Source organism: Brevibacterium sp. FME37 (assembly GCF_014897485.1).
Classification (GTDB): domain Bacteria; phylum Actinomycetota; class Actinomycetes; order Actinomycetales; family Brevibacteriaceae; genus Brevibacterium.
In genome coordinates this window covers 1-56,071 of record NZ_JABUYE010000018.1, presented here as the reverse complement: position 1 = coordinate 56,071, position 56,071 = coordinate 1, and the positions used below count along the sequence as shown (strand labels likewise).

General features: G+C 60.9%; 62 protein-coding genes. 44 read left to right on the top strand and 18 right to left on the bottom strand.

Annotation, left to right across the window (positions count from 1 at the left end; all coding sequences use genetic code 11):
• Positions 1-193 precede the first annotated feature (193 nt).
• Together rpoB and INT29_RS17385 are read left to right on the top strand one after the other, a co-directional pair.
• Complete coding sequence (rpoB, locus tag INT29_RS17390; protein WP_101574490.1) at positions 194-3,673, top strand: DNA-directed RNA polymerase subunit beta; 3,480 nt, start codon at positions 194-196, stop codon at positions 3,671-3,673.
• A gap of 68 nt (positions 3,674-3,741) precedes the next feature.
• The gene (locus INT29_RS17385; RefSeq protein ID WP_101574491.1) at positions 3,742-7,614 is read left to right on the top strand and encodes a DNA-directed RNA polymerase subunit beta'; all 3,873 of its coding nucleotides are present in this window, start codon (positions 3,742-3,744) and stop codon (positions 7,612-7,614) included.
• Positions 7,615-8,008: 394 nt separating this feature from the next.
• On the opposite strand, the gene INT29_RS17380 is transcribed toward INT29_RS17385, so the two are convergent.
• From INT29_RS17380 to INT29_RS17365, 4 genes are all read right to left on the bottom strand, one after another.
• Entirely contained in the window at positions 8,009-9,034 is a 1,026-nt protein-coding gene (locus INT29_RS17380) for a 6-phosphofructokinase (protein WP_101574492.1), read from the bottom strand.
• Positions 9,031-9,714 (bottom strand): DUF1707 domain-containing protein, encoded by a 684-nt coding sequence (locus INT29_RS17375; RefSeq protein ID WP_101574493.1) that lies wholly within the window; start codon positions 9,712-9,714, stop codon positions 9,031-9,033. Before INT29_RS17375 ends, INT29_RS17380 begins: the two co-directional genes overlap by 4 nt.
• 109 nt (positions 9,715-9,823) lie before the next feature.
• Positions 9,824-12,034, bottom strand: a complete 2,211-nt coding sequence (gene katG, locus INT29_RS17370; protein WP_101574494.1) for a catalase/peroxidase HPI — start codon at positions 12,032-12,034, stop codon at positions 9,824-9,826.
• A gap of 77 nt (positions 12,035-12,111) precedes the next feature.
• Positions 12,112-12,588, bottom strand: coding sequence for a Fur family transcriptional regulator (locus INT29_RS17365; RefSeq protein WP_101574536.1), 477 nt, complete (start codon positions 12,586-12,588; stop codon positions 12,112-12,114).
• 476 nt (positions 12,589-13,064) lie between these two features.
• On the opposite strand from INT29_RS17365, the gene rpsL reads away from it, so the two are divergent.
• From rpsL to map, 27 genes are all read left to right on the top strand, one after another.
• Positions 13,065-13,439, top strand: coding sequence for a 30S ribosomal protein S12 (gene rpsL, locus INT29_RS17360; protein ID WP_101574495.1), 375 nt, complete (start codon positions 13,065-13,067; stop codon positions 13,437-13,439).
• Positions 13,439-13,909 (top strand): 30S ribosomal protein S7, encoded by a 471-nt coding sequence (rpsG, locus tag INT29_RS17355; protein WP_009883572.1) that lies wholly within the window; start codon positions 13,439-13,441, stop codon positions 13,907-13,909. Before rpsL ends, rpsG begins: the two co-directional genes overlap by 1 nt.
• A gap of 98 nt (positions 13,910-14,007) precedes the next feature.
• On the top strand, positions 14,008-16,113 hold the full coding sequence (gene fusA, locus INT29_RS17350) for an elongation factor G (RefSeq protein ID WP_101574496.1): 2,106 nt from the start codon (positions 14,008-14,010) through the stop codon (positions 16,111-16,113).
• A 115-nt stretch (positions 16,114-16,228) separates the two neighbouring features.
• Positions 16,229-17,422, top strand: a complete 1,194-nt coding sequence (tuf, locus tag INT29_RS17345) for an elongation factor Tu (protein ID WP_101574497.1) — start codon at positions 16,229-16,231, stop codon at positions 17,420-17,422.
• Positions 17,423-17,904: 482 nt separating this feature from the next.
• The gene (rpsJ, locus tag INT29_RS17340; protein ID WP_009379191.1) at positions 17,905-18,213 is read left to right on the top strand and encodes a 30S ribosomal protein S10; all 309 of its coding nucleotides are present in this window, start codon (positions 17,905-17,907) and stop codon (positions 18,211-18,213) included.
• Between the two features lie 11 nt (positions 18,214-18,224).
• The gene (gene rplC / locus INT29_RS17335; RefSeq protein ID WP_096161008.1) at positions 18,225-18,899 is read left to right on the top strand and encodes a 50S ribosomal protein L3; all 675 of its coding nucleotides are present in this window, start codon (positions 18,225-18,227) and stop codon (positions 18,897-18,899) included.
• Between the two features lie 5 nt (positions 18,900-18,904).
• Positions 18,905-19,558 carry a 50S ribosomal protein L4 gene (gene rplD / locus INT29_RS17330; protein WP_101574498.1) on the top strand — a complete coding sequence of 218 codons (654 nt, stop codon included), beginning with the start codon at positions 18,905-18,907 and terminating at the stop codon, positions 19,556-19,558.
• On the top strand, positions 19,555-19,854 hold the full coding sequence (rplW, locus tag INT29_RS17325; RefSeq protein WP_009883567.1) for a 50S ribosomal protein L23: 300 nt from the start codon (positions 19,555-19,557) through the stop codon (positions 19,852-19,854). The genes rplD and rplW overlap by 4 nt, the downstream gene beginning before the upstream one ends.
• 30 nt (positions 19,855-19,884) lie before the next feature.
• Positions 19,885-20,721, top strand: a complete 837-nt coding sequence (gene rplB, locus INT29_RS17320) for a 50S ribosomal protein L2 (RefSeq protein ID WP_101574499.1) — start codon at positions 19,885-19,887, stop codon at positions 20,719-20,721.
• Positions 20,722-20,736: 15 nt separating this feature from the next.
• The gene (gene rpsS, locus INT29_RS17315) at positions 20,737-21,018 is read left to right on the top strand and encodes a 30S ribosomal protein S19 (protein ID WP_009883565.1); all 282 of its coding nucleotides are present in this window, start codon (positions 20,737-20,739) and stop codon (positions 21,016-21,018) included.
• Between the two features lie 43 nt (positions 21,019-21,061).
• Positions 21,062-21,448: a 50S ribosomal protein L22 gene (gene rplV / locus INT29_RS17310; RefSeq protein ID WP_009883564.1), complete on the top strand. Its 387-nt coding sequence runs from the start codon at positions 21,062-21,064 to the stop codon at positions 21,446-21,448.
• Positions 21,448-22,269 carry a 30S ribosomal protein S3 gene (gene rpsC, locus INT29_RS17305; protein ID WP_101574500.1) on the top strand — a complete coding sequence of 274 codons (822 nt, stop codon included), beginning with the start codon at positions 21,448-21,450 and terminating at the stop codon, positions 22,267-22,269. The genes rplV and rpsC overlap by 1 nt, the downstream gene beginning before the upstream one ends.
• 3 nt (positions 22,270-22,272) lie before the next feature.
• Positions 22,273-22,689, top strand: a complete 417-nt coding sequence (gene rplP / locus INT29_RS17300; RefSeq protein ID WP_009883562.1) for a 50S ribosomal protein L16 — start codon at positions 22,273-22,275, stop codon at positions 22,687-22,689.
• 2 nt (positions 22,690-22,691) lie between these two features.
• Positions 22,692-22,943 carry a 50S ribosomal protein L29 gene (gene rpmC, locus INT29_RS17295; protein ID WP_101574501.1) on the top strand — a complete coding sequence of 84 codons (252 nt, stop codon included), beginning with the start codon at positions 22,692-22,694 and terminating at the stop codon, positions 22,941-22,943.
• On the top strand, positions 22,943-23,230 hold the full coding sequence (gene rpsQ / locus INT29_RS17290; protein WP_101574502.1) for a 30S ribosomal protein S17: 288 nt from the start codon (positions 22,943-22,945) through the stop codon (positions 23,228-23,230). The genes rpmC and rpsQ overlap by 1 nt, the downstream gene beginning before the upstream one ends.
• Positions 23,231-23,374: 144 nt before the next feature.
• Entirely contained in the window at positions 23,375-23,743 is a 369-nt protein-coding gene (rplN, locus tag INT29_RS17285; protein WP_009883559.1) for a 50S ribosomal protein L14, read from the top strand.
• A gap of 2 nt (positions 23,744-23,745) precedes the next feature.
• Positions 23,746-24,114: a 50S ribosomal protein L24 gene (rplX, locus tag INT29_RS17280; protein WP_009883558.1), complete on the top strand. Its 369-nt coding sequence runs from the start codon at positions 23,746-23,748 to the stop codon at positions 24,112-24,114.
• On the top strand, positions 24,114-24,683 hold the full coding sequence (gene rplE / locus INT29_RS17275; RefSeq protein ID WP_096161012.1) for a 50S ribosomal protein L5: 570 nt from the start codon (positions 24,114-24,116) through the stop codon (positions 24,681-24,683). Before rplX ends, rplE begins: the two co-directional genes overlap by 1 nt.
• Before the next feature lie 69 nt (positions 24,684-24,752).
• Positions 24,753-25,151, top strand: coding sequence for a 30S ribosomal protein S8 (gene rpsH / locus INT29_RS17270; RefSeq protein WP_009883556.1), 399 nt, complete (start codon positions 24,753-24,755; stop codon positions 25,149-25,151).
• A gap of 16 nt (positions 25,152-25,167) precedes the next feature.
• Positions 25,168-25,704, top strand: a complete 537-nt coding sequence (gene rplF, locus INT29_RS17265) for a 50S ribosomal protein L6 (protein ID WP_101574503.1) — start codon at positions 25,168-25,170, stop codon at positions 25,702-25,704.
• A gap of 2 nt (positions 25,705-25,706) precedes the next feature.
• A complete protein-coding gene (gene rplR / locus INT29_RS17260) occupies positions 25,707-26,087 on the top strand; it encodes a 50S ribosomal protein L18 (RefSeq protein WP_101574504.1) in 381 nt (126 codons plus the stop codon).
• Positions 26,084-26,761, top strand: a complete 678-nt coding sequence (gene rpsE / locus INT29_RS17255; protein ID WP_226842156.1) for a 30S ribosomal protein S5 — start codon at positions 26,084-26,086, stop codon at positions 26,759-26,761. Before rplR ends, rpsE begins: the two co-directional genes overlap by 4 nt.
• A complete protein-coding gene (rpmD, locus tag INT29_RS17250) occupies positions 26,761-26,943 on the top strand; it encodes a 50S ribosomal protein L30 (RefSeq protein ID WP_101574506.1) in 183 nt (60 codons plus the stop codon). Before rpsE ends, rpmD begins: the two co-directional genes overlap by 1 nt.
• A gap of 1 nt (position 26,944) precedes the next feature.
• Positions 26,945-27,397 (top strand): 50S ribosomal protein L15, encoded by a 453-nt coding sequence (gene rplO, locus INT29_RS17245; protein WP_101574507.1) that lies wholly within the window; start codon positions 26,945-26,947, stop codon positions 27,395-27,397.
• Positions 27,398-27,706: 309 nt separating this feature from the next.
• A complete protein-coding gene (gene secY, locus INT29_RS17240; RefSeq protein WP_101574508.1) occupies positions 27,707-29,008 on the top strand; it encodes a preprotein translocase subunit SecY in 1,302 nt (433 codons plus the stop codon).
• A gap of 40 nt (positions 29,009-29,048) precedes the next feature.
• Positions 29,049-29,615, top strand: coding sequence for an adenylate kinase (locus INT29_RS17235; protein ID WP_101574509.1), 567 nt, complete (start codon positions 29,049-29,051; stop codon positions 29,613-29,615).
• Positions 29,612-30,448 (top strand): type I methionyl aminopeptidase, encoded by an 837-nt coding sequence (gene map, locus INT29_RS17230; protein ID WP_101574510.1) that lies wholly within the window; start codon positions 29,612-29,614, stop codon positions 30,446-30,448. The genes INT29_RS17235 and map overlap by 4 nt, the downstream gene beginning before the upstream one ends.
• 14 nt (positions 30,449-30,462) lie before the next feature.
• Here map and INT29_RS17225 read toward each other — a convergent pair whose 3' ends face one another.
• A complete protein-coding gene (locus INT29_RS17225) occupies positions 30,463-30,708 on the bottom strand; it encodes a hypothetical protein (protein WP_193072592.1) in 246 nt (81 codons plus the stop codon).
• 78 nt (positions 30,709-30,786) lie between these two features.
• Between INT29_RS17225 and INT29_RS17220 the strand changes: the two genes are divergently transcribed.
• Together INT29_RS17220 and INT29_RS20270 are read left to right on the top strand one after the other, a co-directional pair.
• Positions 30,787-31,395, top strand: coding sequence for a hypothetical protein (locus INT29_RS17220; RefSeq protein WP_226842154.1), 609 nt, complete (start codon positions 30,787-30,789; stop codon positions 31,393-31,395).
• Entirely contained in the window at positions 31,383-31,661 is a 279-nt protein-coding gene (locus INT29_RS20270; protein WP_226842152.1) for a hypothetical protein, read from the top strand. Before INT29_RS17220 ends, INT29_RS20270 begins: the two co-directional genes overlap by 13 nt.
• 30 nt (positions 31,662-31,691) lie before the next feature.
• On the opposite strand, the gene INT29_RS17215 is transcribed toward INT29_RS20270, so the two are convergent.
• On the bottom strand, positions 31,692-32,837 hold the full coding sequence (locus INT29_RS17215) for a MalY/PatB family protein (protein ID WP_101574512.1): 1,146 nt from the start codon (positions 32,835-32,837) through the stop codon (positions 31,692-31,694).
• Positions 32,838-33,017: 180 nt separating this feature from the next.
• On the opposite strand from INT29_RS17215, the gene INT29_RS17210 reads away from it, so the two are divergent.
• The 7 genes from INT29_RS17210 (at position 33,018) to rplQ (ending at position 37,640) form a co-directional block, all read left to right on the top strand.
• Positions 33,018-34,241 carry an MFS transporter gene (locus INT29_RS17210; RefSeq protein WP_101574513.1) on the top strand — a complete coding sequence of 408 codons (1,224 nt, stop codon included), beginning with the start codon at positions 33,018-33,020 and terminating at the stop codon, positions 34,239-34,241.
• A 274-nt stretch (positions 34,242-34,515) separates the two neighbouring features.
• Entirely contained in the window at positions 34,516-34,737 is a 222-nt protein-coding gene (gene infA, locus INT29_RS17205) for a translation initiation factor IF-1 (protein WP_101574514.1), read from the top strand.
• A 61-nt stretch (positions 34,738-34,798) separates the two neighbouring features.
• On the top strand, positions 34,799-34,912 hold the full coding sequence (gene rpmJ, locus INT29_RS17200) for a 50S ribosomal protein L36 (RefSeq protein ID WP_009884960.1): 114 nt from the start codon (positions 34,799-34,801) through the stop codon (positions 34,910-34,912).
• 188 nt (positions 34,913-35,100) lie between these two features.
• Positions 35,101-35,469, top strand: a complete 369-nt coding sequence (gene rpsM / locus INT29_RS17195; protein WP_101574515.1) for a 30S ribosomal protein S13 — start codon at positions 35,101-35,103, stop codon at positions 35,467-35,469.
• A gap of 51 nt (positions 35,470-35,520) precedes the next feature.
• On the top strand, positions 35,521-35,925 hold the full coding sequence (rpsK, locus tag INT29_RS17190; RefSeq protein WP_101574516.1) for a 30S ribosomal protein S11: 405 nt from the start codon (positions 35,521-35,523) through the stop codon (positions 35,923-35,925).
• Between the two features lie 150 nt (positions 35,926-36,075).
• Positions 36,076-37,074, top strand: a complete 999-nt coding sequence (locus INT29_RS17185) for a DNA-directed RNA polymerase subunit alpha (protein ID WP_009884957.1) — start codon at positions 36,076-36,078, stop codon at positions 37,072-37,074.
• Positions 37,075-37,097: 23 nt separating this feature from the next.
• Positions 37,098-37,640: a 50S ribosomal protein L17 gene (gene rplQ / locus INT29_RS17180; RefSeq protein ID WP_101574517.1), complete on the top strand. Its 543-nt coding sequence runs from the start codon at positions 37,098-37,100 to the stop codon at positions 37,638-37,640.
• Between the two features lie 297 nt (positions 37,641-37,937).
• Here the strand turns inward: rplQ and putP are convergent, their stop codons facing one another.
• Both putP and purU read right to left on the bottom strand, forming a co-directional pair.
• On the bottom strand, positions 37,938-39,458 hold the full coding sequence (gene putP, locus INT29_RS17175; protein ID WP_101574518.1) for a sodium/proline symporter PutP: 1,521 nt from the start codon (positions 39,456-39,458) through the stop codon (positions 37,938-37,940).
• Positions 39,459-39,570: 112 nt separating this feature from the next.
• Positions 39,571-40,422 carry a formyltetrahydrofolate deformylase gene (purU, locus tag INT29_RS17170; protein WP_101574519.1) on the bottom strand — a complete coding sequence of 284 codons (852 nt, stop codon included), beginning with the start codon at positions 40,420-40,422 and terminating at the stop codon, positions 39,571-39,573.
• 168 nt (positions 40,423-40,590) lie between these two features.
• Here purU and glyA point away from each other — a divergent pair, with 168 nt between their 5' ends.
• Both glyA and INT29_RS17160 read left to right on the top strand, forming a co-directional pair.
• A complete protein-coding gene (glyA, locus tag INT29_RS17165) occupies positions 40,591-41,865 on the top strand; it encodes a serine hydroxymethyltransferase (RefSeq protein WP_101574520.1) in 1,275 nt (424 codons plus the stop codon).
• Positions 41,865-42,752, top strand: a complete 888-nt coding sequence (locus tag INT29_RS17160; protein WP_101574521.1) for a bifunctional methylenetetrahydrofolate dehydrogenase/methenyltetrahydrofolate cyclohydrolase — start codon at positions 41,865-41,867, stop codon at positions 42,750-42,752. Before glyA ends, INT29_RS17160 begins: the two co-directional genes overlap by 1 nt.
• A 104-nt stretch (positions 42,753-42,856) precedes the next feature.
• Here INT29_RS17160 and INT29_RS17155 read toward each other — a convergent pair whose 3' ends face one another.
• Positions 42,857-43,345, bottom strand: coding sequence for a GNAT family N-acetyltransferase (locus tag INT29_RS17155; protein ID WP_101574522.1), 489 nt, complete (start codon positions 43,343-43,345; stop codon positions 42,857-42,859).
• A gap of 84 nt (positions 43,346-43,429) precedes the next feature.
• Here INT29_RS17155 and INT29_RS17150 point away from each other — a divergent pair, with 84 nt between their 5' ends.
• Entirely contained in the window at positions 43,430-44,242 is an 813-nt protein-coding gene (locus INT29_RS17150; protein ID WP_180959074.1) for an exodeoxyribonuclease III, read from the top strand.
• A gap of 106 nt (positions 44,243-44,348) precedes the next feature.
• On the opposite strand, the gene INT29_RS17145 is transcribed toward INT29_RS17150, so the two are convergent.
• The 4 genes from INT29_RS17145 to INT29_RS17130 form a co-directional block, all read right to left on the bottom strand.
• Entirely contained in the window at positions 44,349-44,675 is a 327-nt protein-coding gene (locus tag INT29_RS17145) for a DMT family transporter (RefSeq protein WP_101574537.1), read from the bottom strand.
• A 2-nt stretch (positions 44,676-44,677) separates the two neighbouring features.
• A complete protein-coding gene (locus INT29_RS17140) occupies positions 44,678-45,088 on the bottom strand; it encodes a DMT family transporter (RefSeq protein ID WP_219618919.1) in 411 nt (136 codons plus the stop codon).
• A 161-nt stretch (positions 45,089-45,249) separates the two neighbouring features.
• Positions 45,250-45,492: a YbdD/YjiX family protein gene (locus tag INT29_RS17135; RefSeq protein ID WP_101574524.1), complete on the bottom strand. Its 243-nt coding sequence runs from the start codon at positions 45,490-45,492 to the stop codon at positions 45,250-45,252.
• 45 nt (positions 45,493-45,537) lie between these two features.
• Entirely contained in the window at positions 45,538-47,757 is a 2,220-nt protein-coding gene (locus INT29_RS17130; protein WP_193072591.1) for a carbon starvation CstA family protein, read from the bottom strand.
• 338 nt (positions 47,758-48,095) lie between these two features.
• Here INT29_RS17130 and trpS point away from each other — a divergent pair, with 338 nt between their 5' ends.
• Both trpS and INT29_RS17120 read left to right on the top strand, forming a co-directional pair.
• Positions 48,096-49,094 carry a tryptophan--tRNA ligase gene (trpS, locus tag INT29_RS17125; protein WP_193072589.1) on the top strand — a complete coding sequence of 333 codons (999 nt, stop codon included), beginning with the start codon at positions 48,096-48,098 and terminating at the stop codon, positions 49,092-49,094.
• 52 nt (positions 49,095-49,146) lie between these two features.
• A complete protein-coding gene (locus INT29_RS17120; protein WP_101574527.1) occupies positions 49,147-50,196 on the top strand; it encodes an App1 family protein in 1,050 nt (349 codons plus the stop codon).
• A 12-nt stretch (positions 50,197-50,208) separates the two neighbouring features.
• Here the strand turns inward: INT29_RS17120 and INT29_RS17115 are convergent, their stop codons facing one another.
• The 5 genes from INT29_RS17115 to INT29_RS17095 form a co-directional block, all read right to left on the bottom strand.
• Entirely contained in the window at positions 50,209-51,198 is a 990-nt protein-coding gene (locus tag INT29_RS17115) for an NAD(P)H-dependent flavin oxidoreductase (RefSeq protein ID WP_193072588.1), read from the bottom strand.
• 153 nt (positions 51,199-51,351) lie between these two features.
• The gene (locus tag INT29_RS17110; RefSeq protein WP_101574529.1) at positions 51,352-52,128 is read right to left on the bottom strand and encodes an enoyl-CoA hydratase; all 777 of its coding nucleotides are present in this window, start codon (positions 52,126-52,128) and stop codon (positions 51,352-51,354) included.
• Positions 52,125-53,183, bottom strand: coding sequence for an enoyl-CoA hydratase/isomerase family protein (locus tag INT29_RS17105; protein ID WP_101574530.1), 1,059 nt, complete (start codon positions 53,181-53,183; stop codon positions 52,125-52,127). The genes INT29_RS17110 and INT29_RS17105 overlap by 4 nt, the downstream gene beginning before the upstream one ends.
• 1 nt (position 53,184) lies before the next feature.
• On the bottom strand, positions 53,185-54,351 hold the full coding sequence (locus tag INT29_RS17100) for an acyl-CoA dehydrogenase family protein (RefSeq protein ID WP_101574531.1): 1,167 nt from the start codon (positions 54,349-54,351) through the stop codon (positions 53,185-53,187).
• Between the two features lie 162 nt (positions 54,352-54,513).
• Positions 54,514-55,029, bottom strand: a complete 516-nt coding sequence (locus INT29_RS17095) for a MarR family winged helix-turn-helix transcriptional regulator (protein WP_101574539.1) — start codon at positions 55,027-55,029, stop codon at positions 54,514-54,516.
• 52 nt (positions 55,030-55,081) lie between these two features.
• On the opposite strand from INT29_RS17095, the gene INT29_RS17090 reads away from it, so the two are divergent.
• Complete coding sequence (locus INT29_RS17090) at positions 55,082-55,756, top strand: SOS response-associated peptidase (RefSeq protein WP_413463170.1); 675 nt, start codon at positions 55,082-55,084, stop codon at positions 55,754-55,756.
• Positions 55,757-56,071: the final 315 nt, after the last annotated feature.

Below are 56,071 nucleotides of genomic sequence, written 5' to 3'. Positions count from 1 at the left end.
GACCGATTGCTATAGGCTTGATATTTGCGTTGATCTGCCTGTGGCGTGCCTTCATATAGCGGGGGGCACCTCATTTCCACTCAAGTGAACCACGTTGTCGCCCGGTGTCGAAATCTGACACACCTGGGACTGTCGATGTGACTTCGGGTGGACAGTCAACCTATCAATTGGTGAAGCATTCGGAAGGACCCCATTGGCCGCCGCCAACGATAACACCAGGACCGCTAACGCCCCCAAGAGAATCTCCTTCGCGAAGATTCGCGAACCGCTCGAGGTTCCCGATCTGCTCGGTCTGCAGACCGACAGCTTCGATTGGCTCATCGGCTCAGAAACGTGGCAGGACCGCGTAGCCGAAGCCATCGAAATCGGAGACGATTCCGTCGCTACCACTTCGGGACTCGAAGATATCTTCGAAGAGATCTCACCGATCGAGGACTTCGGTGGATCGATGTCGCTGTCGTTCCGGGAGCACCGGTTCGAAGCTGCCAAGTACTCCATCGATGAGTGCAAGGAACGCGACATGACCTATTCGGCGCCACTTTATGTGACCGCCGAATTCATGAACAACAACACAGGCGAGATCAAGAGCCAGACGGTCTTCATGGGTGATTTCCCACTCATGACCGACAAAGGCACGTTCATCGTCAACGGCACCGAGCGCGTCGTCGTCTCGCAGCTTGTGCGTTCGCCCGGCGCCTACTTCGAGTCCAGCGTCGACAAGACCACGGACAAGGACATCTTCACTGCGAAGATCATCCCGTCACGTGGTGCATGGTTGGAATTCGAGGTCGACAAGCGCGACCAGGTCGGCGTGCGTCTCGACCGCAAGCGCAAGCAGTCCGTGACTGTGCTGCTCAAGGCCCTCGGTTGGTCCGAAGCGAAGATCCTCGAGGAGTTCGGCGAGTTCGAGTCGATCCGCGAGACCATGGCAAAGGACACGGTCAGCACACAGGACGAAGCGCTGCTCGACATCTACAAGAAGCTGCGCCCGGCAGAACCCGCGACCGCTGAAGCGGCACGTAACCTGCTCAACAACCTGTACTTCAACCCCAAGCGCTACGACCTGGCCAAGGTCGGCCGCTACAAGGTCAACCGCAAGCTGGGCGTCGATGCACCGCTGAGTGACTCGGTCCTCTCGACTGATGACGTGGTTGCGACCATCCGTTACCTCGTGTCCCTGCACGCCGGTGTCGAAACCTCCAAGGGCATCCGTGAGGGCGAGAACATCGAGCTCAACGTGAAGCTCGACGACATCGACCACTTCGGCAACCGTCGCATCCGCGCGGTCGGCGAGCTCATCGAGAACCAGGTCCGCACCGGACTCTCTCGTATGGAGCGCGTCGTGCGTGAGCGCATGACGACCCAGGACGTTGAAGCGATCACACCTCAGACCCTGATCAATATCCGCCCCGTGGTGGCTGCGATCAAGGAGTTCTTCGGCACCTCGCAGCTCTCGCAGTTCATGGATCAGAACAACCCGCTCGCGGGTCTGACTCACAAGCGTCGTCTGTCCGCACTGGGACCTGGCGGTCTCTCTCGTGACCGTGCCGCCATGGAAGTCCGTGACGTTCACCCGTCGCACTACGGACGTATGTGCCCCATCGAGACTCCCGAAGGCCCGAACATCGGTCTGATCGGTTCGCTGGCGTCCTACGCCCGCATCAACCCATTCGGATTCATCGAAACGCCGTACCGCAAGGTCATCGACGGCGTCGTCACCGATGACACCGAGTACCTGACTGCCGACGATGAGCTCGAGTTCAACATCGCGCAGGCCAATGCGCCGCTGACCGAAGAGCAGCGCTTCGCTGAAGTCGAAGTTCTTGCTCGTCCTAAGGGCGGCGGCGGCGAAGCCGAGCTGGTTCAGTACGACACGATTGACTTCATGGACGTCTCTGCACGTCAGATGGTCTCCGTTGCGTCCGCACTGATTCCGTTCCTCGAGCACGATGACGCGAACCGTGCCCTCATGGGTGCGAACATGCAGCGTCAGGCTGTGCCGCTGGTGATGTCGGAGTCCCCAGTCGTGGGCACCGGCATGGAATACCGCGCTGCTGTCGACGCCGGCGATGTCATCACTGCCGATCGCCCAGGCGTCGTCACAGAGGTGTCCGCTGACTTCGTCACCGTGCTGGCTGACGATGGCACGATGCAGACCTACCGTGCGTCGAAGTTCAAGCGTTCCAACCACGGAACCTCGTACAACCAGCGCATCATCGTCGACGAAGGCGATCGCGTCACACCAGGCACGGTTCTGGCTGACGGACCGTCCACTGAGAACGGTGAGATGGCTCTGGGCAAGAACCTTCTCGTGGCATTCATGTCCTGGGAAGGCTACAACTTCGAGGATGCGATCATCCTCTCCCAGCGCCTCGTCCAGGATGATGTTCTGTCCTCGATCCACATCGAGGAGCACGAGGTCGATGCTCGCGACACCAAGCTCGGTGCCGAAGAGATCACCCGCGACATCCCGAACATCTCGCCGGACGCCCTGGCAGACCTCGACGACCGCGGAATCATCCGCATCGGCGCCGAAGTCACCGACGGCGACATCCTCGTCGGCAAGGTCACCCCGAAGGGTGAGACCGAGCTGACACCGGAAGAGCGCCTGCTGCGCGCGATCTTCGGTGAGAAGTCCCGCGAAGTCCGCGACACCTCACTGCGTGTGCCTCACGGCGAGATCGGAACCGTCATCGGTGTCCGCGTCTTCGACCGCGAGGAAGACGATGAGCTCTCGCCGGGCGTCAACCAGATGGTCCGCGTCTACGTCGCTCAGCGTCGTAAGATCACCATCGGTGACAAGATGGCCGGTCGTCACGGCAACAAGGGTGTCATCTCGACCATCCTGCCCGTTGAGGACATGCCGTTCCTGGCCGACGGAACACCCGTCGACATCATCCTCAACCCCCACGGTGTTCCCCGTCGTATGAACATCGGACAGGTCTTCGAAGTCCACCTCGGGTGGATCTCGAAGCAGGGTTGGAAGATCGAAGGCAACCCCGAGTGGGCTGCCGACCTTCCTGCTGCGGCCCGCGAGGCCGAAGCAGGCACCAACTTGGCCACCCCGGTCTTCGATGGTGCGCATGAGCAGGAGCTGCGCGGACTGCTGGACTCCACGACTCCGAACCGCGATGGGGACCGCCTCATCGACTCTTCGGGCAAGGCCCAGCTGTTCGACGGTCGCTCCGGTGAGCCGTTCCCGTACCCGATCGCTGTCGGTTACATGTACATGCTCAAGCTCCACCACCTCGTCGACGACAAGATCCACGCGCGTTCGACCGGTCCGTACTCGATGATCACCCAGCAGCCGCTCGGTGGTAAGGCGCAGTTCGGCGGCCAGCGCTTCGGTGAGATGGAAGTGTGGGCCCTCGAGGCCTACGGTGCGGCGTACACGCTGCAGGAACTGCTGACGATCAAGTCCGATGACATCCCGGGCCGTGTGAAGGTCTATGAGGCCATCGTCAAGGGAGAGAACCTGCCCGATCCGGGAATCCCCGAGTCGTTCAAGGTCCTCATCAAGGAGATGCAGTCCCTGTGCCTCAACGTTGAAGTTCTGTCTTCGGACGGCGCCGAGGTTGAGATGCGTGACGGCGAGGACGAGGTCTACCGGGCAGCTGAAGAGCTCGGCATCGACTTGTCACGCCGTGAAGCCCAGACCGTAGAAGAAGTCTGAGGACTTCCACTTCAACCGACACAACTTCGCGGTGAACGAGACGTTCACCGCCAGGAAAGAGGATTTACGTGCCTGACGTCAATTTCTTTGATGAGCTACGTATCGGTCTTGCTACCGCGGAATCCATCCGCGGCTGGTCACACGGTGAGGTGAAAAAGCCTGAGACCATCAACTACCGCACACTCAAGCCCGAGAAGGACGGACTCTTCTGCGAGAAGATCTTCGGACCCACTCGCGACTGGGAGTGCGCCTGCGGCAAATACAAGCGTGTCCGCTTCAAGGGCATCATCTGTGAGCGCTGCGGCGTCGAGGTGACCCGCGCCAAGGTTCGCCGTGAGCGCATGGGACACATCGAGCTGGCCGCACCGGTCACTCACATCTGGTACTTCAAGGGCGTTCCTTCGCGCTTGGGCTACCTGCTGGACCTGGCACCGAAGGACCTCGAGAAGGTCATCTACTTCGCTGCCTACATGATCACCTCGGTGGATGAGGATTCTCGTCACCGTGATCTGCCCAGTCTGCAGAACAAGATCGACATCGAAAAGCAGCAGATCGGCACTCGCCGTGACGCCGACATCGACCGTCGTGCCAAGAAGCTCGAAGAGGATCTGGCAGCTCTCGAGGCCGACGGCGGCTCTGCCCCGGCCAAGAAGAAGCTGCGCGATGTCGCCGAGAAGGAAATGGAGAAGCTGCGCAAGAACGCCGACCGCGAGGTCGACCGTCTTGACCAGGTGTGGGACCGGTTCAAGAGCCTCAAGGTCAACGACCTCGAAGGCGACGAGAGCCTGTACCGCGAGATGTTCCACCGTTTCGGTCTGTACTTCACCGGTGCCATGGGCGCCGAGGCGATCCAGAAGCGGCTGCTCGACTTCGACCTCGAGGCCGAATCGGAGAAGCTGCGTGAACTCATCGCCACGGGCAAGGGTCAGCGCAAGACCCGTGCCCTGAAGCGTCTCAAGGTCGTAAACGCGTTCTTGACCACTGATAACAACCCCGAGGGCATGGTCCTCGACGTTGTTCCGGTTGTGCCGCCTGAGCTGCGCCCCATGGTGCAGCTCGACGGTGGACGTTTCGCCACGTCTGACCTCAACGACCTCTATCGTCGTGTGATCAACCGCAACAACCGCCTCAAGCGTCTGCTCGATCTCGGTGCACCCGAGATCATCGTCAACAACGAGAAGCGGATGCTGCAGGAAGCCGTCGACTCGCTGTTCGACAACGGCCGTCGCGGTCGTCCTGTGACCGGACCGGGCAACCGTCCGTTGAAGTCGCTGTCGGACATGCTCAAGGGCAAGCAGGGACGTTTCCGTCAGAACCTCCTGGGCAAGCGTGTGGACTACTCGGGCCGTTCGGTCATCGTGGTCGGTCCGCAGCTGCACCTGCACCAGTGTGGTCTGCCCAAGACCATGGCTCTGGAATTGTTCAAGCCCTTCGTGATGAAGCGCCTGGTCGATCTCAACCATGCGCAGAACATCAAGTCGGCCAAGCGGATGGTCGAACGTCAGCACCCTCAGGTGTGGGACGTGCTCGAAGAGGTCATCACCGAACACCCGGTGCTGCTCAACCGTGCACCGACCCTGCACCGTCTGGGCATCCAGGCGTTCGAACCTCAGCTCATCGAGGGTAAGGCCATCCAGCTGCACCCGCTCGTCTGTTCGGCGTTCAACGCTGACTTCGACGGTGACCAGATGGCAGTCCACCTGCCGCTGAGCCCCGAGGCTCAGGCTGAGGCACGCGTGCTCATGCTCTCCGCCAACAACATCCTCAAGCCTTCGGACGGCAAGCCCGTGACCATGCCCTCACAGGACATGATCATCGGTCTGTACCACCTCACCTCCGAACGCAAGGGACTGGCCGGCGAAGGGCGCTCCTTCTCCGGTCTCGGCGAAGCCATCATGGCCTTCGACCGTGGCGAGCTGGATCTGGGTTCGAACATCACGATCCGCCTTGAGAACGTCGTCCCCGGTGACGATCTCGAGACTCCTGAAGGTTGGGAAGCCGGCGATCCGCTGGACGTGCAGACCACCCTGGGTCGCGCACAGTTCAATGACTACCTGCCTGCTGACTACTCGTTCGTGAACTCTACGATCGACAAGAAGGCACTCAGCCGCATTGTGAACTACCTGGCCGAGGAATACCCCAAGGTCGAGGTTGCACACACCTTGGACAACTTCAAGGCCGGCGGCTTCTACTGGGCGACTCGTTCGGGCATCACTATTTCGATGTCCGATGTGGTCTCACCTGTGGCCAAGCCGGAGATCATCGACCACGCCGAGGCTCTCGATACGAAGGTTCAGCAGCAGTACGAACTCGGTGCGCTCACCGACGACGAACGCCGCAACGAACTGGTCAAGCTCTGGACCGAGACGACCGAGAAGGTCGACCAGGTCATGCGCACGAGCTTCCCAGAGGAGAACTCGGTTATGCGTCTGGTGGAGTCCGGTGCATCCGGTAACTGGATGCAGGTCCGCCAGCTGGCCGGTATGCGTGGCCTGGTGACGAACCCGAAGGGTGAGATCATCCCTCGCCCGATCGTTTCGAACTACCGTGAGGGTCTTTCGGTGCTCGAGTACTTCATCGCCTCGCACGGTGCTCGTAAGGGTCTGGCCGATACCGCTCTGCGTACCGCTGACTCCGGTTACCTGACCCGTCGTCTCGTCGACGTGTCACAGGACGTCATCGTGCGCACCGCTGAGGCCGATTCCAATAAGGGCATCACTCTGCCTGCAGCCGAGCGTGACCACGAGGGCAACCTCGTGCCGCACGAGTATGCAGAGACCAGTCTCTACGGTCGCCTCACGGTCTCAGACGTCTCCGACGCCGATGGCAATGTCATCGTCCCGGCGAAGACCGACGTGACCGCAGACACGATCGATACGCTGGTCGCAGCCGGAATCGAAGAGCTCAAGGTTCACTCCGTGCTCACCGCAGATTCCGATACGCAGATCTCGGCCATGCATTACGGCCGTTCGATGGCCACCGGAAAGCTCGTCGACATCGGCGAAGCCATCGGTACCGTCGCTGCCCAGTCGATCGGTGAGCCGGGAACCCAGCTCACCATGCGTACCTTCCACACGGGTGGTGCGGCGGCTGCTACGGGTGACATCACCCAGGGTCTGCCGCGTGTGACCGAGCTCTTCGAAGCTCGCACACCGAAGGGCTTTGCTCCCATCGCCGAGGCGACCGGACGTGTCAAGGTCGATGACAGCCGCAAGACCCGCTTCGTCGTCATCACCCCCGATGACGGTGGCGAAGAGATCGAGCACGCAGTGTCCAAGCGTGCCCGTCTCCTCGTTGAGGACGGACAGAACGTCAAGGCCGGCGAACAGCTGGTCGTCGGTGCTGTCGATCCCAAGCAGGTGCTGCGCATCCGTGGTCGTCGTGAAGCTGAGCGGTTCCTCGTCGAGCAGGTGCAGAAGGTGTACCGCTCGCAGGGCGTGGGCATCCACGACAAGCACATCGAGGTCATCGTCCGGCAGATGCTGCGTCGCGTGACCGTGATCGAGTCGGGCGACACGAACCTGCTGCCCGGCGAGCTGGTCGACCGTGGTCGCTACCAGGGCGAGAACCGCCGTGTGGTTGCCGAAGGCGGCCAGCCGGCATCGGCTCGTGACGAGCTCATGGGTATCACGAAGGCCTCTCTGGCCACCGATTCGTGGCTGTCCGCCGCGTCCTTCCAGGAGACGACACGCGTCCTCACCGAGGCCGCTATGGAAGGCAAGTCGGACACACTGCTCGGACTCAAGGAGAACGTCATCCTCGGTAAGCTCATCCCTGCGGGCACCGGCCTGCAGACACACCGCGACATCGTGGTGGAGCCGACGGAGGAGGCGAAGGCCGAGATGTTCACGAACAGCTACGGCGACTTCTACGCAGGCATCGGCTCCGATTCCGGATCCGCCATCCCGCTGGAAGACTACGACTACGGTGCGTTCAGCTGAAGCTGAACGCATGAGGCTGAGGTCCGCTGCGGAGTCCTAGGACTCCGGCCAGGAGGCCTCAGCCAGCAGTCACAGCAAGAGGGGCACCCGCCAATTGGCGGGTGCCCCTCTTCGCCTATTCACGTGCAGAAGGTTTACTGGGCGACACACTTCCCTCATGAATCACGCGCAGAGAGAACGCGCTGCCCTAAGTCTGACTGCTGTGGGTCCCTCCCGAACGCCGTGGGGTGGCTCCCGAACGGCGTGGTCGCCTCCGGAACGGCGGTTCGTGCCAACGGTTGGTAGGTCTGCTTCGAAAATCGTCTTCGATTCGCGACAGACTTACCAACCGTTGCTGATTCGAGGCGAACCGTCCGTGAAGGCGTGCATGAAGGCGTCCGTGCAGGACGGGTCTTCAGCCGAAGAGGACCTGAGCCTCTTCCCAGCGCTGAAGCGGGACCGACTTGAGACGGTCGACGGCCGATGCCATATCGACCGAGTGGATCTCCGTGCCCCTGAGGCTCGCCATCTTGCCCCAGTCGCCGCTCTGAGCAAGGTCCGCCGCGGCCATCCCCAGCCGGGTCGACAGGACCCGGTCATAGGCGGTGGGGGAGCCCCCTCGCTGCAGATGACCGAGGATGGTGGCACGCGATTCGATTCCCGTGATCTCTTCGATCTTCGGAGCCAGGAAATCCGCAATCCCGCCGAGGCGGGTCCGTCCTTTGTTGTCGACACCGCGATCGGACACCTGCTCGTCGAGCCCCTCGGGAATGAAGCCCTCGGCCACGACGACGATCGGGGCACGGCCGCGGTCCCTGGCCGATGTCACCCATTCCTCGATCTGGTCGAAGGAGACGGGAAACTCCGGCATGAGGATAGCGTGAGCGCCACCGGCCATTCCCGCATGCAGTGCGATCCATCCGACGTTGCGGCCCATGACCTCGATGACCATGCATCGATGATGGGACTCCGCCGTTGTGCGGAGCCGATCGATGGACTCGGTCGCGATGGCCTGGGCGGAGTCGAAGCCGAAGGTGTAGTCGGTGCCGCTGAGATCGTTGTCGATGGTCTTAGGGACTCCGATGATGTTGAGTCCCTCCTCGGTCACGAGTCGAGAGGCGCCTGCCAGTGTGCCTTCGCCGCCGATCGCAATGATGGCGTCAATGTCGTGGGAGGCCATGACCTCGCGCATCCGATTCGGTCCGCCGCCCTCGTACGGGTGGGTGCGGGAGGTGCCGAGGATGGTGCCGCCTCGTCCTGAGAGTCCACGGACGTCGAGCATCGTCATGTCGAACATGTCGTCTTCGAGCAGGCCGCGCCAACCATCGCGGATTCCGACAAACGTATCCTCGTGGGAGCGGATGCCCTTGCGGACGATTCCGCGGATGACCGCGTTGAGTCCGGGGCAGTCGCCGCCGGAGGTGAGTACACCTATCTTCATTCGAGTTGCCCCTGATCCTTTGCTCGGTAGCCTTTGGCCAAATGCACGTCATGGCCGGCCATGAAGGAGACTCCTTTGAGAATGAGCGTCCCGTTGGATCCGTCGCCTTTGGCGGAGCCGCGGATCTCATTTCCGGCCATGATGTTGATCGTATCGTCGCGGATGCGCACACCTGGCGGCACGTAGATGTCGTGGCCTGCCATCATAGAATACGACGTCAGCGACACGGTGACTCCCGGTCCCATGACGTCGCACAGGTCGATGTTGTCGCCGCCCATGAGTGAGTAGGTCGTCACCTCGGCCGTGCCTGCTGGCACATCGAGTTCGCGCCCGGACATGATCGCCACCGAGTTCATCGGCTCCGCTGTGCCCGGTTCCGCCATCGGAGCCAGCGAGGTGGGCCCGTCGCTGCGGGCGAGTGATGTCCCCGCGGTCGTTCCGCCGGTCTGCCGCTGCAGGGACCGGTAGAGGTCATGACCTTCGGGGAGATCGTGGATGAGCGGCATCAGTTCGTCGAGGTACTTCGCCGAAATCGCCTCATCCTGGCGTTCGGCGGTCTCGTCCGGGTCGAGCCGACCGTTGCTGACCGCGTCGGTGATGACTCCGAGAACGGCGTCGCGGTCCTTGTCAGAGGCTCGGATGCGGGGCGCTGGCGAGTGCGGGGAATCGTCTGTGACCATGGTGACCAGTGTAGCGGGGGACGCATATCGCGAGACACGACTGTGCCCCCGCCGCATTGGCAGGGGCACAGTCATGAGCGCTCAGAACACTCGGCGGAGGAGGTCTCCGTCAGCGGTGCAGGTCGAAGCGGTCTGCTTCGACGAGCTTGCTCCAGGCCTTGACGAAGTCGTTGACGAACTTCTCCTGGGCATCATCGGAGGCGTACACCTCGGCGATGGCGCGCAGTTCGGAATTGGCACCGAAGAGCAGATCGATCCGGCTGCCGGTCCACAGCTTCTCTCCTGCGGGGGAGAAGCACTCGTAGACGTTGGCGGACTCGGACGGCCCGACCGGTTTCCAGACGTTGCCCAGCTCGAGCAGGTTGACGAAGAAGTCGTTCGTCAGCTCGCCCGGACGGTCGGTGAAGACACCGAGTTCGGAATCCTGGTAGTTCGCGCCGAGGACGCGCAGCCCACCGATGAGCACGGTCATCTCCGAGGGAGTCAGACCGAGCAGGCTGGCCCTGTCCAGAAGGAGGAACTCGGCCGACAGGGGCAGATCCTCTGTCAGATAGTTACGGAATCCGTCGTGTGTCGGCTCCAGGTACGAGAACGAATCGACATCGGTCTGCTCCTGGGTCGCGTCACCGCGGCCGGTCGTGACCGGAACGCTGACATCATGGCCTGCGGCCTTCGCCGCGGTTTCGATGCCGACGCCGCCAGCGATCGCCAGGACATCGGCGAACGTTGCTCCGGTGTCCGCTGCGATGCGTTCGAGGACTGTGATGACCTCGGCCAGCTTCGCGGGCTCGTTGACTTCCCAGCTCTTCTGCGGTTCGAGGCGCAGGCGTCCGCCGTTGACTCCGCCGCGGAAGTCGGAGACACGGTGGGATGATGCTGCGGCCCAGGTGGTTGAGACGAGCTGGGAGACGCTCAGTCCGGATTCGCGCACTGCAGCCTTGACGGCCTCGAGCTGGCTCGCATCGAGCGGTGTGCCGGCCGGGACCGGGTCCTGCCAGATGAGCTCTTCGCTGGGGACCTCGGGTCCGAGATAGCGAGTGGAGGGGCCCATGTCACGGTGAGTGAGCTTGAACCAGGCGCGGGCGAAGGCATCCTCGAAGGCCTTCTGGTCGTCCTTGAAGCGGCGCGAGATCTCACCATAGATGGGATCGAAACGCAACGAAAGGTCGGTTGTGAGCATGCGGGGCTCACGGCGTCCGTCGCCCTGAGCCATCGGAACCATGTCATCGCCGCCGCCGTCGACTGGGCGCCACTGCAGATGTCCGCCTTCGTTCTCGAAGACCTCCCATTCGTAGGCGAAGAGGATGTGGAAGAACTCGTTGTCCCACCGGGTGGGGTGGTAGGTCCACGTGACCTCGATGCCGCTGCCGACGGTGTCATTGCCCTGGCCGGTGCCGAAATCGGACTTCCAGCCCAGGCCCTGCTCCTCGATCGGTGCGGCTTCCGGATCTCCGCCCTTGTGCGACTCGGGTGCTGCGCCGTGGGTCTTGCCGAAGGTGTGTCCACCTGCGATGAGAGCGACTGTCTCCTCGTCGTTCATGGCCATGCGACCGAAGGTCTCGCGGATGTCGATGGCTGCGGCCAGCGGATCCGGCTTGCCCTCTGGGCCCTCAGGGTTGACGTAGATGAGGCCCATGGTCGTTGCCGCCAGCGGCTTCTGCAGTTCGCGGTTGCCCACATAGCGCTTGTCAGTGCCCAGCCATTCGGTCTCGGAGCCCCAGTAGACGTCATTGTCGGGTTCCCACACGTCCTTGCGGCCACCGGCGTAGCCGAAAGTCTTGAAGCCCATGGACTCGAGACCTACGTTTCCGGCGAGAATGAATAGATCAGCCCAGGAGATCTTCTTGCCGTACTTCTTCTTGACCGGCCAGAGCAGACGACGTGCCTTGTCGAGACCCACGTTGTCGGGCCAGGAATTCAGAGGTGCAAAACGCTGCTGCCCTTCGCCGCCGCCGCCGCGTCCGTCCTGGACTCGGTAGGTGCCGGCGGAGTGCCAGGCCATGCGGATCATGAACGGGCCGTAGTGACCGAAATCGGCTGACCACCAGTCGGCGTTCGTCTTCTGCAGCTCTTCGATATCGGCCTTGAGCGCGTAGTAGTCGAGGCTGGCGAACTCGGCGTCGTAGTCGAAGCCTTCGTCCATCGGGTCGCGGGCAGGCTGGTTCTTGGCCAAGATCTTGAGGTTGAGGCGATTCGGCCACCAATGCGAATTGGCATCGCCCTGGCTGGGATCGACCAGCGAGTCGGCATCGGGCGTCGTCGCCGCTGCCGAGGTGGTGTGGGCGACTGGACAGCCGCCGGCGGTGGAAGTATCGGTCATAATATTCCTTTCACTTTCGAGTCCCGTCAGGACCCGGTTGAAGACAAAGGTGTGGCTTTGTCATTGGGTGGATCGGCTCAGACCGCCGAGGCGGGTTCGGTGCTGCCCGAAGGCGCTGCAGACACAGCGCAGTCAGGACAAAGACCCCAGAACGTGACTTCGGCCTGTTCGACGACGAATCCAGCGTCGAGTGAAGGGGTCAAGCAGGGGGCCTGCCCGACCGCACAGTCGACGTCGACGATGAGGTTGCACGAGCGGCACACGAGGTGGTGATGATTGTCCCCGATGCGTCTCTCGTAACGGGCCACGGACCCGGACGGCTGAATGCACCGCACGAGTCCGACTTCGGTGAGTGTGTGCAGCGAGTCGTACACTGCCTGATGCGATACCTCGGGGAGGTTCTCCCGGACGGCGCGGATGACGGTCTCGGTGTCTGCATGCTGGTGGTCGCACACAGCCGCGAGAACCGCGACTCTCTGTTTCGTCACGCGAAGGGAACTCTCCCGCAGTGCAGCGGTCGGTTCCCATTCGTGCCTATCCTTGTTCTCAGCCACAGCAACAGCTTGCCGCCTTTTCTTGAATGAGTCAAGGAAGCGACAGTCCACCGGACGCCGTGATCGCCGGTCAGCGGCCTCGTATTTCGGTCCGTGAAGATGCCCGAGCCGGAGGAGTGGCGGTTGTGTCGTGAAGCGCACAGGCGCTGGTTTTGACCAGATGCCCGCGACCACGATATTCTAGGATGCGACTGATTGTGTTTCCTGCGTTCGCGAATGATCATGCCGGATGTTTTGTGAGATCCGGACCGCTGTGTGAATTCGTCAGAAGCAGGCCGCCGACGTGTCATTCTGCATAGGTTGTGTGTCATTGCGACACACCCGAGTGCAGGGTTCACTGCGTCGCGCGAATACTGGCATCGGGCGTGAAGCTTCACCCGGTGTTCAGTCGGATATGTCCCACGGTTCACAAATATGGCTGATGCCATGGCCAGTGTGGGAATTAGGTTTATCGAGAAGCAAATGGAGAACGCTTAGTGCCGACAATCCAGCAGCTCGTCCGCAAGGGACGACATGTCAATTCAGCAGGATCCGACGCTCCTGCTCTGAAGAGCAGCCCGCAGCGTCGTGGAGTGTGCACCCGTGTGTACACCACTACACCTAAGAAGCCGAACTCGGCTCTTCGCAAGGTCGCTCGTGTCAAGCTTTCGAGCCAGATCGAAGTGACTGCCTACATCCCAGGCGAAGGACACAACCTGCAGGAGCACTCGATCGTGCTCGTGCGCGGTGGTCGTGTCAAGGACCTGCCAGGTGTGCGCTACCGAATCGTTCGCGGTTCGCTTGACACCCAGGGTGTCAAGGGCCGCCAGCAGGCACGCAGCAAGTACGGTGCGAAGAGGGAGAAGAAGTAATGCCACGTAAAGGTCCTGCACCCAAGCGACCGATCGTCATTGACCCGGTCTTCAGTTCGCCGATCGTCACGCAGTTGATCAACAAGATCCTGCTCGATGGAAAGCGTTCGACCGCTGAGCGCATCGTCTACGGTGCACTTGAAGGTACCCGTGAGAAGAACGGCAATGACCCAGTTGTCAACCTGAAGAAGGCTCTCGACAACATTCGCCCATCCCTCGAGGTTCGCTCTCGCCGTGTCGGCGGCGCAACCTACCAGGTTCCGGTCGATGTTCGTCCGGTTCGTTCGACGACTTTGGCACTGCGCTGGCTCGTAGCTTATTCCCGCCAGCGTCGTGAGAAGACGATGACCGAACGCCTCATGAATGAGATTCTCGATGCGAGCAACGGCCTCGGCGCTGCTGTGAAGCGTCGCGAAGACACCCACAAGATGGCCGAGTCCAACAAGGCCTTCGCCCACTACCGCTGGTAATCGTTCCTCCCCGGACACTTGGCTGGCAGGCGTCATGCGGCGCCTGCCGGCCAGGCAGCGGGGGAGTCGATCACATCATCGAGTGAGAGAGAGACACCGTGGCACTTGACGTGCTCACCGACCTGAACAAGGTCCGCAACATCGGCATCATGGCCCACATCGATGCCGGCAAGACCACCACAACCGAACGCATCCTTTACTACACCGGTGTGAACTACAAGATCGGCGAGACCCACGACGGTGCCTCGACGATGGACTGGATGGATCAGGAGCAGGAACGCGGCATCACGATCACGTCGGCTGCCACCACCTGCTACTGGCACGACAACCAGATCAACATCATCGACACCCCGGGCCACGTCGACTTCACCGTCGAGGTTGAGCGCTCACTGCGCGTCCTCGATGGCGCCGTCGCCGTCTTCGATGGCAAGGAAGGCGTTGAGCCGCAGTCCGAGACCGTGTGGCGTCAGGCTGACAAGTACGACGTGCCTCGCGTGTGCTTCGTCAACAAGATGGACAAGCTCGGTGCTGACTTCTACTTCACCATCGACACCATCCGGGAACGTCTCGGAGCCAAGCCGCTGGTCATTCAGCTGCCGATCGGTTCCGAGTCGGACTTCGCCGGAGTCGTCGACCTTCTTGAGATGAAGGCCTACATCTGGCCTGATGAGTCCAAGAAGGGTCAGGACATGACCGAGATCGAAATCCCAGAGGATCTCAAGGACAAGGCCGTGGAATACCGCGCCAAGCTCGTCGAGGATGTTGCTGAAGCAACCGACGAACTCATGGAGAAGTACCTTGAGGGCGAAGAGATTTCGATCTCTGAGATCAAGGACGGCATCCGTTCGCTCGTCGTCAACTCGACAGCTTTCCCTGTCATGTGTGGTTCGGCTTACAAGAACAAGGGCGTCCAGCCCATGCTCAATGCCGTCATCGACTACCTCCCTTCGCCTCTCGAAGTTCCTCCCATGGTCGGAGAGAACCCTCGTGATGAAGACGAGAAGCTTACTCGCAAGCCTTCCGTCGACGAGCCTTTCTCGGCTCTGGCGTTCAAGGTGGCTACCCACCCGTTCTTCGGCACGCTGACGTACGTTCGCGTGTATTCGGGCCAGGTCAAGTCGGGTGAGCAGGTTCTCAACTCCACGAGTGGTAAGAAGGAGCGCGTGGGCAAGCTCTTCCAGATGCACTCCAACAAGGAGAACCCTGTCGAAGAGGCCATTGCCGGTCACATCTATGCGTTCATCGGTCTCAAGGAGACAACCACCGGTGACACGCTCTGTGACTCCAGTCACCCGATCGCTCTCGAATCGATGACATTCCCTGAGCCGGTTATCTCTGTGGCGATTGAGCCCAAGACCAAGAGCGACCAGGAGAAGCTGTCAGCAGCCATCCAGAAGTTCGTCAGGGAAGACCCGACATACCGGGTTGAACTGGACGTGGAGACAGGTCAGACTGTCATCCGCGGAATGGGCGAGCTTCACCTCGACATCCTCGTTGACCGTATGCGCCGCGAGTTCAAGGTCGAAGCGAACGTCGGCAAGCCGCAGGTCGCCTACCGTGAAACCATTCGTCGCACTGTCGAGAAGTACGATTACACCCACAAGAAGCAGACGGGTGGATCGGGACAGTTCGCGAAGGTCCAGGTCACCTTCGAACCCCTCGAGGTCGAAGGCGATACGATTTACGAATTCGAGAATGCTGTCACGGGCGGTCGTATTCCGCGCGAGTACATTCCGAGCGTCGACGCCGGTATCCAGGACGCCATGCAGCTTGGTGTCCTCGCCGGTTATCCGATGGTGGGCGTCAAAGCCACACTCATCGACGGCGCCTTCCACGATGTCGACTCTTCGGAGATGGCATTCAAGATCGCCGGCTCGATGGTCTTCAAGGAGGCCGTTCAGAAGGCGAAGCCGGTTCTGCTGGAACCGGTCATGGACGTCGAGGTGCGTACCCCAGAGGAATACATGGGTGACGTCATCGGCGACCTCAATTCCCGACGTGGCCAGATCCAGTCGATGGACGATGCTTCCGGTGTGAAGGTCGTCAAGGCTGTGGTCCCGTTGTCGGAGATGTTCGGTTACATCGGTGATCTGCGGTCGAAGACCCAGGGCCGTGCGGTGTACTCGATGACTTTCTCCAGCTATGCGGAGGTCCCCAAGGCAGTTGCTGAGGAGATCGTCCAGAAGATGCGTGGCGGAGAGTAATCTCCGGTCCCCGGTCGCCACGGTGAGCAAGAACATGCTCACCGAAATGAAAGATAACCAACAAAGGTCTAAGATATGAACCGCATATCTTTTGCCAACCACGAGGAGGAACCCAGTGGCAAAGGCTAGTTTCGATAGGACTAAGCCGCACGTCAACATTGGCACCATCGGCCACGTTGACCACGGAAAGACCACCTTGACCGCCGCAATCACCAAGGTGTTGGCGGACAAGTACCCAGATCTCAATGAGGCTCGCGCCTTCGACCAGGTGGATAACGCACCTGAGGAGAAGGAGCGCGGCATCACGATCAACGTCTCGCACGTTGAATACCAGACCGAGAAGCGTCACTACGCTCACGTCGATGCCCCTGGTCACGCCGACTACATCAAGAACATGATTACCGGTGCTGCTCAGATGGACGGCGCAATCCTCGTGGTTGCCGCTACCGACGGTCCGATGCCGCAGACTCGCGAGCACGTTCTGCTCGCCCGTCAGGTTGGCGTGCCTTACATCGTTGTCGCACTGAACAAGTCCGACATGGTTGATGACGAGGAGCTCATTGAGCTCGTCGACTTCGAGGTCCGCGATCTGCTCTCGAGCCAGGACTTCGACGGCGACAACGCTCCCGTCATTCCTGTTTCCGCTCTCAAGGCGCTGGAAGGCGACGAGAAGTGGGTCAAGAGTGTCGAGACCCTCATGGAAGCCGTTGATGACAACGTTCCTGAGCCAGAGCGCGACATCGACAAGCCATTCCTCATGCCCGTCGAGGACGTCTTCACGATCACCGGTCGTGGAACCGTCGTCACCGGTCGTGTGGAGCGCGGCGTCCTGCTGCCTAACGATGACATCGAAATCGTCGGCATCAAGGAGAAGTCGTCCAAGACGACCGTCACCGCAATCGAGATGTTCCGCAAGACTCTGCCTGACGCACGTGCAGGTGAGAACGTCGGACTGCTCCTGCGCGGAACGAAGCGCGAAGATGTTGAGCGCGGACAGGTTATTGTGAAGCCTGGTTCGATCACGCCTCACACCAACTTTGAAGGCCAGGTCTACATTCTGAGCAAGGACGAGGGTGGACGTCACAACCCGTTCTACTCGAACTACCGTCCTCAGTTCTACTTCCGCACCACGGACGTCACCGGTGTCATCACGCTGCCTGAGGGCACCGAGATGGTCATGCCTGGTGACAACACCGACATGACGGTCGAGCTGATCCAGCCGATCGCTATGGAAGAGGGCCTCCGCTTCGCTATCCGCGAAGGTGGACGTACCGTCGGCGCTGGTCGAGTCACCAAGATCACCGCCTGATACATCTCGATCGCTGAGGCTTCGGCCTCGATATCGGGGCTTCGGCCTCGAGTGATTGGCGCAGAACCCCGGTCCGCAAGGGCCGGGGTTCAGTGTATTCACCGCCGGGAACTGCTCAGGCGCCCACAACGGCTGGACATGAAATGCCTCACAAGGGCCTTCCCTGGAATTGCGCCGATGAAGCGCTATATGACAAGATAGTGAAGTTGCGTTTTGGACGTTGACCCCTGCACTGCGGTAGCAATACCGCGAACAGTCCGGAACACTATCGGATCGATGAATCTGCGTGAAAGCGGGTTCGGACCGAGCAGCCAATGAGTAAAAGCGCCGTCGGCCCTTCAGGAGAATTGGAAAATTCTCCGACAGGATTAGCCGACACGCCCGACCTCGGGGGTCGGTCATGGTCAGCCGGCACAGACCACAGACGATTTTGATCGACTGCTGGTTGATGGCCGGAAGTAACTAAAGAAAGAGACGACGCCATGGCGGGACAGAAAATCCGCATTCGGCTCAAGTCGTACGACCATGCTGTGATTGACAGTGCTGCACGAAAGATCGTGGACACCGTCACTCGCGCAGGTGCGACTGTTGTGGGCCCCGTGCCGTTGCCAACGGAGAAGAACGTGTACTGCGTCATCCGTTCGCCACACAAGTACAAGGACAGCCGTGAGCATTTCGAAATGCGCACGCACAAGCGTCTGATCGACATCGTCGATCCGACGCCGAAGGCAGTCGACTCGCTGATGCGTCTCGACCTCGCTGACGACGTCAACATCGAGATCAAGCTCTAAGGGAGGCAAACATGGCGAACAATCGTTCATCAGCTCTCCCTACCACCCGCAAGGTCAAGGGCCTTCTGGGAACCAAGCTGGGCATGACCCAGGTTTGGGATGAGCAGAACAATCTCGTACCGGTGACCGTAGTGGCCGCCGGCAGCAACGTCGTGACGCAGATCCGCAATGAGGAAACCGACGGTTACCCCGCACTGCAGATCGCGTTCGGCGAGATCGATCCTCGCAAGGTCAACAAGCCCACTGCAGGCCACTTCGAGAAGGCCGGCGTGACACCACGCCGTCACCTTGTCGAGCTGCGCACCGCAGATGCTGCTGACTACGCACTGGGTCAGGAGCTCGGAGTCGACACGTTCGACGCCGGGATCAAGGTCGACGTGACCGCAAAGACCAAGGGTAAGGGAACCGCCGGTGTCATGAAGCGTCATGGCTTCGCTGGCGTCGGTGCCTCCCACGGACAGCACCGCAACCACCGTAAGCCGGGTTCAATCGGCGGAGCCGCGACTCCCGGTCGCGTGTTCAAGGGTATGCGCATGGCTGGCCGTATGGGTGCAGTCAAGCACACCACCCAGAACCTCACGATCCACGCCGTGGACACCGAGAACAACTTCCTGCTTATCAAGGGGGCCGTACCTGGTCCCAAGGGTGCAGTCGTTCTCGTTCGCTCGGCCGCTAAGGAGGGCTGAACGTTATGACTGATGTCAAGACAGTTGACGTTGTCGATGCCGCTGGTGCGAAGACCGGATCCGTTGAGCTGCCTGCCGAGATCTTCGGCGTGCAGACCAATGTGCCGTTGATCCACCAGGTTGTTGTCGCACAGCTGGCAGCAGCCCGTCAGGGTACACACAAGACAAAGACCCGCTCCGAAGTACGCGGTGGCGGTCGCAAGCCCTACCGCCAGAAGGGTACCGGTAACGCTCGTCAGGGCTCGATCCGTGCTCCTCAGTACAACGGTGGTGGAGTCGTGCACGGGCCGGTTCCTCGCGATTACTCGCAGCGGACCCCCAAGAAGATGAAGGCTGCTGCACTGCGCGGCGCCCTCTCTGATCGTGCACGTCTCGATCAGGTCTTCGTTGTGAAGAACCTGATCACCGGCGAAGCACCGTCGACCAAGCAGGCGAAGCTCGCTCTCGCAGGCCTCTCCGATCGCAAGAACACCCTCGTGGTGCTCAACCGTGACGATGAGCTCACCGAGCGCAGCGTTCGCAACCTGCCTCACGTTCACGTGCTCACCTCCGATCAGCTCAACACATACGATGTGCTGATCGCAGATGACATCGTGTTCACCGAGTCAGCGCTGGAGACCTTCCTGGGCGGATACCGCAAATCGGAGGACGCATCATGAGTCTGAACTTCAAGGACCCACGCGACATCATCGTCGCTCCGGTCGTCTCGGAAAAGACCTACAGCCTGATGGACGAAGGAAAGTACACCTTCATCGTCGATCAGGGGTCGAACAAGACTGAGATCAAGAATGCCATTGAATCGATCTTCAATGTGCAGGTTGCCAAGGTCAACACCCTGAATCGCCAGGGTAAGCGCCGCCGCACTCGTACCGGTTGGGGGAAGCGCAAGGACACCAAGCGTGCCATTGTCGCCCTCAAGGACGGTTCGATCGACATCTTCGGTGGATCGCTCTAAGCGATTCTTCGTAGAAGAAGGACAAGACTCATGGGAATCCGTAAGCACAAGCCGACGACCCCGGGCCGTCGTGGCTCATCGGTCGCCGACTTCGTCGAAGTGACCCGGTCTACACCGGAGAAGTCACTTCTGCGCCCGCTGCCTAAGCGCGGTGGCCGTAACAGCCAGGGACGCGTGACCACTCGCCATCAGGGCGGCGGCCACAAGCGTCAGTACCGTGTCATCGACTTCCGCCGCCATGACAAAGATGGCGTACCCGCGAAGGTCGCACACATCGAATATGACCCGAACCGCACTGCGCGGATCGCTCTTCTGCATTATGCAGATGGCGAGAAGCGCTACATCCTCGCCCCGCAGAACCTCAAGCAGGGCACACAGGTTGAAGCTGGTCTGGGCGCAGACATCAAGCCGGGCAACAACCTTGCCCTGCGCAACGTCCCAGTCGGCACCGTTCTGCACGCAGTTGAAATGCGTCCAGGCGGCGGTGCCAAGATCGCTCGCTCTGCCGGTTCGTCCGTGCAGCTCGTAGCGAAGTACGGCCGGTTCGCTCAGCTGCGGATGCCTTCTGGCGAAATCCGCAATGTTGATGCGCGCTGCCGTGCGACGATCGGCGAGGTCGGCAATGCCGAGCAGTCGAACATCAGCTGGGGCAAGGCAGGCCGCATGCGTTGGAAGGGCAAGCGCCCATCCGTCCGTGGTGTCGTCATGAACCCGGTCGACCACCCACACGGTGGTGGCGAGGGCAAGACTTCGGGTGGACGTCACCCAGTCAGCCCGTGGGGTCAGCTAGAAGGCCGCACACGCCGGCCGAACAAAGAGAGCGACAAGTACATCGTGCGCCGTCGCCGGACCGGCAAGAAGCGCTGATTGGAGTACTGACTTATGCCTCGTAGCCTCAAAAAGGGTCCTTTCGTCGATGAACACCTGTACCAGAAGGTGGCTCGTCAGAACGAGAAGAACTCTAAAAACGTAATCAAGACATGGTCTCGTCGCTCGATGATCATCCCGGACTTTCTGGGACACACCATCGCAGTACATGACGGTCGCAAGCATGTTCCAGTCTTCATCACTGAAGCCATGGTCGGACATAAGCTTGGCGAGTTCGCACAGACACGGACGTTCCGTGGCCACGAAAAGGACGATCGCAAGGGTCGCCGCCGCTGACGCGGGGGCACTCTTACGATCCTAGACAAGAGAGAAGGAAGCGATGGAAGCCAAGGCTAAGGCGCGTTACCTGCGCGTCACGCCTCGCAAGGCTCGGCGCGTCATCGACCTCATTCGTGGTCAGCAGGCGACCGAAGCACTTGCAGTGTTGAAGTTTGCAGAACAGTCGGCATCAGATCCGATTTACAAGCTCGTTGCCTCAGGTATCGCCAATGCGCGTACCCGGGCTGACGAGGAGGGCATTGCGTTCGACGAGAACGAACTGGTCATCTCTGAAGCATTTGTGGACGAGGGACCAACCATGAAGCGGTTCCGCCCGCGAGCACAGGGTCGCGCTTTTCGCATCGAGAAGCGCACAAGCCACGTTTCAGTGGTCCTGGCCAGCGGTGACGACCTGCCTCAGCGCAAGAGCCGGAAGGGGAACCGTTAATGGGCCAGAAAATCAATCCGAACGGATTCCGACTCGGAATCACCACGGATCACAAGTCAAAGTGGTTTGCTGACTCGACTAAACCGGGACAGCGCTACAGCGACTACGTGCTCGAAGATGTGAAGATCCGACAGATGATGACCAAGGGCCTTGAGCGCGCTGGCATCTCCAAGGTGAACATCGAACGCACACGTGACCGTGTCCGAGTCGACATCCACACTGCCCGTCCGGGCATTGTCATTGGACGTCGTGGAGCCGAAGCCGATCGCATTCGCGGTCAGCTTGAAAAGCTCACCGGCAAGCAGATTCAGCTCAACATCCTTGAGGTGAAGAACGCTGAGATCGACGCGCAGCTCGTTGCTCAGGGAGTTGCCGAGCAGCTCGCAAGCCGCGTGGCCTTCCGCCGCGCGATGCGCAAGTCGATCCAGAGCGCTCAGCGTGCAGGTGCCAAGGGCATCCGCGTGCAGTGCTCCGGCCGCCTCGGCGGTGCCGAAATGAGCCGTTCCGAGTTCTACCGCGAGGGTCGTGTGCCTCTGCACACCCTGCGTGCGAACATCGATTACGGTTTCCACGAAGCACACACCACCTTTGGTCGCATCGGCGTCAAGGTGTGGATCTACAAGGGCGACATGACCGACAAGGAGCTTGCTGCCGAGCAGGCGAAGGCTCCAGCTGCTCGTGGCCCTCGTGGCCGTGGGCGTGGTCGTGGAGGCCGTGGCCGCGGTCAGGAAGGTGCAGCAGCACCGCGTCGTAACGACGCAGCGCCGAAGACCGAGAACAATGCCGAGGCCCCCGCGGCTGAGGCCGGATCGGAGGGCTGACACATGCTGATCCCTCGTCGGGTTAAATACCGCAAGCAGCACCACCCCAAGCGGGGCGGCGCAGCTAAGGGCGGCACCAAGGTGTCGTTCGGTGACTACGGCATCCAGGCCACAGAGCCTGCCTACATCACCAACCGGCAGATCGAGGCCGCACGTATTGCCATGACGCGCTACATCAAGCGTGGTGGCAAGGTGTGGATCAACATCTACCCAGATCGACCACTGACGAAGAAGCCTGCCGAGACCCGCATGGGTTCCGGTAAGGGTTCGCCGGAGTGGTGGGTCGCCAATGTCAAGCCGGGTCGGGTCATGTTTGAACTCGCCGGTGTGTCCGAGGAAGTTGCACGTGAGGCGCTGCGCCTCGCGATCCACAAGCTTCCGCTGAAGGCCCGTATTGTGGCCCGCGAAGGTGGTGAGTGAGTATGGCAATCGGTTCCAAGAACCTTTCCATGGACGCACTTGACGGTTATGACAACGAGCGTCTGCTCGAGGAGCTCAAGAAGGCTAAGGCCGAGCTGTTCAACCTGCGCTTCCAGTCGGCCACCGGCCAGCTGGAGAGCCACGGTCGGCTCAAGGCCGTGCGTCGCGACATCGCTCGTATCTACACCGTGCTCAACGAGCGGGAAATGGACATTCGTTCGAACCCCGCTGCTGCTAAGGAAGAGGACAAGTGATGGCGGAGACCACCAAGCCCGAGGCAACGCCTGCGGACCGTAACTCCCGCAAGACCGCGCGTGGTTACGTTGTTTCCGACAAGATGGAGAAGACCATCGTCGTTGAGGTGGAGGAGCGCAAGACGCACCGCCTGTACGGCAAGGTTCTTCGCCAGTCGGTGAAGTACAAGGTTCACGATGAGGAGAACGCCGCTGGTGTCGGCGACCTCGTCCTCGTGTCCGAAACGCGGCCGGTTTCGTCCGCGAAGCGTTGGCGGCTCGTCGAAATCATCGAACGCGCCAAGTAAGCTGACGCCACCCCTCCCACCCGGTCCCGCCCACGGTCTCCAGCAGATCGTGGGCGGCTACCGGGAACGGGGTGAAATGTCATTAATCCGTTCCGCAAGGCTCATCCAATCGGGTGAGAACCGGCGCGACGACAGGAGAAAATAGTGATTCAGCAAGAGTCGCGACTCAAGGTCGCCGACAACACTGGTGCCAAGCAGATCCTGGCAATCAGGATTCTGGGTGGTTCCGGTCGGCGTTATGCCTCGATCGGTGACACCATCGTGGCAACCGTCAAAGACGCAATTCCTGGTGGCAACGTGAAGAAGGGTGACGTCGTCAAGGCTGTCATCGTTCGGACCGCCAAGGAGCGCCGTCGTCCCGATGGTTCGTACATCAAGTTCGACGAGAATGCAGCAGTCATTCTCAAGACTGATGGCGAACCACGCGGAACCCGTATCTTCGGACCCGTGGGACGCGAATTGCGTGATAAGAAGTTCATGAAGATCGTCTCCCTGGCACCGGAGGTGTTGTGAGCATGGCGAACAAGCTCAAGATCAAGAAGGGCGACCTCGTCCAGGTGATTGCAGGCGCCCGTCAGTCACGGGGTGGCGATCGTGGGAAGCAGGGCAAGGTTCTTGCCGTGTACCCGGAACGCAACCGCGTCCTCGTTGAGGGCATCAACCGCGTGATCAAGCATAAGAAGGCAACGCAGACTCAGGCCGGTGGCACCGCCGGCGGCCGCGAGACTCACGAAGCCCCAATCCACGTGTCCAACGTGGCGCTCGTTGATCCTAAGGACAACAAGCCCACCCGCGTCGGATACCGCGAGGAAACTGTGGAACGCGATGGTCGCAACAAGACCGTTCGTGTCCGCGTCTCGCGTCGCACCGGGGAGGAGATCTGATGACGGAAACAACAACGAGCCGTCCAGCGCCACGCCTCAAGCAGGTTTACCGCGATGACATCGTGGCCAAGCTGCAGGACGAGTTCAACTACGCAAACCCCATGCAGGTTCCCGGTCTGACCAAGGTCGTCGTGAACATGGGTGTGGGTGACGCAGCACGCGATTCGAAGCTGATCGAAGGCGCAATCAACGATTTGACTCTGATCACCGGTCAGAAGCCGATCGTGACTCGGGCGCGGAAGTCCATCGCCCAGTTCAAGTTGCGCGAGGGTCAGCCCATTGGAGCCCACGTCACCATGCGTGGCGCCCGTATGTGGGAATTCGTCGACCGTGTCATCTCACTGGCTCTTCCGCGTATCCGCGACTTCCGCGGCCTCTCGGATCGTCAGTTCGACGGGAACGGTAACTACACCTTCGGTCTCACGGAGCAGTCAATGTTCCACGAGATCGATCAGGACCGGATCGACCGCGTCCGAGGTATGGATATCACAGTTGTGACTACAGCGAACACCGACGACGAGGGACGTGCACTTCTGCGCCACCTCGGGTTCCCGTTCAAGACCAAATAATCGCTACGTTGCAGGTCCAAGCGCGCACTGCGCGGGCGGAAACCGTAACGAGGAAGGGCTAGAGCCCAAATGACAATGACTGATCCAGTCGCAGACATGTTGACACGTCTGCGGAACGCCAACTCGGCTTATCACGAGGACGTCAGCATGCCGTTCTCGAAGCTGAAATCCAACATCGCTGAGATTCTCAAGAGCGAGGGCTACATCACCGGTTGGAGCGTCGAAGACGCTCAGGTCGGTAAGACCCTGCTCATGGACCTCAAGTTCGGTCCTAACCGTGAGCGTTCGATCGCCGGCCTGCGCCGTGTGTCGAAGCCCGGACTGCGCGTTTACGCGAAGTCGACCAACTTGCCTAAGGTCCTCGGTGGACTCGGTATCGCCATCCTGTCGACCTCGTCAGGCCTCCTGACCGATCGTCAGGCCGCCAAGAAGGGTGTGGGTGGGGAAGTCCTCGCCTACGTCTGGTAAGGAAGGAGAGAAGAATATGTCACGTATTGGCAAGAACCCGATCTCCGTCCCGAATGGCGTAGAGGTCAAAATCGATGGCCAGGTTGTCGCCGTCAAGGGACCCAAGGGCGATCTGTCCGTCGCTATCGCAGAGCCGATCACCGCATCGCTCGACGAAGGCGTTGTGACGGTGACCCGTCCGGACGAAGAGCGCGAATCGCGTTCGCTCCACGGACTGTCCCGCACGATGATCAACAACATGATCGTCGGTGTGACCGAGGGCTACTCCAAGGCTCTCGAAATCGTCGGCACCGGTTACCGCGTGCAGGCCAAGGGATCGAACCTCGAGTTCGCTCTGGGCTACAGCCACTCGATCACCGTCGAACCACCCGAGGGAATCTCCTTCACGGTTGACGGACAGACCAAGCTGGCCGTTCACGGCATCGACAAGCAGCTGGTCGGAGAGACCGCTGCCAACATCCGGAAGCTGCGTAAGCCTGAACCTTACAAGGGCAAGGGCGTTCGCTATGTCGGAGAAAATGTCCGTCGCAAGGTCGGAAAGGCTGGTAAGTAGAGATGGCCTTTGGCAAAAAGGAAAACTACGGCAAGGGCAGGGCTGCGGCCCGCAAACGTCGTCACGCTCGTCTGCGCAAGCATGTCAGCGGTACGCCGGAACGTCCTCGCCTGTCAGTGACTCGCTCCACGCGCCACGTCTTTGTCCAGGTCATCGACGACACCGTCGGCAAGACCTTGGCATCGGCCTCCACCATGGAAGCCGACCTGCGTACACACGAGGGTGACAAGACCGGCAAGGCCCACAAGGTCGGCGAGCTGGTAGCCCAGCGCGCTAAGGAAGCCGGTATCGAAGCCGTCGTATTCGACCGTGGCGGCAACGCCTACCACGGCCGTGTGCAGGCAATCGCCGAAGGTGCACGTGAAGGAGGATTGGCCCTATGAGCACTGAAGAGAACAAGGAACAGCAGCCAGCTGCTGAAACCCGTACCGATAGCAACAGTGATCGCTCCTCACGTGGTCGCGGTCAGGGTGGTCAGGGCGCACAGAATCGTGGACGCGGCGAAGGCCGTGGGCGCGGTGGTCGTGCTGAAGAGAAGAGCCAGTTCATCGAGCACGTCGTCACGATCAACCGCGTGTCGAAGGTCGTCAAGGGTGGACGTCGGTTCTCCTTCACCGCCCTCGTCGTCGTCGGTGACGGAGACGGCATGGTCGGCATGGGCTACGGCAAGGCTAAGGAAGTTCCCGCAGCCATTGCCAAGGGTGTCGAGGAGGCGAAGAAGAACTTCTTCCGCGTCCCACGCATCCAGAAGACCATTCCGCACCCGATCCAGGGTGAAACCGCCGCCGGTGTAGTCATGCTGCGCCCGGCTGCTCCTGGTACTGGTGTTATCGCCGGTGGCCCGGTGCGTGCGGTCCTCGATGCTGCCGGCGTTCAGGACATCCTGTCCAAGTCGCTGGGTTCAGCTAACGCAATCAACATCGTTCGCGCGGCGATCAAGGCTCTCCAGGGCCTCGAACGCCCCGAGCAGGTCGCGGCACGCCGTGGTCTGCCTGTGGACGAGGTCGCTCCTCACGCATTGCTGCGGGCGGCTGCCGAAAGCGGGGCGAAGTCCTGATGGCTAAGCTCAAAGTTACCCAGCGCAAGTCCGACATCGGTGGCAAGCCGAACCAGCGTGCAACGCTGCGTTCGCTTGGACTGAAGCGGATCGACGATGTGGTGGTGTGCGAAGATCGTCCGGAACTCCGGGGAATGATCAACGTCGTGCGTCACCTCGTGACTGTGGAAGAGGTGGATTGATATGTCGAACGATGACTCACTCAAGGTCCACGATCTCCGTCCTGCCCCAGGAGCAAAGACTGCCAAGACCCGTGTCGGTCGTGGTGAAGCTTCGAAGGGCAAGACAGCCGGACGCGGAACCAAGGGCACACACGCCCGCTACCAGGTTCCTCACGGCTTCGAGGGTGGACAGACTCCGATGCACATGCGTCTGCCTAAGCTGCGCGGGTTCAAGAACCCCGCAAAGGTGACGTTCCAGGTTGTCAATCTTGACAAGCTGTCGTCCTTGTTCCCAGAAGGCGGCGATGTCACTGTCGCCGATCTGGTGGCCAAGGGTGCTGTGCGTCCTAAGCAGCCCGTGAAGGTTCTGGGCACCGGTGAGATCACCGTTGCTCTGAACATCACTGCTGACAAGGTCTCGGGTTCAGCACTCGAGAAGATCATGGCAGCAGGCGGCAGCGTCAACGAAGCCTGAGCAGCTCCCGCACAGCGGGGCTGATATCTGAGGCGTCACTCGAAGGGGCGGTCACGCAAGTGACCGCCCCTTCGTCGTGCCCGAATCCTCGGCCGAGTTGCCTGGGTCGAGACACCTCGGTTGTCCGGGTCATACACCGCAGCGTCGGTTTCGACACAGTCCCAACGGCAATCGGCATTGCCCGGCGTCCACGTGGCCTCTCGGTTTCAGCCTGACGGTCATACCCTGGTAGTCTTTTGCAGGTATTTGTCTCATTCGCGAGGTCGTATCTGCGACCCTGACTTTTTCATCCCCCAATGAGGAGGACGCTTGATCGGCGCAATACGGAGGGCCTTCAGAACGCCCGACCTGAGGAACAAACTCCTCTTCACCCTGGGCATTCTTGTCATCTTCCGGCTTGGCTCATTCATTCCCTCGCCCGGAATCGACTACACCCAGGTTCAGGAGTGCGTTGCGTCCCCCCAGCTGAACGAGGGCGGGTTCGCAATGATCAACCTGTTCAGCGGTGGCGCACTGCTGCAGCTGTCGATCTTCGCTCTGGGCATCATGCCCTACATCACCGCCAGCATCATCGTTCAGCTTCTGCGCGTGGTCATTCCGCGCTTCGAGTCACTCCACAAAGAGGGAGCCTCGGGCCAGGCGAAACTGACTCAGTACACGCGCTACCTGACCATCGGGCTGGCCGTGCTCAACGCAACGACCCTCGTGGCCACTGTGCGTACGGGCGCTCTCTTCGGTGGCATCGAAGGCTGCGACAACCTCATCACCAATGACACCTGGTGGGGCATCACCGTCCTTGTCATCACTCTGGTAGCAGGCACCGGCCTCATCATGTGGCTGGGCGAGCAGATCACCGAACACGGAGTCGGCAACGGTATGTCGCTGCTCATCTTCACCTCGGTGGCCTCGGCTTTCCCATCATCGCTGGGTGCAATCCTGCGCGAACAGGGCGTCGACATCTTCCTCATCGTCATCGCCGTCGGTCTGGTGCTCGTGGCGCTCGTCGTCTTCGTCGAGCAGTCACAGCGACGTATTCCGGTGCAGTACGCCAAGCGCATGGTTGGTCGACGGATGTTCGGCGGCACCTCGACCTACATTCCGATCAAGGTCAACATGGCCGGTGTGATCCCCGTGATCTTCGCATCATCGGTTCTCTACCTGCCCAGTCTGATCTCGCAGTTCTTCGCCCCAGAGAGCAAGTGGGTGGAATGGATCAACACCTACTTCACACGTGGTGACCACCCGATCTACATCGCCACCTATGCACTGCTGACGATCTTCTTCGCATACTTCTACGTCGCGATCACCTTCAACCCGGAGGAAGTCGCTGACAACATGAAGAAGTATGGTGGCTTCGTCCCCGGCATCCGTGCCGGACGCCCTACCGCCGATTACCTGAGCTTCGTGCTCAGCCGCATCAACTTCCCGGGCTCGCTCTACCTGGCTTTCATCGCACTGATTCCGCTGATTGCACTGGTCCTCATCAACGCGAACCAGAACTTCCCGTTCGGCGGCACCTCGCTGCTGATCGTGGTGGGAGTCGGTCTCGAAACCGTCAAGCAGATCGACGCACAGATGCAGCAGCGCCATTACGAAGGTCTGCTGCGCTGACCGACCCCGACCGCGGACAACCATTGGAAGGACACACCTTATGAGTTCACGTATCATCCTGATCGGCCCACCCGGTGCCGGCAAAGGCACTCAAGCCGCGCGACTGTCAGAGGCGCTGAACATTCCGGCGATATCGACCGGTGACATCTTCCGTGCGAACGTGAAGGGCGAGACCGAACTCGGCAAACTCGCAAAGCGCTACATGGACGCCGGCGAATACGTCCCCGACGAAGTGACCAACTCGATGGTCGCAGATCGTCTGGCCCAGGACGACGCCGCCAAGGGCTTCCTCCTCGACGGCTACCCGCGCACCAGCGCACAGGTGGACGAGCTTGACAGGATCCTCGCGGTCGAGGGCCACGAGATCGAACAGGTCGTCGAGCTCACCGCTGACATCGACGAAGTCGTCGCCCGCCTCCTGGCACGTGCACAGACCGAAGGCCGCAGCGATGACAGTGAAGATGTCATCCGTCATCGCCTCGACGTCTATGCAGAGCAGACCCAGCCTCTGACAGACATCTACCGCGAACGCGGCCTGCTGCGCCAGGTCGACGGACTCGGCGAAGTCTCGGATATCACTGACCGAATCCTCGACTCCATTCGATGATCTTTGGTCCCCGGATCGAGCTTAAGTCTCCCGAACAGCTGGTGACGATGTGTCGCGCAGGACTGCTCACGAGCGCAGTCCTGCAGGCGGCCCGTGAAGCAGCCGTCCCGGGTGCCACCACCGCCGATGTGAATGCTGCGGCCGAGTCCGTCATCACCGAGGCGGGGGCTCTGTCCAACTTCAAGGGCTACCAGGGATTCCCCGCTGTCGTGTGCATCTCGGTGAACGAAGAGATCGTGCACGGGATACCCGGTGAGAGAGTCCTTGAATCCGGGGATCTCGTGTCGATTGACGGCGGCGCAATTGTCGATGGCTTCCACGGTGATTCGGCGTTCACCATGATCGTCGGCGGTGACGCCGCCGGCTCAGAGGCAGACATCGCGCTGTCTCAAGCGACAGAGAAGGCCATGTGGGTCGGCATCGCGGCCTTCGCCGCCGGCGACAAGGTCAGCGACATCGGTGACGCGATCGACGATCATGTCTCCCGAGAAGCCCCGGAACTGGGACTCGTGGAGGAATTCACCGGTCATGGCATCGGCACTGCCATGCATATGCCGCCCGAGGTGCTGAACTATCGAGCCCGGTCGAAGGGGCCGAAGATCAAGTCGGGAATGTGCCTCGCGATCGAACCTATGCTCACCACGGGCAGCAGCGAGACCATCACCTTGGACGACGACTGGACTGTCGTGACTGATGATGGCTCGCGTGCGAGCCATTGGGAGCACAGCGTCGCCAAGCATGATGGGGGAGTCTGGGTACTCACTGCTGAAGATGGGGGAGTGGCCGGACTGGCACCCTTCGGAATCACACCGGTGCCTCCTGCAGGTGCCTGAGCCGACTCAGTCATTCATGGCTGAGGCGTTTGCTGCCTCCGCCTGAGCTCGTTGGTCGTGAGGATGTGCATGACGACGAACAGCGCCAACGCTGACATCAGACTCAACGCGAACATCCACGCTGCAGTGACGTGAATGTCGAAGCCTGCGATCATGAAGGATGCGAAGGTGATGATAGCCGTGATCGATCCGGTCAGGACCGCAGAGGTCCTGGCCTTTTGAAATACCCGTAGACTCGTTTCGTATGCCTCGTCGTCCATGACGCTGCTCCCTTGAACTTGTGACCGTCGTTATCGACTTTGGTCAGGATCCTTGTGTTTTCACGTTAGGATCTGCTCTTGGCGGGTGTCCACGATCACACGAAACGTTCGGCAGCTGTGCCCGATCGCTATCGTCTGATCCTCATCTCCTTCGATGTCATCTCGGCGTTCGGGTGTCTCCAAGCGCAGGGTCTGCCCGGCCCCGTCATCGTCGGAGTCTTGGCCGAACACGGCTATTCGTCCTCGAGCGTACACAATCAGCTGGTGGGGATGGTCCACCGGGACATTCTGAGCAGCGAAAGGCTGGGACGAGTCTCGATCTGCCTCTTGAGCCCGCGTATCCTCTCAGGTCTCATGGGCATTGCGGGAGATCGGGACGCGCCCAGCTTCGAAGGTCATTTTCATGCCGCGCTGTATTCGATTCCCGAGTCGGCACGGATGCTGCGCGATCGGCTCCGATATGTCGCCAGGATGCTCGGTTACCGACAGTTGCGCCCCGGAGTTCTGCTGTCCTTCGCCGACCTCTCCCACGAACTGTCCGGGCAGCTGCCTGGAATGCTCGAGCCAGGGTGGTGTGAATACGCGACGATCGAACCCGAGGCCATCGCCACAGCCCGACGAATGACTTCGCGAGCTAGACCGCGTCGCTTGAGCTGCCACCGCTGGAGAGCGCATTGGCTGCTTTGAGCGTCAACGGCAGTCAGCCAGGTGGTGGACAACCCGAGATGTCGCTGGTGAAGTTCTTCGACATCTATTTTCAAGTTGCGCGTGCGGTCATGACGTACCCGATTCTTCCAGCCGAACTGGTGGGCCCCGAACAGCCGGCACTGCGTTTCCGCACTCTTATGGACCGATGCAACCTGGAGTACTACCTGCGGTTCGACCAGCAGATACTGGAATGTGCCGGCCCCAATCCGTCCTTCGGCCTCATCGAATGGCTCCCGAGCAGTTGAGACCTGCCTCCCCGGAGTGAGATTGTCACTTTACACTGCGGAGGCGATGCGTTCGATTGCTTCGGTCAGGAGAGGTCGGGGGAGTGCGAAGTTGAGGCGGATGTGACCTGCCCCGACCTCACCGCAGAGGCGGCCCTCGGTGATCGCGACGTGAGCTTCGGTGTTGAAATGTTCGGCCAGTTCGGATTTGAGGCCGTACCCGCGCAGGTCCAACCACGCCAGGTATGTTCCTTCAGGCGCAAGGTACGTGGCGTTGGGCAGGTGGGTGGCGATGAGATCTGTCAGGAGCTCGCGGTTGCCCTTGAGATAGGCGGTGATCTCGTCCAACCACTCACCCGACTGGGTGTATGCCGCGGTAGTGGCGAGGATGCCGGGGTTCGACGCGGCGCCAGAGACGAAATTGCCCTTCTGCGCCCAGATCGCGCGATCATCGGCACTGCTGAGGATGAGCTGTGCGCACTTGAGCCCTGGGATGTTGAACGCCTTGGAGGCCGCGGTAGCGGTGGCCGTATGCGATGCCGTCGTCTCATTCAGGCTCGCATAGGGAATGTGACGGGCCGGTTCGAAGACTAACGGGGCGTGGATCTCATCGGAGAACACGCGTGCATCATTGCGCTCAACCACCTCGGCGAGTTCCAGGAGCTCGCTCTCCGTGTACACCTTGCCGATGGGGTTATGGGGATTGCACAGGACCAGGGTGGAGCCAGGCGCCAGCGCGGCATCGACCGCGGCGAGGTCGACCGACCAGCCGGTCTCCGATCGGATCATCGGCACCTGGATGAGCTCTCGTCCCGTGACCTTGGCGACATCGAAGAAGGGCATGTAAGCGGGGGTCGGAAGGACGATCGGAGTACCGGCAGGAGTCAGGTGGGTGAGGATGCCCAGGAAACTCGCGATGACGTCACTGGCCAGCTCGACGTGCTCGTCCGGGAACTGCCATCCGTACTGTTCGGCGCAGAACGCGGAGGTGGCCGACTTGAGGTCGGAGACGATGGCTTGCGGCGCATAGCCGAAGAGATCTCGCTCATCGACATCACGCAATGCCTCGCGCACGCCGGGAGCGACACCGAAGTCCATCTCTGCGATGAATGCGCCGAGGCTGCCCGGGAAGGTCGACCACTTCCGGCCGCCCTTGGCGATGAGTGATTCTTCTGTGATGGAATCCAGGTCCTGCACGTGATGCTCCTTTGCTGGCCATTGCGAACTTGCGGGGTATTGGGTGACTGTCGCATTTCACGCTAGCAGGGGAGGCCCTGAGTGCGTGCTGCGTTCCGACATGCACGGTCACGGACTACAGTGGAACCGGCGATGCGAGCCGGATCCGATGATTGAGACCGTTGAGAGGCGGAGGTTGCGATGGGTGGACACCCGCAGTCGATCTTCCGCCGGAATCAGTGGGCGCTGAGCCTGGCCCAACTGTTCTCCGGCATCGGCATCGCCACCGGATTCGCCGTCGGTGGCATCCTCGCGGAGCGTCTGACCGGCCGAACGGAACTCGCGGGGTTCGCGCAGACGGCGTCCATCCTCGGCGCCGGGCTCCTCGCGGTTCCACTTGCAAAACTGGCCGAGGCCAGAAGTCGTCGGCTGGCACTGGCCAGCGCCTACGCGATCGCCCTCTGCGGGGCCATTCTCATCGTGGCCGCGATCCTGTTCGGCATCGACCTCGTCTTCTTCATCGGCATGGGCTGTTTCGGGGCGGCGACAGCCGCGGGGCTGCAGGGTCGATACGCCGCCACGGATGCGGCTCCTGACCACCTCAAAGGCTCTGCCATGTCCGTGGTCGTCTGGGCCACGACGATCGGGTCTGTGATCGGACCGAACCTGTCCGGACCCGGTGCCGACCTCGGCCGAGCCCTGAGCCTCGATCCGCTGTCAGGGCCATTCGTCATCGCGATCGCCGGCTTCGCACTTGCCCTCCTCAGCGTCTTGTTCCTGCGCCGAGTCACACCCGCCACGCGAGATGCGCCCTCGCCCTCCCCTCGCCGAGGTGGCACCTGGCAGGCCATCAGACGTTCCCCGAGCGCGCTCATGGGGCTGCTGTCCGTGGTCACGGGGCACATGATCATGGTGGCAACAATGGTGATGACACCACTTCACATGGACCACCATGGGCTCGGCCTCGAACTGATCGGCATCACGATCGGCGGCCATATCCTCGGCATGTACGGTTTGTCCCCGGTCTTCGGCTACCTCACCGACAGGTACTCCGCCGGTCGGGTGATTCTCCTCGGCCACGGACTGTTCGCCGTGTCCTTGGTCCTCGGGTGCATCGATGCTCTCGGTGAGTCATCGTTCACCAGGCTTTCGGTGGCGCTGTTCCTCTTGGGCTTGGGCTGGAGCGCATGCCTCATCGCCGGGTCAACACTTCTGACCAAAGAGATCGATCCCGCGCATCGTATGTCGGTGCAGGGACTCTCCGACGCAGGAATGAACTTCGGGGCCGCCGCGTTGGCGGCACTGTCCGGGCCGCTGCTGGCCTTCGGCGGATTCGCATCGATCACCCTGATGGGCTTCGTCGTGCTCGCGATCGCTGTCATCGCGAGCATCCGGGCCGGGTACGGAACTCGACACGTGACCTGACCTTGGGACCACCTCGGCGAGGGAGAGAACGATTGTAAGGGACTTCACCCCCGTAAGCCAGCACCGTGTGGAAGAATCTTCGGCCATAGTGTAGGGTTGTTGATTGGTCTGTTCTCGCTCAACTCACCCTTTTTCTGTTGTGGGCGGCATTTGCCATCCGCAACTTTTCATGTGGTGAGGTGAGCCGCAGACCATGGGGTCGTCGGGGTAAATCGACGATACACGATTACGTCGAACGCGAAGTTTTCGCGGGAATACGAGGTTAGCGAACGATATGGCCAAAAAAGAAGGGGTCATTGAGATCGAAGGCGCCGTTGTCGAAGCCCTCCCGAACGCATCGTTCCGGGTTGAGCTGAGCAATGGGCACAGGGTGCTTGCGCATATCTCAGGAAAAATGCGACAGCACTACATTCGAATTCTCCCTGAGGACCGGGTCATCGTGGAGCTGTCTCCATACGATCTTTCGCGTGGGCGAATCGTTTACCGCTACAAGTAAGGATCTTCGATCATTCGTACCCGCCCCTGCGCAGGGGTAAGGGTCGGAAGAAGGAAAAACCATGAAGGTTAAGCCAAGCGTCAAGAAGATCTGCGAGAATTGCCAGATTACCCGCCGTCACGGCCGGGTCATCGTCATCTGCTCCAACCCGCGCCACAAACAGCGCCAGGGTTGAGCAGCTCTTCGAGCAGACAGAGGCACCCGCAAGGGGCTTCAGCAGCACCACACCCGCGCAGACCTCGCCATCTGCATTGCCGTTAGAGCAGTGTCAGGACGATACCTTCGGTCGGGGGCCGAGGACCTTGGGAAACCAAGGACAGGTCTGCATCAGCACCTCCGGAACTACAACAGGAGATAGTACCTATGGCACGACTTGCCGGAGTCGACATCCCGCGTGAAAAGCGCGTGGAAGTCGCCTTGACTTACATCTACGGTGTGGGCCGCACCCGTGCGCGCCAGACCCTGACGGAAACGGGAATCAGCCCTGACACCCGTGTGAAGGACTTGAGCGATACCGAGCTCGTCCAGCTGCGTGACTTTATCGAGGGCACATTCCAGGTTGAGGGTGACCTCCGACGTGAGGTTGCTGCCGACATTCGCCGCAAGGTGGAAATCGGAAGCTATGAAGGCCTGCGTCACCGCCGCGGTCTGCCGGTTCGCGGACAGCGGACCAAGACGAATGCGCGTACCCGCAAGGGACCGAAGCGCACCGTGGCCGGTAAGAAGAAGTAACATACTCACCCGGTTGACCAGCATCAGCCACCTCGATCAGGAGTAAAACACATGCCTCCCAAGTCACGCGCCGCTACAGTGCGCAAGCCTCGCCGCAAGCTCAAAAAGAATATTGTTGCTGGCCAGGCACACATCAAATCAACGTTCAACAACACCATCGTGTCGATCACTGATCCGACCGGTGCTGTCATCTCCTGGGCATCCTCAGGAGAGGTCGGCTTCAAGGGTTCGCGCAAGTCGACCCCTTACGCCGCACAGATGGCTGCGGAATCCGCTGCTCGTCGTGCGCAGGAGCACGGCCTGAAGAAGGTCGACGTCTTCGTCAAGGGACCAGGTTCGGGACGCGAAACCGCGATCCGTTCGCTGCAGGCCGCCGGTCTGGAACTGGGCACCATTCAGGATGTCACTCCAGTTCCGTTCAACGGCTGCCGTCAGACCAAGCGCCGCCGCGGCTGATCCTTCCGTGTCTCTGCCACCGATGACGGGCTATGTCCCGGCATCAGTTGCAGAACGGATTCCACGATAAACCGAACCGTTCTTCATGGCTACGGCCATGACGTGCAGTGCGAACGTCATATAGCGGATGTTCGCTGAAAGGAAGCCCACGTGCTCATTGCACAGCGCCCAACGCTCACGGAAGAAGTCGTCTCCGAGAATCGCTCACGGTTCGCCATCGAACCACTTGAGCCAGGATTCGGCTACACCCTCGGCAACTCGCTTCGTCGTACCCTGCTGTCGTCGATTCCAGGTGCCGCCGTCACATCAATCCGGATCGACGGTGTGCTCCACGAGTTCAGCACCGTTCCAGGAGTCAAGGAGGATGTCACTGAATTCATCCTCAACCTGAAGTCCCTGGTCGTGTCCTCGGAATTCGACGAACCGGTCGTTGCCTACCTGCGCAAGCAGGGCCCAGGCACCGTGACTGCCGCCGATGTCTCTGCTCCTGCCGGAGTCGAGATCCATAACCCGGATCTGCATATCGCCACATTGAATGGTGAAGGCCGTCTGGATATGGAGCTGACCATCGAACGTGGACGCGGTTACGTATCGAGCGCTCAGAACAAGAACGCGGATGCAGAGATCGGTCGGGTCCCCGTTGACTCGATCTACTCGCCGGTTCTCAAGGTCACCTACAAGGTCGAGGCTACTCGTGTTGAGCAGCGCACCGACTTTGATCGCCTGGTGCTCGACATCGAGACCAAGCCGTCGATGACCCCACGCGATGCGATCGCATCTGCGGGTAAGACACTGGTCGAGCTCTTCGGCCTGGCTCGGGAACTCAATGTCGAAGCTGAAGGCATTGAGATCGGACCATCGCCGGTTGACGCAGCGCTGGCTGCCGATCTGGCCCTGGCCATCGAAGATCTCGATCTGACCGTGCGCTCCTACAACTGCCTCAAGCGCGAAGGTATCCACACGGTCGGCGAACTCGTTGCTCGCAGCGAAGCCGATCTCATGGATATCCGCAACTTTGGTTCGAAATCGATCGACGAAGTGAAGGCCAAGCTCAACGAGCTGGGCCTGAGCCTCAAGGACAGTCCCGCCGGGTTCGAAGCCGGTCTCGTTGATGAGGACCAGTCCTACGTCGAAGACGAACAGTACTGATTAAGACCTAGGAGTAAGACACTATGCCAACCCCAACCAAGGGTCCTCGTCTCGGAGGCTCCCCAACACACGAGCGCATGATGCTCAACAACATGGCTGCCGCCCTGTTCGAGCACAAGAAGATCACCACGACCGTAACCAAGGCCAAGCGCCTGCGTCCGGTGGCGGAGCGCATGATCACTCACGCCAAGAAGGGCGACCTTGCCGCCCGTCGTCGCGTGCTCGGAAAGATCGGCGACAAGTCGATCGTTCACGAGCTCTTCACCTCGATCGCCGAAACCATGGCCGAGCGTCCCGGTGGATACACACGTATCACCAAGATCGGTCCTCGTCCCGGTGACAACGCGCCGATGGCCGTCATCGAACTCGTTCTCGAGCCCTACTCGCCCAAGCAGGCAACTGTGAAGGAAGCCGAGCAGGCCACCGAGACCGCAGCGTCGAAGAAGAAGACCGAAGAGGTCGTCGAAGAGGCTCCTGCAGAGTCCACAGAGGAGGCAGCCGACTCGGCCGCAACCGACGAGGTCGCTGAAGAAGTAACCGACGAAAGTGCTGAAGAGACCAAGTAAGGACTCTTTTACGCAATATCTCAGGCGGGCACCCGACGGGTGCCCGCCTGTAGTGTATTCACACCGCTGTGTTTATGAGCCGAGACGTGTGCGCTGCTGCGCCGGGTGCACGGCAGACGTACATTCACTCCCTACCAGTCGCAGGGGTACACACTGGCACACGGGCGAGAAACACTCAGCGGCTATTCCTCCCTGTGTTGCAGGAGGAATAGCCGCTGAGTGTAGGACGTAGTGACGGAGTTGCTGAGTGCGGCCCCGCTGGGCGGCCGTGTGGCCGTCAGTCGAGCCGCTGGGCCGTCACTGGATGCGCGAGAACTCTACCGACTCGTCGAATTCGCGGTCTGTGTCCGCGTTGGGCTTGTACGTGAACTTGCTGACCACGATAGCGACAATCAAGTTCACGGCGAATCCGGGGATGATCTCGTAGAGCGAATCGGTGACCGGGGTGCTGACCTGTCCCCAGACGAATGCCACGACTGCACCGGAGATGAGTCCGAAGAGAGCGCCCCAGTTGGTGAGCTTCTTCCAGAACAGGGTCAGCAGCACGATCGGCCCGAAGGAAGCACCGAAGCCGGCCCATGCGAAGGCCACCAGATCGAGGATGTTGTTCGACGGCGAGATCGCCAACAGCACGGCGATGATGGCGATGACGAGGATGCCGAGGCGCCCCAGCAGGACATAGGTCTTGTCCTGCAGCGTGCGCTTCGATCCGGTGCGCAGAGCAACGATCTTGTAGAGATCTTCGATGAGTGCCGAGGATGTGACGACTAGCTGCGAGGAGATCGTTGACATGATTGCGGCGAGCACTGCAGCCAGGACCAGTCCCGCAATGAACGGATGAAACAGGATCTGAGCGAGATCCAGGAAGACTGTCTCGGAGTCGGCCGGCTCCATGTTGGCGTGTTCGGAGAAGTACGAGATGCCCACAATCGCCGTCGCGACGGCACCGAGGGCGGAGATGCCCATCCAGCCGACACCGATTCGCCGAGCAACTTTGGCATCGGAGGGGGTCCGCAGCGCCATGAACCGCACGATGATGTGCGGCTGTCCAAAGTAGCCCAAGCCCCACGCGAGTGCGGAGATGACAGCCAGGTAAGTACCACCGGCCCAGAATGGTCCACTGCCGAAGACATTGAGCAAGCTGGGGTCGATCTCCTTGACGTTGGAGATCACGGTTGCCGGACCGCCGGCATTGAACACGGCGACGACCGGGACGGCTACGAGTGCCGCGAACATGAGAAGTCCCTGGGCGACGTCGGTGAGGGTGGCACCGAGGAACCCGCCGAACAAGGTGTAGACCATGGTGATGGCAGCGACGATGAGCATTCCGGCTAGATAGTTCAGTCCGAAGCTTGACTCGAAGAACTTGCCGGCAGCGACCATTCCGGACGAGACGTAGAAGGTGAAGAACACCAAGATGATGACACCACAGACGATGCGCAGCAGACGCGTATCGTCCTTGAGACGCTGCTCGAAGAAGCTGGGAATCGTGATCGAGTCACCGGCCTTCTCGGTGAAGGCACGCAGACGAGGTGCCACGAGCTTCCAGTTCACCCAGGCCCCAACGGTCAGGCCCACTGCCATCCAGGCTTCTACCAGTCCACCTATGTAGATGGCACCGGGCAGGCCCATGAGGAGCCAACCCGACATGTCCGAGGCTCCTGCACTCAGGGCGGCCACGCTGGGACGCAGCCCGCGGCCTGCCAGCATGTAGTCGTCGAGGTTGTTCTTGGTTTTGCGGTATGCGAACCAGCCGATGGCGAGCATTCCCACAAAGTAAAGGACGATGGCAATTGTGCGGAAAGTGGTTTCCGTCATTATTAGATCTCTCCTTTTGTAAACCGGGGAGACCCTACAACAGATTGCGCAAAATGTGTGAATTGCCTAAGAGAACACTACAAGCACATTCATGGACGCCGAAGCGCTGCGATCAGTTGAAGACGACCGTGCGGTGACCGTCCATGAGGACCCGCCCTTCCGCATGCCAGGCCACGGCCCGTGCGAGCACGGCTGCTTCGACATCCTGTCCGCGCTGGACGAAGTCGGCGATGTTGCGGTTGTGGTCGACCCGAGCCACGTCCTGCTCGATGATCGGGCCCTCGTCGAGATCGGGGGTGACGTAGTGGGCGGTGGCGCCGATGATCTTCACCCCGCGAGCATGCGCCTGGTGGTAGGGCTTGGCACCCTTGAAACTGGGCAGGAACGAATGGTGGATGTTGATGACACGGCCCTCAAGCCGTGCGCACAGATCGGGGGAGAGGATCTGCATGTACCGCGCGAGGACGATGAGTTCGACGTCGAGCTCAGAAACAAGGTCGCTCAACCTCGCTTCGGCTACGTCCTTGGTCTCTGAAGTGATCGGAATATGGTGGAAGTCGTGACCGTGGAATTCCGCCAGCGACCGCAGCGAGTCATGGTTGCCGGCCACCCCCACGATGTCGATAGGCAGCTGTCCCGAGCTCTGCTGGAACAGCAGAGTGTTGAGGCAGTGTGCGGCCTTGGATACGAGAACGAGGGTTCTCGTCTTCTTCTCCACGGGCTGGAGGCTCAGCGTCATATCGAAACGTTGGGCTGCCTCGGCGAGGGCAGACTCCAGGGTTTCGGCATCGGAATCCGTGGTCGTGACGAACTGGACTCGCAGGAAGAACTGCAGCGAATCGGGGGAGGAGAACTGCTGGGATTCGGTGATGTTCGCACCGAGTGATGCGAGGACCCCTGTCACGGCGTGGACGATTCCGGTTGCGTCCGGGCAGGTGACTCGCAGGATCCATTCTCTACTCATGGCCTCGATTCTAATGGTCGAACCCGGTGCGCACTGATACCGGCCCAGGATCCGTATGTCGAGAGGCCCGACGGCGTGAACTGGTTCGCTGTTAGCATTGTTTTCGGGTACTCGCGGAGCCGATCGCGGCGTCCCTCTCATCACTTTGGATGCCACAGGAGTGTATACATGACTGATAATTCGATGCAGGCCTCGCTTGCAGACATCGATCCACAGATCGCGGAAGTCCTTGACCAGGAATTGGGCCGCCAGCGTTCGACTCTCGAGATGATCGCCTCGGAGAACTTCGTGCCGCGCGCCGTGCTGCAGGCACAGGGCTCAGTGCTGACGAACAAGTATGCCGAAGGTTACCCCGGGAAGCGCTACTACGGTGGCTGCGAATACGTCGATGTCGCTGAGACTTTGGCCATCGACCGGGCCAAGAGCCTCTTCGGTGCCGAATACGCGAACGTGCAGTCGCACTCCGGCGCCTCCGCCAACGCTGCTGTGATGCACGCCCTGGCCCGCCAGGGTGACAAGATGCTCGGCCTCTCACTGGCCCACGGCGGTCACCTCACCCACGGCATGAAGATCAACTTCTCGGGTCGCCTCTACGACGTCGCCTCCTACGAAGTCGATCCTGACACGTACCGGATCGACATGGACAAGGTGCGTGAGCGTGCGCTCGAACATCGCCCAGAGGTCATCGTCGCAGGCTGGTCAGCCTACCCGCGTCAGCTCGACTTCCAAGCCTTCCGCGACATCGCCGACGAGGTCGGAGCGAAGCTCTGGGTCGACATGGCACACTTCGCCGGCCTCGTCGCAGCCGGACTGCACCCCAACCCGGTGCCCTTCGCCGATGTTGTGTCATCGACGGTGCACAAGACCATCGGCGGACCACGCTCCGGCTTCATCCTCGGCAAGGAGGAGTACGCGAAAAAGTTGAACTCCGCGGTCTTCCCAGGTCAGCAGGGTGGACCACTCATGCACGTGATCGCGGCCAAGGCTGTGGCATTCAAGCTCGCCGCCTCCGAAGAGTTCAAAGCCCGCCAGGAACGGACCGTGCGCGGTGCCCAGATCCTGGCCGAGCGCCTCATGTCCGATGACGTCGCCAAGGCTGGAGCCACGGTCCTGACCGGCGGCACCGACGTCCACCTGGTCTTAGTCGACCTGCGCAACTCAGCTCTGGACGGACAGCAGGCAGAAGACCTGTTGCACGAGGTCGGCATCACCGTGAACCGCAACGCCGTTCCGTTCGACCCCCGCCCGCCCATGGTGACCTCCGGTCTGCGCATAGGCACCCCTGCCCTGGCTACCCGCGGGTTCGGCGATGCCGAGTTCACCGAGGTCGCCGATGTCATCGCCGAGGCGCTCAAGCCCGGTGCGAACGTCGACGCACTCGGCGCTCGGGTCAAGAAACTCAGCGAGAACTTCCCCCTCTACGAAGATCTGGAGCAGTTCTGATGGCAGCACGGATCCTTGACGGCAAGGTCTGTGCGAAGGCGATCAAGGACGAGCTGCGGACCACCGTCGAGAACCTGGCACAGCGGGGCATCGTCCCCGGCTTGGCCACGGTCCTCGTCGGTGAGGATCCGGGTTCGAAGTGGTATGTGGCGGGCAAGCACCGTGACTGCGCCGAGGTGGGCATCCATTCCATACGACGTGATCTTCCGGAGTCGGTGAGCCAGGAGGAACTCCTGACGGTCATTGACGAGCTCAACGCCGATGACGAATGCACCGGATACATTGTGCAGCTGCCGTTGCCCTCACACATCGACACGGACACCGTCCTCGAACGCATTGATCCTGCAAAGGACGCGGACGGGCTGCATCCGACCAACCTCGGCCGGCTGATGCTCAACGTCAACCGTGAGATCACCACCCCGCTGCCGTGCACCCCACGTGGAGTCATCGAACTGATGCAGCGCAATGGGATCGAATTGGCTGGCAAGCACGTTGTGGTCGTGGGTCGCGGTGTCACCGTCGGCCGGTCGATCGGTGCGCTGCTTACTCGTCGTGAGTACAACGCCACGGTGACGCTGACGCACACCGGAACGACGAATCTGCCCGAACTATTGGCTCAGGCCGATATCATCGTCGCCGCCGCAGGGTCGGCCCGGATTGTGACCGCCGACTCGGTCAAACCCGGTGCGGTCGTCCTCGACGTCGGAGTCTCGCGTGAAGAGGATCCGGAGACGGGAAAGTCGAAGATCGTTGGAGACGTGGATCCTGGTGTCGCCGAGGTGGCGGCTTGGGTCTCACCGAATCCCGGCGGAGTTGGGCCCATGACTCGTGCACTGCTGTTGAAGAACGTCGTCGACGTGGCCGAGCGGGCGGCTGCACTCGCCTGAGCGTACATCTTCTGAAACGGACGGCCTCCCACAAATCTGTGTGGGAGGCCGTCAGTCTCTGTTCTGGTGGTCACACCAGCTTGGTTCATTCTTCGATGATCAGTTCACTCTTCGAGGAGCTTGAGTTCGAAGAACACGCGAGGATCTCCTGCGCCCGCATAGTCGGAGATGAGTTCACCAGTGAACCCGAGCGAGGAATGGAAGGAGATCGCTGCCGAGGAATCCGGCAGGGTTGTCGCCTGCACCGATGAGACACCCAACTTCCGCGAGTGTTCGATGAAGTGCTGGTACAGACGTCGACCGATTCCCTGATGGCGGAAATCCGACCGAGCAGCAACCAGGTGGATATACGCCGGGCCGTCATGGGGGATGACGCCGAGCAGATAGCCGACGATCTCCGAACGGTATCTGGCAACCATTCCCGAGCTCACAAACTGGTGGAACCAATAGGCGTCGTGATCGCCGCTCAGGTCCCGGTCTCCCCAGAAGTTCTCCTGCGCGCCGAGTAGGAACTCTCGCATCTCACGGGCGTCTACTTCGTCGAGCGGGCTGATGCTCAGCTGCTCAGAATCGAAAGTCTCGTCTACAGCCATTACGCCTCCTGAAATATGCTTCTTTCCATCACTGTATAACGCCCAGGCCCGGATGAGTAGTGCGCTCATGCCATGATAGAACACATGATTCGAATTGCATCAGTCAACGTCAACGGAGTTCGAGCAGCATGGAGAAAGGGGATGCCCACCTGGGTAGACAGTGCCAAACCTGACTTCATCACACTGCAGGAAGTCCGGGCCGCCAACGACATCGCCCTGAAGGTGCTCGAGGACACCGGGTACACCACGATCAGCCACGACGCCGAGGCGAAGGGGCGTGCTGGGGTCGCAGTCATGGCTCGTACGCAGCCCGTCGAGGTCCGCGAAGGACTCGGTGCAGATGAGTACTTCGATCGGGCTGGTCGGTGGCTGGAAACGGACTATCGCCTCGGCGACGGGTCGTTGCTGACACTCGTGTCGGCTTACGTCCATTCCGGTGAGGTCGACACCCCCAAGCAGGAGGACAAGTACCTTTTCCTCGATCGGATGACGGTACGTCTGCCAGAGCTTGCGAAGCACGCCGATCACGTACTGATCACCGGTGACCTCAACGTCTGCCACACCGAACGAGACTTGAAGAACTGGAAAGCCAACCGCAAGAAGTCCGGTTTCCTACCCGAAGAGCGCGCCTACTTCGACGGCTTCTTCGGCGATGTCGGCTTCGTCGACGTCCACCGGTCACTCAGCGGCGATGTCGACGGACCCTACACCTGGTGGTCCATGCGTGGGCAGGCCTTCGACAACAACGCCGGATGGCGCATCGATTATCAGATGGCGACACCGGCACTCGCCGAGGCGGCTGTGAAGGCCACGGTCGACAAGGCCGACAGCTGGGCCGAGCGTTGGTCAGATCACGCCCCACTGGTCATTGACTACGACCTTCCCGGTCCGAAGTAATACCACCGTCTCAGCAACCCTCCGGGCGCTGGGCAACTCCAGGGGACCAGTCCACTTAATGTTGCTCAGGGCCCGGAGGGTTGCCGTGTTTCAGCAGGCCGGTCGTTTAGGCGTATGAGGAGCCGAGCTCGATGAGCAGCACGCCGATGAGGATGAGACCGATACCGACGAGCATCTTCCGTGTCAGCTTCTCTTTGAAGAGTGCGCGGCCGGCCAAAGCAGTCAGCGCGACTCCGGTGGCGGCCCAGATCCCGTAGGCCACGCCCAGGGGAATGCCGGTGCGCAGAGTCAGGCTGAGCAGGCTGAAGGAGACGAAGTAGCCGGCGCCGACACCGGCATACCACCACCTGCTGCCGCCGACCGATGCCATTCGCAGACAGATTGTGGCAGCAACCTCGAGGACGATCGCGATGGCGAGCAGAATCCAGCCGATGATCATGACTCGTCTCCAGGTGCACTCAAGTCTTCGTCTCCTGGGCGACCACGATCGCTCTCCGGTGCGTCCGGCAGAGTCTGACGCGCATCGTCATCCCGGTTGCCGACCTCGACGAGGATGACGCCGGCCATGATGAACACGATTCCGGTGATCATGACGGGGGTCAGCGGTTCCGCGAAGAGGACAAGAGACAGAACTGCTGTGAGTGCGACTCCCGCGGCGCCCCAGATTCCATAGGCAATGCCCAACGGCATGCCGACGCGAAGAGTGAGGCTTAAGAAGACGAACGCTGCGGCATAACCGAGGCCGACGAGGACGTAGAGGGCGGGGGAGTCAAGGGCTCCCTTCAGCGCCAACGTGCCAGTCACCTCGGCGATGACGGCGCCCATCAGAAATAACCATTTGCGCACCAGGCAATTATCGAGCATGGTCATCTGGCAGGGAAATCGTGTCCCTTCCGATCAGACGACGAAGGCCCGGGTCCGGGCGGAGAAAGCTCCACACGGACCCGGGCTCCCAATGCTCAGCAGCACCGAACGTCACGAACACCGATTTACAGAAGCACCGAGTGTCAGCAGCACCGAACCTTCGGGTTGCGGTCCTGCTCATCGGTGAGATCGCGCCAGAATTCCTTCTCACCCATGGCACCCTCGCGAGTGCCGTGGCGGCGCTCGTAGGACTCCATGTAATGGATGTAGGCGTTCTCGCCCATGACCTCTTTGAGGTACCACAGCAGCCCTGCCACGCCCCGACGAAGCGAACCCCAGGGGTCCTTCACGAGACGCTCGAGCGGATGTGTGCTTGCGCTGGTCATGCTGTCTCTCCTTTCGGTGTCATCGTCACGGTGCTCAGAACACGATCACGGTCGTTTGAGCGGGGACTGCTCGTCCCACTGTGCCTGGACCTCGCGTTCGGCCTTACGTGCGATGAGACCTGCCGGAGCAAACATCTTCGTCTCAGTGTAGGGCTCTTCAGAAGTGGGCAGCGACCCCTTCTTGATGGCTTCGATGGACTTCCATACGGCCATGACGACAACCATCGCAACAAGCAGCGCGAAGACGATCGAGAGCGTGCCCTGCACAAAGGTGTTGCGGACGACGGCACCCATCGCCGCCGCCCCCTCGGTGTTGCCCAAGGAGGTTTCCCCGGACGCCAAGGCATCCTTATAGGCGAAGTGCTGTGCCCAGTAGCCGAGGGCGGGATCCGAGGAGAAGATCTTCTGCCAGGACGCGACCATGGTGACCACGAGGTCGATCACAAGCGGTATGCCCGGGATCCATGCCCAGCGGGCCAGACCCATCTTGCACACGATGGCGAATACCACCGCCAGGGCAATGGCCGCCAACAATTGGTTGGAGATGCCGAAAAGCGGGAACAGCGTATTGATGCCGCCGAGAGGGTCGGTGACCCCCATCAGCAGGATCGACCCCCAAGCCGCGACCATGATGGCCGTCGTCAGCCACGCACCCGGAGTCCATGACGGATCACGGAACTTCTTCGAGAAGTTGCCGAGGGCGTCGCTGAGCATGAAGCGGGCCACGCGGGTGCCGGCATCGATCGTGGTGAGGATGAACAGAGCTTCGAACATGACTGCGAAGTGGTACCAGAATGACATCCATGCTGGTCCGCCGAAGATATTGTGGAGAATGTGCGCCATACCCATTGCCAAGGTGGGGGCACCGCCGGTGCGGGAGACGATGCTCTCTTCGCCGACGTCCTTGGCCGCCTGCTCGAGGATCTCGGGACTGGTCGTGACGCCGGACATGCCCAACGAGTTGCTGATGAAGTCCGATGCTCCTTGGGCAGTTCCACCTGTAAGCGGTTCGGCGGCGTTCATCGCGAAGTACAGTCCCTTGTCGAGGCAGATCGCGGCCACCAGAGCCATGATTGCGACGAAGGACTCCATGAGCATTCCGCCGTAGCCGATGAGGCGGGCCTGGGATTCCTTTTCGATCAGCTTAGGTGTGGTGCCCGAGGAGATCAGCGCGTGGAATCCCGATAGAGCCCCGCAGGCTATGGTGATGAAGAGGAATGGGAACAGAGCTCCGGCGAAGGCAGGGCCCTCGGAGTTGAAGGCGAACTCGGTCACGGCCGGCATCTGCACGCTCGGGTTGACGATGATGATGCCGACGGCCAGCAGGATGATGGTGCCGAGCTTCATGAATGTTGACAGGTAATCGCGCGGTGCCAGCAGCACCCACACCGGCAGGACGGCGGCGAGGAAGCCGTAGATCATCAGGCACCAGGCCAACGTCACCTTGTCGAGATGGAAGATCTCGGACCAGACGGGCGAATTGTGGACCCAACCGCCAGCCACGATGGCCAGGAGCAGGAGGATGATGCCGATGACCGAGACCTCGACGACCTTGCCTGGGCGCAGGTAGCGCATGTAGACGCCCATGAACACGGCGATCGGAATCGTCATCGCGATGGAGAAGACGCCCCAGGGGCTTTCGGCCAGCGCGTTGATGATGACGACGCCGAGGACGGCGATGAGGATGACCATGATGAGGATGATGCCCAGCGAGGCGATGATTCCGCCCGTACGTCCCAGCTCATCGCGAGTCATCTGTCCCAGCGAGCGGCCGTTACGGCGCATCGAGAAGAACAACACCAGGTAGTCCTGAACGCCGCCGGCGACGATGACGCCGAGGACGATCCACAGAGTGCCGGGCAGGTAGCCCATCTGGGCAGCGAGAATCGGTCCGACCAGAGGGCCGGCACCGGAGATGGCGGCGAAGTGGTGACCGAAGAGAACGCGGCGGTCGGTGGGCGCGAAGTCACGTCCATTGTCGTTGAGCTCTGCGGGGGTGGCCCGTTTCGGGTTGGGGCGGCAGATCTTCCATTCGATGAACTTCGCGTAGAAGCGGAATGCGATGAGGTAGCTGCCTACTGCAGCGGCGACGAACCAGCTGGCCGACATCTCTTCTCCGCGCACGAACGCAATCATCGCCCACCCGGCGGCCGCGACCAGCGCGATGAGCACCCAGATGACGATCTTCACCGGGGTCCATCGTGGCTTCTCGACCACAGCCACCGGCGGCAGCCCCTCTTCGGTTCTGACATATTCGACCGACAAGATTTCCTCCTCGTTGAGCTCGATGACGGCGCACCGAATCTTCGTTGCCCATGATCACCGGGCTCGGGCCCACCGCTGACGGTAGACCGAACCATGTGAGATACCTCGATGAATCATGTGATCTGCATCGTCACTATACCGTTTGCCGATGGTGTGGAGGTGGCAGAGGTCACCAAAACAGCCGAGCTTGTTCCGAACGTCGTTTCAGCTGGTGTTCCCTGATTCCGACGGTTCAGCAGCGCCAGCGTCGTTCACTCGTCTGCGCAAGTCTTGTCCGAGTCCCCGGCACGCACGGAGTGGTCTGCGAAGACGCGGCGATGAAGTGGCATCATAGTTCTATGATGACTTCTTCTCTGCCACGCACAGTTTCCGGCATCCAGGCCACCTCGGACTCCCTGCACCTGGGTAACTACATCGGAGCTCTACAGCAGTTCGTGGCGCATCAGGAGTCACATGATGCCTTCTACTTCATCGCGAACATGCACGCCATCACCGTCGAACAGGACCCGACTGACCTGCGCGAGCGGACCCTGCGCACAGCGGCGCAGTTCATTGCGGCAGGCATCGATCCGGAGAAGTCGACGATCTTCGTGCAGTCTCAGGTCCCCGCCCACCCTCAGTTGTCGTGGGTCCTCGAATGCACCACGTCGATGGGCGAGGCCAGCCGGATGACGCAGTTCAAGGACAAGTCGTCCAAGCAGGAGCATGTATCCCTGGGCCTGCTCACCTACCCGGCGCTGATGGCTGCCGACATCCTCCTCTACAACCCGCAGATGGTGCCCGTGGGCGAGGACCAGCGCCAGCATCTCGAGCTGACCAGGAACCTGGCCGAACGCTTCAACTACCGGTTCGGTGAGACTTTCGTCGTCCCCGAGGCACAGATCCTGAAGGCCACCGCGAAGATCTATGACCTGCAGAACCCCGCAGCGAAGATGTCGAAGTCTCTGCCCAGCCCGCTGGGCCGCATCGACATCCTCGACGACGCGAAGTCGCTGACGAAGAAGATCAAGTCCGCGGTCACCGACGATGGCAAGGAAATCGCTTTCGATCCGGAGGCCAAGCCCGGAGTCTCGAACCTGCTCACGATCTACTCCTCGCTGACATCGAGGTCAGTCGATGACATCGTCGCAGACTACGAAGGCAAGATGTATGGTCACCTCAAGGTCGACCTGGCCGAGATCGCCGTCGAAGCCCTGACCCCAGTGCGTGAACGCACCAATGAACTCCTGCAGGACCGGGCACAGCTCCAGTCCATCCTCGATGCGGGTGCGGCTAAGGCCAATGAGATCGCCGAGGTGACCCTGCGAGACGTCTACGACAAGGTCGGTTTCGTCTGAGCTGGCCTCACCCCGATCCGACCTGCCGTGCGATGAGTGTGAAGGAAGAACCGTGGCGAAGAAGAAACCCGAAGAGGGACCGCTGAATCTGACTCCGGACATGCTGCACACCGCGGCACGGATGGAAGACCGCTTCAACGGCTGGCTGCAGAATCGGGCCACCGACCACACTTATCAGCGCACGGTCATCGCCTATGACACATACGGGGGAACCGGCTGGGTGAGGGTGCTCGGCCGTTTGGTCCTGACTCCAACCGGTCAGCCTGCGGCGGATCTGCAGGCGAGCATCCGGGGGTGGAAGTCCTTCGTCAGTGTGCCTCTGCCCAATGACGCGGCTTGGGTGCGCGTCAATGACGAGGAGCACATGGTCACCGCCGACCGGGGCGGCATCATCGACACGGTCATTCCCGGTGACTTTCAGCCCGGTGAGACCGAGATCGAACTGTGGACCGATGGGTCGCTCGTAGATTCGGCTGCGGTGACGATCATCGGCGAGGACTCGACGTTCGGCATCATCTCCGACATCGATGACACCGTCATGGTCACCTCACTGCCGCGGCCGTTCCTGGCCGCGTGGAACACCTTCGTTCTCAGCGAGCATGCCAGGTCGCCGGTGGCGGGAATGGCTGTTCTCTACGACCGGATCACCTATATGCGCCCGAATTCTCCGATGGTCTATCTGTCCACGGGAGCCTGGAATTCGGCACTGACGATCAAACGGTTTCTCTCCCGCAACCTGTACCCGATGGGGCCCCTGCTTCTCACCGACTGGGGGCCGACGACGACTCGGGCCTTCCGTTCGGGCAAGGAGCACAAACGCAATTCCCTTGAGCGTCTCTCGCGTGAGTTCCCATGGATGAAATGGCTGCTCATCGGCGATGACGGGCAGAAGGACGAAGAGGTCTACGGAGAGTTCGTGGACAATCACCCCGACAATGTCGCCGCCGTCGCCATCCGTCAGCTCACCGTCGGTGAAGCGGTCTGGGCCGGCGGTCGTTCGAAGCGCCACGGTCGCGGGCAGGGTGTGCCGTGGATCTATGCCCCGGACGGTGCAGGGCTGTCCTCGCGCCTGACCGAACGGGGCATCATCTCCACGATCTGAGTGCTCTTTGACTCAGCCGACGCGTTCGGAAGTGCGTACTCGAGAGTCGAGTTCCATCTTCGCAGCCTCGAACTGTGTGGCCAGGTCGTCGACCAGTTCGCCAGTGGTGCTCTTGGAGCTGAGCACGCCGATTCCCTGACCCGATCCCCAGATGTCCTTCCATGCCTTCGAGTCCGAGCCGTCGCTTGTTCCGAAGTCCATCTTCGTCGGATCGGCCTCGGGGAGGTTGTCGGGATCGAGGCCGGACGCGGTGATGGAACCGCGCAGGTAGTTGCCTTTGACTCCGGTGAAGTAGCTGGAGTAGACAACATCCTCGGCGGCGGAGTCGACGATCATCTGTCTGTAGTCTTCGGTGACGTTGGCTTCGGCCGTCGACAGGAATGCGGAGCCGACGTAGGCGCAGTCAGCACCGGCTGCCAGTGCAGCGAGGATCGACCTGCCATGCGCAATCGCTCCCGAGAGCAGCAGCGGTCCGTCGAACCAGGACCGGATCTCCTGGACCAGAGCAAATGGTGAGAGCGCTCCGGCGTGGCCACCGGCGCCGGCAGCGACGGCGATGACGCCGTCGGCGCCCTTCTCCACTGCCTTGTGTGCGAATTTGTTGTTGATGACGTCGTGGAGGACGATGCCGCCGTAGGAGTGGACGGCTTCATTGACCTCTTCACGTGCACCCAGAGAGGTGATCACGATGGGCACCTGGTGGCGAACCACCTCGGCGAGGTCCTCTTCCAACCGGTTATTCGAGCGGTGGACGATGAGGTTCACGGCGTACGGCGCGGCCGGCTGAGCCGGATTCGCGGCTGTGAACGCGGCGTTGGACTCGGAGATCTCGTCGAGCCAGTCGGTGAGCATGGACGCCGGGCGGGCGTTGAGTGTGGGGAAGGACCCGATGATGCCGGACTGGCACTGGGCTTTGACCAGCTCAGGACCGGATGCGATGAACATGGGGGAGCCGAGCACCGGAAGCCGCAGCTGGGAGAGAAGATTGTCGAAAGAATTCATTGTGACTCCTTTGGGTGGATGAACATTCCTACTCTAACTGAACGATTGTTAAAAGTGGTCGATCAGGCAGAGACAAAGATGGCGCAGACGAGTCGATTCGTCTGCGCCATCGAACCTGCCTGTGTCAGCAGATCCGTGTCATTGCGGGGTGGATCAGGAATCCGTGAAGTTCGCGTCCCGCTTCTCCACGAATGCGGCCATTCCCTCGGACTGGTCGTTCGTGGCCAGAGTGGAATGGAAGAGGCGCCGTTCGTAACGTAGTCCCTGTTCGAGTGTCGTTTCGAATGCGGTGTTGACCGCTTCCTTCACCATCGCCGAGGCGATGCGGGACTTGGATGCGATCGTCTGCGCTATCTCGTTGGCCGTGGCAATCAGTTCATCGGGCTCGACGATGCGTGCCACGAGGCCCGAGCGCTCGGCTTCTTCGGCATTCATCATGCGTCCGGTCAGGCACATGTCCATTGACTTGGCCTTGCCGATGGCGCGGGTCAGTCGCTGGGACCCGCCCATGCCCGGCAGGACGCCGAGGTTGATCTCGGGCTGGCCGAACTTGGCCTTCGTCGAGGCGACGAGGATGTCGCCCATCATGGCCAGCTCACAGCCGCCGCCGAGGGCGAAGCCGTTGACAGCGGTGATGACTGGCTTGCGCACGTTCGTGAGGCGGGTCCAACCGGCGAACCAGTCGGCTTTGAAGGCGGTGGCGAAGTCGAGGTTGGACATCTCCTTGATGTCGGCACCCGCGGCGAAGGCCTTGCCGCTGCCGGTGATGATGATCGCTTTGACCTCATCGTCGGCGTCGAATGCGGTGGCTGCGTCTGTGATGTCGGTGAGCACCTGCATGTTCAGCGCATTGAGCGCCTTCGGGCGGTCGATCGTAATGGTGGCGACGCCCTGGTCGACGGCTGTGAGGATGGTTTCGTAATCGCTCATGAGAACACCTTCTCTTCGTGGACGGTGGTGAGAATGTCGTTGACCGTTTCGTCGCTGACTTCGTCGAGCGAAGCCGGCGACCACTGGGGGTTGCGGTCCTTGTCGATGACCTGCGCGCGAATGCCCTCCTTGAGATCCGGGCGACGGGTCAGTGCGACGGCTGCGCGGTAGTCCTGTTCGAGGACCTCGGCCAAGGACATGTTCTTAGCCTTGCGTACGGCGGCCAGGGTCACCTTCACCGAGGTGGGGGCCTTGGAGCCGATCAGTTTCCCGGCAGCGTTGGCATCGGGGTTCGCATGCGCGGCAAGCGCTGCGACGATGTCTTCTGCTCTGTCTGCGGTATAGCATTCGTCGATCCAGCTTGCGGCCTCGGCGAGTTCGTTCTCCGGAGCATCGGCGGCGTAGCGCCCGATCACGGTCTCAACGTCACCACCTGCTTCGAGGTCGGCGATGAGTGCCGGCACATCTGCGTCGGTGACGTAGTAGTCGGCCAGGCCCATGGCCAGCGCGGCTCCTGCTCCGACCGGCAGACCCGTCAGTGCCAGGTGGGTTCCGAGCTGGCCCGGGGCATTGGCCAGCAGGTGGGTGCCGCCGACGTCCGGGAACAGTCCGATTCCGGTTTCTGGCATCCCGATCTTCGTGGAGTCGGTGACGATGCGGTGTGTACCGTGGCCCGAGATTCCGACTCCGCCGCCCATTGTGATGCCATTCATGATCACGACGTAGGGCTTCGGGAACTGCGAGATCTCATAGTTCATCTTGTATTCGCGATTCCAGAATCGGGCGTTCTCATCGGTTCCGGCCACAATGTCGTTGTAGACGGCCTTGATGTCGCCTCCGGCGCACAGTCCGCGTTCGCCGCGTCCGGTGACCAGGACAGCCTTGATCGTCTCATCGTCGCGCCAGCTCTTGAGAGCGTCATCGATGGCGCCCACCATGTCCTGGCCCAGTGCATTGATCAGTTTCGGTTTGTTGAGTTCAATCCGTCCCACCCCGTTGTGACTCGAGGTGATGACGGAGGGTTCGCCCGGCGTTGCCGCAGCTTCAGTCGTCATATCAGCCCACTCCTGTGCTCTTGCGCGAAATGATTACGCGCATGATTTCGTTGGTGCCTTCCAGAATCTGGTGGACGCGCAGGTCACGCACCAGCTTCTCAATTCCATACTCTGTCAGATAGCCGTAGCCGCCGTGCAACTGGAGTGCCCTGTTGGCGACATCGAAGCCCGAATCCGTGGCTGTCAGTTTGGCCATCGCAGAGAGCAGCGAGGTGTTCGGATCGCCCGCATCGTAGGCGTTGGCGGCCCGCCACAGGAGGGAGCGAGCGGCCTCGAGTTTGGTCTGCATCTCCGCGACTTCGAATCGCAAGGCTTGGAATGCGGAGAGCTCGGTTCCGAAGGCCTGTCGTTCGCCCATGTAGTCGATGGCCTTCTCCAGCGCGGACTGCCCACCGCCGAGTGAGCATGCTCCGATGTTGAGCCGTCCACCGTCAAGACCGGACATGGCGATCTTGAAGCCCTGACCTGGTTCACCGAGAAGGTTCTCCTTCGGTACACGCACGTTTTCCATGATGACCTGGCGAGTCGGCTGAGCGCGCCAGCCCATCTTCTGTTCGTTGGGGCCGAAGGAGAGGCCTTCCATGCCCTTTTCGAGGATGAAAGCGGAGATTCCGCGCGAACCGTCCTGACCGGTGCGTGCCATGACCAGGTATGTTTCGGAGGTGCCGGCACCGGAGATGAACTGTTTGACGCCATTGAGTACATAGGAGTCACCGTCTTCCCTTGCCGAGGTGCGCAGAGCAGCAGCATCGGAACCGGCGTTGGGCTCAGTCAGGCAGTAGCTGCCGAGGTGTTCCATGGCGACCAGGGGAGCGAGGTACTTCGACTTCTGCGAGTCATCTCCGTATTTGTCTATCATCCACGCCACCATGTTATGGATGGAGATGTATGCAGCGACCGAGGGGCAGGCTGTCGACATCGCTTCGAAGATGAGGGCAGCATCCATGCGACCCATTCCTGTACCGCCGGCTTCTTCGCTGACGTAGATTCCGCCCATGCCCAGGTCGGCGGACTTCTTGATGACGTCGACGGGGAAGTGGTGCTCGGCGTCCCACTCCAGCGCATGCGGAGCGATCTCGGAGTCGGCGAATTCGCGCACCATACCGGAGATTGTCTGTTGTTCTTCGGTGAGGCCGAACGGCAGGGCAGCTGCTGTGCTGCGGGACATGATTCCTCCACGGTTAGGGCTATTCACGATTGAGGCTTGTCGCATACGTGATGACGTTCACTACGATACGGAGAAATTACTTGGACGTCCAACTAATTAAAGTCAGTCTGTTCCATCATGTGCAGTTAACAGGGGAGGGTGGAGAACCGCTCAGCGGCAGAGTCAGGCGTGGTCTTCGAGCTCGGACCGCAGTGATTCAAGGTGGGGGAGGAGTTTGCCCAGATCGGCCCCCGACAGCGCGGGTGAGCTGAATACCTCGTCGTTGAGCGCGGAAGTCGCGCGTGCAGAAAGCTCGCGACCGACTTCGGTGAGCTCTACGAGCGTGGTGCGACGGTCATCGGGGTGACTGCGCCTCTTCACGAGGCCGGCCTTCTCGAGTCGATCAACCGAGTTTGTCGTCGACGTGGCGTGGACTTGGAGGCGGGCCGAAATCTTCGACATCGGCAAAGTCCCCGACTTGGTGAAGGAGAGGAGAGTGAGGACTTCATACCGGGAGAATGTCAGCGCAAATGGTTTCAGGGCGGCATCGACCTTGGCCAGAAACAGCTGATGGACTCTCATCACCGAGATCACGGTCGTCATGCCATCGGTGGAATCGTGCCAACCGTGGGCGAGCCACTGCTTCCTGGACTCCTCGATCGGGTCGAGTCTGCTCGCTGATGTCTTTTCCGCCGCCATTGTCGACAGTGTAGTGAAGTGAGAAGATAAGCGCATGTGTGGTCGACTCAATATGTCTCTCGATCCGGCAGATCTTGCCGATGAGCTCCGCCTCGACGTCATTTCCTATGACTACACGCCCAGGTACAACGTACCTCCGGGGTCTTTCGTGCCGATCGTTGTGGAGCGACTGGATGATGAAGGACAGTTGACGCGTCGACTGGAGACTGCTTCGTGGGGATTGGTCCCTGGGTGGGCGAAGGACACGAAGATCGGGTTCAAGGCATTCAATGCACGCTCGGAGACAGTTCTTGAGAAGCCGATGTTTCGGCAGTCCATCAAGAGGCGTCGCTGTGCACTTCCGATTCCCGGGTATTACGAGTGGGAGACCACTGAGGATGGCAAGCAGCCATGGATGATGTCGGCTGCCGGTAAGGACCCGCTGTTCATGGCTGGCCTGTTCGAATTTTGGAAGCAGCCAGACCAGTCCTGGTTGGTGTCGACGACGATACTGACGATGGAAGCCGCCGGACACCTGAGCGATGTCCATCATCGGATGCCGGTCTTCCTTGATCGTGGAGCAGTTGACGGATGGATCGACCCCGCGGTCCCGAGCGCCGACGTTCCCCCACTGTTGGAAACGGCTCTCGCGCAGGTCGACCCCGCGAGCGTGACCCGCCATAAAGTGGGCAAGAGCGTGGGAAACGTTCGCAATGACGGGCCAGAACTCACCGCCCCCGTGGGGTGAGTGACTTCTGCGCATCCGCCGAAAACGCCGTGCGATCAGCGCCCGGGAGCGGGGCCAACGGGCCGACACCAGTTCGTTTTGCGCACCGCGCTGGATGTGTGTAGTGTGTACCGAGTTGCCAGCCCGCAAGGAACGGCAACGGTTACTCTGATCAGGTTTGATCCCAGCAAAATGAAGATGAACTTCAAGTTGCGAAGGCCCAAACAACACTGTAGAGTTAACATCCGCTGGTACGGCGGGCCGCAAGGCAGAACGTGCACAATTGAAACTGACACCCCTGGTGTACACGCCCTTTTTGGGGGTTGTGGTGACGGG

Excerpts from the sequence above, each read along its gene's own strand:
- INT29_RS17380 (WP_101574492.1), bottom strand. The coding sequence starts at position 9,034 with ATGAAGATAGGTGTACTCACCTCCGGCGGCGACTGCCCCGGACTCAAC.
- INT29_RS17375 (WP_101574493.1), bottom strand. The coding sequence starts at position 9,714 with ATGGTCACAGACGATTCCCCGCACTCGCCAGCGCCCCGCATCCGAGCC.
- katG (WP_101574494.1), bottom strand. The coding sequence starts at position 12,034 with ATGACCGATACTTCCACCGCCGGCGGCTGTCCAGTCGCCCACACCACC.
- rpsG (WP_009883572.1), top strand. The coding sequence starts at position 13,439 with ATGCCACGTAAAGGTCCTGCACCCAAGCGACCGATCGTCATTGACCCG.
- rpsJ (WP_009379191.1), top strand. The coding sequence starts at position 17,905 with ATGGCGGGACAGAAAATCCGCATTCGGCTCAAGTCGTACGACCATGCT.
- rplC (WP_096161008.1), top strand. The coding sequence starts at position 18,225 with ATGGCGAACAATCGTTCATCAGCTCTCCCTACCACCCGCAAGGTCAAG.
- rplD (WP_101574498.1), top strand. The coding sequence starts at position 18,905 with ATGACTGATGTCAAGACAGTTGACGTTGTCGATGCCGCTGGTGCGAAG.
- rplW (WP_009883567.1), top strand. The coding sequence starts at position 19,555 with ATGAGTCTGAACTTCAAGGACCCACGCGACATCATCGTCGCTCCGGTC.
- rplB (WP_101574499.1), top strand. The coding sequence starts at position 19,885 with ATGGGAATCCGTAAGCACAAGCCGACGACCCCGGGCCGTCGTGGCTCA.
- rpsS (WP_009883565.1), top strand. The coding sequence starts at position 20,737 with ATGCCTCGTAGCCTCAAAAAGGGTCCTTTCGTCGATGAACACCTGTAC.
- rplV (WP_009883564.1), top strand. The coding sequence starts at position 21,062 with ATGGAAGCCAAGGCTAAGGCGCGTTACCTGCGCGTCACGCCTCGCAAG.
- rpsC (WP_101574500.1), top strand. The coding sequence starts at position 21,448 with ATGGGCCAGAAAATCAATCCGAACGGATTCCGACTCGGAATCACCACG.
- rplP (WP_009883562.1), top strand. The coding sequence starts at position 22,273 with ATGCTGATCCCTCGTCGGGTTAAATACCGCAAGCAGCACCACCCCAAG.
- rpmC (WP_101574501.1), top strand. The coding sequence starts at position 22,692 with ATGGCAATCGGTTCCAAGAACCTTTCCATGGACGCACTTGACGGTTAT.
- rpsQ (WP_101574502.1), top strand. The coding sequence starts at position 22,943 with ATGGCGGAGACCACCAAGCCCGAGGCAACGCCTGCGGACCGTAACTCC.
- rplX (WP_009883558.1), top strand. The coding sequence starts at position 23,746 with ATGGCGAACAAGCTCAAGATCAAGAAGGGCGACCTCGTCCAGGTGATT.
- rplE (WP_096161012.1), top strand. The coding sequence starts at position 24,114 with ATGACGGAAACAACAACGAGCCGTCCAGCGCCACGCCTCAAGCAGGTT.
- rpsH (WP_009883556.1), top strand. The coding sequence starts at position 24,753 with ATGACAATGACTGATCCAGTCGCAGACATGTTGACACGTCTGCGGAAC.
- rplF (WP_101574503.1), top strand. The coding sequence starts at position 25,168 with ATGTCACGTATTGGCAAGAACCCGATCTCCGTCCCGAATGGCGTAGAG.
- rplR (WP_101574504.1), top strand. The coding sequence starts at position 25,707 with ATGGCCTTTGGCAAAAAGGAAAACTACGGCAAGGGCAGGGCTGCGGCC.
- rpsE (WP_226842156.1), top strand. The coding sequence starts at position 26,084 with ATGAGCACTGAAGAGAACAAGGAACAGCAGCCAGCTGCTGAAACCCGT.
- rpmD (WP_101574506.1), top strand. The coding sequence starts at position 26,761 with ATGGCTAAGCTCAAAGTTACCCAGCGCAAGTCCGACATCGGTGGCAAG.
- rplO (WP_101574507.1), top strand. The coding sequence starts at position 26,945 with ATGTCGAACGATGACTCACTCAAGGTCCACGATCTCCGTCCTGCCCCA.
- INT29_RS17235 (WP_101574509.1), top strand. The coding sequence starts at position 29,049 with ATGAGTTCACGTATCATCCTGATCGGCCCACCCGGTGCCGGCAAAGGC.
- map (WP_101574510.1), top strand. The coding sequence starts at position 29,612 with ATGATCTTTGGTCCCCGGATCGAGCTTAAGTCTCCCGAACAGCTGGTG.
- INT29_RS17225 (WP_193072592.1), bottom strand. The coding sequence starts at position 30,708 with ATGGACGACGAGGCATACGAAACGAGTCTACGGGTATTTCAAAAGGCC.
- INT29_RS17210 (WP_101574513.1), top strand. The coding sequence starts at position 33,018 with ATGGGTGGACACCCGCAGTCGATCTTCCGCCGGAATCAGTGGGCGCTG.
- infA (WP_101574514.1), top strand. The coding sequence starts at position 34,516 with ATGGCCAAAAAAGAAGGGGTCATTGAGATCGAAGGCGCCGTTGTCGAA.
- rpmJ (WP_009884960.1), top strand. The coding sequence starts at position 34,799 with ATGAAGGTTAAGCCAAGCGTCAAGAAGATCTGCGAGAATTGCCAGATT.
- rpsM (WP_101574515.1), top strand. The coding sequence starts at position 35,101 with ATGGCACGACTTGCCGGAGTCGACATCCCGCGTGAAAAGCGCGTGGAA.
- rpsK (WP_101574516.1), top strand. The coding sequence starts at position 35,521 with ATGCCTCCCAAGTCACGCGCCGCTACAGTGCGCAAGCCTCGCCGCAAG.
- rplQ (WP_101574517.1), top strand. The coding sequence starts at position 37,098 with ATGCCAACCCCAACCAAGGGTCCTCGTCTCGGAGGCTCCCCAACACAC.
- putP (WP_101574518.1), bottom strand. The coding sequence starts at position 39,458 with ATGACGGAAACCACTTTCCGCACAATTGCCATCGTCCTTTACTTTGTG.
- purU (WP_101574519.1), bottom strand. The coding sequence starts at position 40,422 with ATGAGTAGAGAATGGATCCTGCGAGTCACCTGCCCGGACGCAACCGGA.
- glyA (WP_101574520.1), top strand. The coding sequence starts at position 40,591 with ATGACTGATAATTCGATGCAGGCCTCGCTTGCAGACATCGATCCACAG.
- INT29_RS17160 (WP_101574521.1), top strand. The coding sequence starts at position 41,865 with ATGGCAGCACGGATCCTTGACGGCAAGGTCTGTGCGAAGGCGATCAAG.
- INT29_RS17155 (WP_101574522.1), bottom strand. The coding sequence starts at position 43,345 with ATGGCTGTAGACGAGACTTTCGATTCTGAGCAGCTGAGCATCAGCCCG.
- INT29_RS17150 (WP_180959074.1), top strand. The coding sequence starts at position 43,430 with ATGATTCGAATTGCATCAGTCAACGTCAACGGAGTTCGAGCAGCATGG.
- INT29_RS17135 (WP_101574524.1), bottom strand. The coding sequence starts at position 45,492 with ATGACCAGCGCAAGCACACATCCGCTCGAGCGTCTCGTGAAGGACCCC.
- trpS (WP_193072589.1), top strand. The coding sequence starts at position 48,096 with ATGATGACTTCTTCTCTGCCACGCACAGTTTCCGGCATCCAGGCCACC.
- INT29_RS17115 (WP_193072588.1), bottom strand. The coding sequence starts at position 51,198 with ATGAATTCTTTCGACAATCTTCTCTCCCAGCTGCGGCTTCCGGTGCTC.
- INT29_RS17110 (WP_101574529.1), bottom strand. The coding sequence starts at position 52,128 with ATGAGCGATTACGAAACCATCCTCACAGCCGTCGACCAGGGCGTCGCC.
- INT29_RS17105 (WP_101574530.1), bottom strand. The coding sequence starts at position 53,183 with ATGACGACTGAAGCTGCGGCAACGCCGGGCGAACCCTCCGTCATCACC.
- INT29_RS17100 (WP_101574531.1), bottom strand. The coding sequence starts at position 54,351 with ATGTCCCGCAGCACAGCAGCTGCCCTGCCGTTCGGCCTCACCGAAGAA.
- INT29_RS17095 (WP_101574539.1), bottom strand. The coding sequence starts at position 55,029 with ATGGCGGCGGAAAAGACATCAGCGAGCAGACTCGACCCGATCGAGGAG.
- INT29_RS17090 (WP_413463170.1), top strand. The coding sequence starts at position 55,082 with ATGTCTCTCGATCCGGCAGATCTTGCCGATGAGCTCCGCCTCGACGTC.